56 protein-coding genes and 1 tRNA gene (1 of these 57 only partly in view) are annotated in these 55,026 nt (G+C 58.5%); 30 read left to right on the top strand and 27 right to left on the bottom strand.

Annotation, left to right across the window (positions count from 1 at the left end; translation table 11 throughout):
- The 3 genes in view from RPE78_RS05630 to RPE78_RS05620 are tightly spaced (at most 9 nt apart) and all read left to right on the top strand, a layout consistent with a single transcriptional unit that may run on beyond the window.
- On the top strand, window positions 1-174 hold the 3' end of the coding sequence (locus RPE78_RS05630) for a restriction endonuclease subunit S (RefSeq protein ID WP_406721462.1). 1,122 nt of this gene lie to the left of the window's left edge; only the last 174 of its 1,296 coding nucleotides appear in the window; the start codon falls outside the window, past its left edge; the stop codon is at window positions 172-174.
- The gene (locus RPE78_RS05625) at window positions 171-1,811 is read left to right on the top strand and encodes an FRG domain-containing protein (RefSeq protein ID WP_406721461.1); all 1,641 of its coding nucleotides are present in this window, start codon (window positions 171-173) and stop codon (window positions 1,809-1,811) included. Before RPE78_RS05630 ends, RPE78_RS05625 begins: the two co-directional genes overlap by 4 nt.
- Window positions 1,812-1,820: 9 nt before the next feature.
- The gene (locus tag RPE78_RS05620) at window positions 1,821-4,958 is read left to right on the top strand and encodes a type I restriction endonuclease subunit R (RefSeq protein ID WP_406721460.1); all 3,138 of its coding nucleotides are present in this window, start codon (window positions 1,821-1,823) and stop codon (window positions 4,956-4,958) included.
- Window positions 4,959-5,094: 136 nt separating this feature from the next.
- Here the strand turns inward: RPE78_RS05620 and RPE78_RS05615 are convergent, their stop codons facing one another.
- The 6 genes from RPE78_RS05615 to RPE78_RS05590 form a co-directional block, all read right to left on the bottom strand.
- The gene (locus RPE78_RS05615) at window positions 5,095-5,382 is read right to left on the bottom strand and encodes a HigA family addiction module antitoxin (RefSeq protein ID WP_043751556.1); all 288 of its coding nucleotides are present in this window, start codon (window positions 5,380-5,382) and stop codon (window positions 5,095-5,097) included.
- Between the two features lie 11 nt (window positions 5,383-5,393).
- Window positions 5,394-5,675, bottom strand: a complete 282-nt coding sequence (locus RPE78_RS05610) for a type II toxin-antitoxin system RelE/ParE family toxin (protein ID WP_406721459.1) — start codon at window positions 5,673-5,675, stop codon at window positions 5,394-5,396.
- A 31-nt stretch (window positions 5,676-5,706) separates the two neighbouring features.
- A complete protein-coding gene (locus RPE78_RS05605; RefSeq protein WP_406721458.1) occupies window positions 5,707-6,162 on the bottom strand; it encodes a DUF6634 family protein in 456 nt (151 codons plus the stop codon).
- Entirely contained in the window at window positions 6,119-6,595 is a 477-nt protein-coding gene (locus RPE78_RS05600; RefSeq protein ID WP_406721457.1) for a hypothetical protein, read from the bottom strand. Before RPE78_RS05600 ends, RPE78_RS05605 begins: the two co-directional genes overlap by 44 nt.
- Before the next feature lie 103 nt (window positions 6,596-6,698).
- Window positions 6,699-6,929 carry a hypothetical protein gene (locus tag RPE78_RS05595; protein ID WP_406721456.1) on the bottom strand — a complete coding sequence of 77 codons (231 nt, stop codon included), beginning with the start codon at window positions 6,927-6,929 and terminating at the stop codon, window positions 6,699-6,701.
- Between the two features lie 3 nt (window positions 6,930-6,932).
- The gene (locus tag RPE78_RS05590; RefSeq protein WP_406721455.1) at window positions 6,933-7,496 is read right to left on the bottom strand and encodes a hypothetical protein; all 564 of its coding nucleotides are present in this window, start codon (window positions 7,494-7,496) and stop codon (window positions 6,933-6,935) included.
- On the opposite strand from RPE78_RS05590, the gene RPE78_RS05585 reads away from it, so the two are divergent.
- Window positions 7,468-8,334: a hypothetical protein gene (locus RPE78_RS05585; protein WP_406721454.1), complete on the top strand. Its 867-nt coding sequence runs from the start codon at window positions 7,468-7,470 to the stop codon at window positions 8,332-8,334. The genes RPE78_RS05590 and RPE78_RS05585 overlap by 29 nt on opposite strands.
- Here the strand turns inward: RPE78_RS05585 and RPE78_RS05580 are convergent.
- The 3 genes from RPE78_RS05580 to RPE78_RS05570 all read right to left on the bottom strand — a co-directional run bounded on the left by RPE78_RS05580 (window position 8,244) and on the right by RPE78_RS05570 (window position 10,910).
- Window positions 8,244-8,708, bottom strand: a complete 465-nt coding sequence (locus RPE78_RS05580; protein ID WP_406721453.1) for a plasmid mobilization protein — start codon at window positions 8,706-8,708, stop codon at window positions 8,244-8,246. The genes RPE78_RS05585 and RPE78_RS05580 overlap by 91 nt on opposite strands.
- On the bottom strand, window positions 8,705-9,523 hold the full coding sequence (locus RPE78_RS05575; protein WP_406721452.1) for a helix-turn-helix domain-containing protein: 819 nt from the start codon (window positions 9,521-9,523) through the stop codon (window positions 8,705-8,707). The genes RPE78_RS05580 and RPE78_RS05575 overlap by 4 nt, the downstream gene beginning before the upstream one ends.
- 808 nt (window positions 9,524-10,331) lie before the next feature.
- Window positions 10,332-10,910, bottom strand: coding sequence for a hypothetical protein (locus tag RPE78_RS05570; RefSeq protein ID WP_406721451.1), 579 nt, complete (start codon window positions 10,908-10,910; stop codon window positions 10,332-10,334).
- 428 nt (window positions 10,911-11,338) lie between these two features.
- On the opposite strand from RPE78_RS05570, the gene RPE78_RS05565 reads away from it, so the two are divergent.
- The 3 genes from RPE78_RS05565 (at window position 11,339) to RPE78_RS05555 (ending at window position 14,417) form a co-directional block, all read left to right on the top strand.
- Window positions 11,339-11,989, top strand: a complete 651-nt coding sequence (locus RPE78_RS05565; protein ID WP_406721450.1) for a relaxase/mobilization nuclease domain-containing protein — start codon at window positions 11,339-11,341, stop codon at window positions 11,987-11,989.
- A gap of 5 nt (window positions 11,990-11,994) precedes the next feature.
- Complete coding sequence (locus tag RPE78_RS05560) at window positions 11,995-13,650, top strand: DUF262 domain-containing protein (protein ID WP_406721449.1); 1,656 nt, start codon at window positions 11,995-11,997, stop codon at window positions 13,648-13,650.
- A gap of 191 nt (window positions 13,651-13,841) precedes the next feature.
- The gene (locus RPE78_RS05555) at window positions 13,842-14,417 is read left to right on the top strand and encodes a hypothetical protein (protein ID WP_406721448.1); all 576 of its coding nucleotides are present in this window, start codon (window positions 13,842-13,844) and stop codon (window positions 14,415-14,417) included.
- A 332-nt stretch (window positions 14,418-14,749) separates the two neighbouring features.
- On the opposite strand, the gene RPE78_RS05550 is transcribed toward RPE78_RS05555, so the two are convergent.
- The 7 genes from RPE78_RS05550 to RPE78_RS05520 form a co-directional block, all read right to left on the bottom strand.
- Window positions 14,750-15,052: a hypothetical protein gene (locus tag RPE78_RS05550; protein WP_259811783.1), complete on the bottom strand. Its 303-nt coding sequence runs from the start codon at window positions 15,050-15,052 to the stop codon at window positions 14,750-14,752.
- A 16-nt stretch (window positions 15,053-15,068) separates the two neighbouring features.
- On the bottom strand, window positions 15,069-16,619 hold the full coding sequence (locus RPE78_RS05545) for a mobilization relaxase (RefSeq protein WP_406721447.1): 1,551 nt from the start codon (window positions 16,617-16,619) through the stop codon (window positions 15,069-15,071).
- A complete protein-coding gene (locus tag RPE78_RS05540) occupies window positions 16,613-17,041 on the bottom strand; it encodes a plasmid mobilization protein (protein ID WP_406721446.1) in 429 nt (142 codons plus the stop codon). The genes RPE78_RS05545 and RPE78_RS05540 overlap by 7 nt, the downstream gene beginning before the upstream one ends.
- Before the next feature lie 44 nt (window positions 17,042-17,085).
- A complete protein-coding gene (locus RPE78_RS05535; RefSeq protein WP_406721445.1) occupies window positions 17,086-17,934 on the bottom strand; it encodes a hypothetical protein in 849 nt (282 codons plus the stop codon).
- A gap of 184 nt (window positions 17,935-18,118) precedes the next feature.
- Window positions 18,119-18,418, bottom strand: coding sequence for a hypothetical protein (locus RPE78_RS05530; protein ID WP_406721444.1), 300 nt, complete (start codon window positions 18,416-18,418; stop codon window positions 18,119-18,121).
- Between the two features lie 58 nt (window positions 18,419-18,476).
- Complete coding sequence (locus RPE78_RS05525; protein ID WP_406721443.1) at window positions 18,477-21,266, bottom strand: bifunctional aconitate hydratase 2/2-methylisocitrate dehydratase; 2,790 nt, start codon at window positions 21,264-21,266, stop codon at window positions 18,477-18,479.
- 330 nt (window positions 21,267-21,596) lie between these two features.
- Window positions 21,597-21,672, bottom strand: a tRNA-Lys gene (locus tag RPE78_RS05520).
- A 185-nt stretch (window positions 21,673-21,857) separates the two neighbouring features.
- Here RPE78_RS05520 and dapF point away from each other — a divergent pair.
- From dapF to RPE78_RS05500, 4 genes are all read left to right on the top strand, one after another.
- The gene (gene dapF / locus RPE78_RS05515) at window positions 21,858-22,652 is read left to right on the top strand and encodes a diaminopimelate epimerase (protein WP_406721442.1); all 795 of its coding nucleotides are present in this window, start codon (window positions 21,858-21,860) and stop codon (window positions 22,650-22,652) included.
- Window positions 22,649-23,902, top strand: coding sequence for a tRNA (N(6)-L-threonylcarbamoyladenosine(37)-C(2))-methylthiotransferase MtaB (gene mtaB, locus RPE78_RS05510; protein ID WP_339108490.1), 1,254 nt, complete (start codon window positions 22,649-22,651; stop codon window positions 23,900-23,902). Before dapF ends, mtaB begins: the two co-directional genes overlap by 4 nt.
- 203 nt (window positions 23,903-24,105) lie before the next feature.
- The gene (locus RPE78_RS05505) at window positions 24,106-25,755 is read left to right on the top strand and encodes a tetratricopeptide repeat protein (RefSeq protein WP_406721441.1); all 1,650 of its coding nucleotides are present in this window, start codon (window positions 24,106-24,108) and stop codon (window positions 25,753-25,755) included.
- Window positions 25,752-26,627 (top strand): 4-(cytidine 5'-diphospho)-2-C-methyl-D-erythritol kinase, encoded by an 876-nt coding sequence (locus RPE78_RS05500; RefSeq protein WP_406721440.1) that lies wholly within the window; start codon window positions 25,752-25,754, stop codon window positions 26,625-26,627. The genes RPE78_RS05505 and RPE78_RS05500 overlap by 4 nt, the downstream gene beginning before the upstream one ends.
- Window positions 26,628-26,637: 10 nt before the next feature.
- Here the strand turns inward: RPE78_RS05500 and RPE78_RS05495 are convergent, their stop codons facing one another.
- Entirely contained in the window at window positions 26,638-27,639 is a 1,002-nt protein-coding gene (locus RPE78_RS05495) for a polyprenyl synthetase family protein (protein WP_406721439.1), read from the bottom strand.
- Between the two features lie 63 nt (window positions 27,640-27,702).
- Between RPE78_RS05495 and RPE78_RS05490 the strand changes: the two genes are divergently transcribed.
- The 3 genes from RPE78_RS05490 to RPE78_RS05480 all read left to right on the top strand — a co-directional run bounded on the left by RPE78_RS05490 (window position 27,703) and on the right by RPE78_RS05480 (window position 28,961).
- On the top strand, window positions 27,703-27,915 hold the full coding sequence (locus RPE78_RS05490; protein WP_339108486.1) for a DUF2007 domain-containing protein: 213 nt from the start codon (window positions 27,703-27,705) through the stop codon (window positions 27,913-27,915).
- The gene (locus RPE78_RS05485; RefSeq protein ID WP_339108485.1) at window positions 27,915-28,670 is read left to right on the top strand and encodes a methyltransferase; all 756 of its coding nucleotides are present in this window, start codon (window positions 27,915-27,917) and stop codon (window positions 28,668-28,670) included. Before RPE78_RS05490 ends, RPE78_RS05485 begins: the two co-directional genes overlap by 1 nt.
- Before the next feature lie 123 nt (window positions 28,671-28,793).
- Window positions 28,794-28,961, top strand: coding sequence for a YdcH family protein (locus RPE78_RS05480; protein ID WP_339108484.1), 168 nt, complete (start codon window positions 28,794-28,796; stop codon window positions 28,959-28,961).
- Window positions 28,962-29,255: 294 nt separating this feature from the next.
- Here RPE78_RS05480 and phbB read toward each other — a convergent pair whose 3' ends face one another.
- The 3 genes from phbB to RPE78_RS05465 form a co-directional block, all read right to left on the bottom strand.
- A complete protein-coding gene (gene phbB, locus RPE78_RS05475) occupies window positions 29,256-29,978 on the bottom strand; it encodes an acetoacetyl-CoA reductase (protein ID WP_339108483.1) in 723 nt (240 codons plus the stop codon).
- 78 nt (window positions 29,979-30,056) lie between these two features.
- Entirely contained in the window at window positions 30,057-31,235 is a 1,179-nt protein-coding gene (locus RPE78_RS05470; RefSeq protein WP_339108482.1) for an acetyl-CoA C-acetyltransferase, read from the bottom strand.
- 222 nt (window positions 31,236-31,457) lie between these two features.
- Window positions 31,458-32,297 carry an EAL domain-containing protein gene (locus RPE78_RS05465; RefSeq protein WP_339108481.1) on the bottom strand — a complete coding sequence of 280 codons (840 nt, stop codon included), beginning with the start codon at window positions 32,295-32,297 and terminating at the stop codon, window positions 31,458-31,460.
- 184 nt (window positions 32,298-32,481) lie between these two features.
- Here RPE78_RS05465 and RPE78_RS05460 point away from each other — a divergent pair, with 184 nt between their 5' ends.
- Window positions 32,482-33,708, top strand: a complete 1,227-nt coding sequence (locus tag RPE78_RS05460) for a PAS domain-containing protein (RefSeq protein WP_406721438.1) — start codon at window positions 32,482-32,484, stop codon at window positions 33,706-33,708.
- 9 nt (window positions 33,709-33,717) lie between these two features.
- Here the strand turns inward: RPE78_RS05460 and RPE78_RS05455 are convergent, their stop codons facing one another.
- Window positions 33,718-34,266 (bottom strand): TlpA disulfide reductase family protein, encoded by a 549-nt coding sequence (locus tag RPE78_RS05455; protein ID WP_406721437.1) that lies wholly within the window; start codon window positions 34,264-34,266, stop codon window positions 33,718-33,720.
- A gap of 27 nt (window positions 34,267-34,293) precedes the next feature.
- On the opposite strand from RPE78_RS05455, the gene argH reads away from it, so the two are divergent.
- Genes argH through RPE78_RS05435 form a run of 4 tightly spaced genes read left to right on the top strand, consistent with a single transcriptional unit; the run spans window position 34,294 to window position 39,722 of the window.
- The gene (argH, locus tag RPE78_RS05450) at window positions 34,294-35,700 is read left to right on the top strand and encodes an argininosuccinate lyase (protein ID WP_406721436.1); all 1,407 of its coding nucleotides are present in this window, start codon (window positions 34,294-34,296) and stop codon (window positions 35,698-35,700) included.
- Window positions 35,697-35,795 (top strand): lipoprotein, encoded by a 99-nt coding sequence (locus tag RPE78_RS05445; protein WP_339108477.1) that lies wholly within the window; start codon window positions 35,697-35,699, stop codon window positions 35,793-35,795. The genes argH and RPE78_RS05445 overlap by 4 nt, the downstream gene beginning before the upstream one ends.
- Window positions 35,796-35,849: 54 nt before the next feature.
- A complete protein-coding gene (gene lysA / locus RPE78_RS05440; protein ID WP_406721435.1) occupies window positions 35,850-37,115 on the top strand; it encodes a diaminopimelate decarboxylase in 1,266 nt (421 codons plus the stop codon).
- Window positions 37,116-37,160: 45 nt separating this feature from the next.
- The gene (locus RPE78_RS05435) at window positions 37,161-39,722 is read left to right on the top strand and encodes a TIGR02302 family protein (RefSeq protein ID WP_406721434.1); all 2,562 of its coding nucleotides are present in this window, start codon (window positions 37,161-37,163) and stop codon (window positions 39,720-39,722) included.
- Between the two features lie 56 nt (window positions 39,723-39,778).
- Here the strand turns inward: RPE78_RS05435 and RPE78_RS05430 are convergent, their stop codons facing one another.
- Window positions 39,779-41,221 (bottom strand): zinc-ribbon domain-containing protein, encoded by a 1,443-nt coding sequence (locus tag RPE78_RS05430; protein ID WP_406721433.1) that lies wholly within the window; start codon window positions 41,219-41,221, stop codon window positions 39,779-39,781.
- Window positions 41,222-41,382: 161 nt separating this feature from the next.
- Here RPE78_RS05430 and RPE78_RS05425 point away from each other — a divergent pair, with 161 nt between their 5' ends.
- From RPE78_RS05425 to RPE78_RS05415, 3 genes are read left to right on the top strand one after another with little or no spacing between them, the layout of a single operon-like run.
- Entirely contained in the window at window positions 41,383-42,054 is a 672-nt protein-coding gene (locus tag RPE78_RS05425) for an ATP-binding cassette domain-containing protein (protein WP_339108473.1), read from the top strand.
- Window positions 42,051-42,944, top strand: a complete 894-nt coding sequence (locus tag RPE78_RS05420; RefSeq protein ID WP_339108472.1) for a cell division protein FtsX — start codon at window positions 42,051-42,053, stop codon at window positions 42,942-42,944. The genes RPE78_RS05425 and RPE78_RS05420 overlap by 4 nt, the downstream gene beginning before the upstream one ends.
- Window positions 42,944-43,687: a lysophospholipid acyltransferase family protein gene (locus tag RPE78_RS05415; RefSeq protein WP_339108471.1), complete on the top strand. Its 744-nt coding sequence runs from the start codon at window positions 42,944-42,946 to the stop codon at window positions 43,685-43,687. Before RPE78_RS05420 ends, RPE78_RS05415 begins: the two co-directional genes overlap by 1 nt.
- A 3-nt stretch (window positions 43,688-43,690) precedes the next feature.
- On the opposite strand, the gene RPE78_RS05410 is transcribed toward RPE78_RS05415, so the two are convergent.
- The gene (locus tag RPE78_RS05410; protein ID WP_339108470.1) at window positions 43,691-44,227 is read right to left on the bottom strand and encodes a GNAT family N-acetyltransferase; all 537 of its coding nucleotides are present in this window, start codon (window positions 44,225-44,227) and stop codon (window positions 43,691-43,693) included.
- Between the two features lie 82 nt (window positions 44,228-44,309).
- A complete protein-coding gene (locus RPE78_RS05405) occupies window positions 44,310-45,269 on the bottom strand; it encodes an acetyl-CoA carboxylase carboxyltransferase subunit alpha (RefSeq protein WP_406721618.1) in 960 nt (319 codons plus the stop codon).
- A 123-nt stretch (window positions 45,270-45,392) separates the two neighbouring features.
- On the opposite strand from RPE78_RS05405, the gene RPE78_RS05400 reads away from it, so the two are divergent.
- Window positions 45,393-45,860 (top strand): GyrI-like domain-containing protein, encoded by a 468-nt coding sequence (locus tag RPE78_RS05400; RefSeq protein ID WP_339108469.1) that lies wholly within the window; start codon window positions 45,393-45,395, stop codon window positions 45,858-45,860.
- Here the strand turns inward: RPE78_RS05400 and RPE78_RS05395 are convergent, their stop codons facing one another.
- The gene (locus RPE78_RS05395; protein WP_406721432.1) at window positions 45,861-46,817 is read right to left on the bottom strand and encodes an L-malyl-CoA/beta-methylmalyl-CoA lyase; all 957 of its coding nucleotides are present in this window, start codon (window positions 46,815-46,817) and stop codon (window positions 45,861-45,863) included.
- A 303-nt stretch (window positions 46,818-47,120) separates the two neighbouring features.
- Between RPE78_RS05395 and dgcN the strand changes: the two genes are divergently transcribed.
- The 3 genes from dgcN to RPE78_RS05380 all read left to right on the top strand — a co-directional run bounded on the left by dgcN (window position 47,121) and on the right by RPE78_RS05380 (window position 50,108).
- On the top strand, window positions 47,121-48,146 hold the full coding sequence (dgcN, locus tag RPE78_RS05390) for an N-acetyltransferase DgcN (RefSeq protein ID WP_339108467.1): 1,026 nt from the start codon (window positions 47,121-47,123) through the stop codon (window positions 48,144-48,146).
- A gap of 115 nt (window positions 48,147-48,261) precedes the next feature.
- On the top strand, window positions 48,262-49,224 hold the full coding sequence (gene dgcA / locus RPE78_RS05385; protein WP_339108466.1) for an N-acetyl-D-Glu racemase DgcA: 963 nt from the start codon (window positions 48,262-48,264) through the stop codon (window positions 49,222-49,224).
- Between the two features lie 20 nt (window positions 49,225-49,244).
- Window positions 49,245-50,108, top strand: a complete 864-nt coding sequence (locus tag RPE78_RS05380) for a D-amino-acid transaminase (protein WP_406721431.1) — start codon at window positions 49,245-49,247, stop codon at window positions 50,106-50,108.
- Window positions 50,109-50,185: 77 nt separating this feature from the next.
- On the opposite strand, the gene RPE78_RS05375 is transcribed toward RPE78_RS05380, so the two are convergent.
- The gene (locus RPE78_RS05375) at window positions 50,186-51,289 is read right to left on the bottom strand and encodes a calcium-binding protein (RefSeq protein ID WP_406721430.1); all 1,104 of its coding nucleotides are present in this window, start codon (window positions 51,287-51,289) and stop codon (window positions 50,186-50,188) included.
- Between the two features lie 186 nt (window positions 51,290-51,475).
- Window positions 51,476-52,222, bottom strand: a complete 747-nt coding sequence (locus RPE78_RS05370) for an N-formylglutamate amidohydrolase (protein WP_406721429.1) — start codon at window positions 52,220-52,222, stop codon at window positions 51,476-51,478.
- A 155-nt stretch (window positions 52,223-52,377) separates the two neighbouring features.
- On the opposite strand from RPE78_RS05370, the gene pyk reads away from it, so the two are divergent.
- The 4 genes from pyk to rplT all read left to right on the top strand — a co-directional run bounded on the left by pyk (window position 52,378) and on the right by rplT (window position 54,881).
- Window positions 52,378-53,832 (top strand): pyruvate kinase, encoded by a 1,455-nt coding sequence (gene pyk / locus RPE78_RS05365; protein WP_339108462.1) that lies wholly within the window; start codon window positions 52,378-52,380, stop codon window positions 53,830-53,832.
- Window positions 53,833-53,910: 78 nt separating this feature from the next.
- The gene (locus RPE78_RS05360) at window positions 53,911-54,135 is read left to right on the top strand and encodes a hypothetical protein (RefSeq protein WP_339108461.1); all 225 of its coding nucleotides are present in this window, start codon (window positions 53,911-53,913) and stop codon (window positions 54,133-54,135) included.
- Between the two features lie 167 nt (window positions 54,136-54,302).
- A complete protein-coding gene (gene rpmI, locus RPE78_RS05355) occupies window positions 54,303-54,503 on the top strand; it encodes a 50S ribosomal protein L35 (protein ID WP_339108460.1) in 201 nt (66 codons plus the stop codon).
- 18 nt (window positions 54,504-54,521) lie between these two features.
- The gene (gene rplT / locus RPE78_RS05350; RefSeq protein WP_339108459.1) at window positions 54,522-54,881 is read left to right on the top strand and encodes a 50S ribosomal protein L20; all 360 of its coding nucleotides are present in this window, start codon (window positions 54,522-54,524) and stop codon (window positions 54,879-54,881) included.
- The last annotated feature ends 145 nt before the right edge of the window (window positions 54,882-55,026 follow it).

The following is a 55,026-nucleotide window of genomic DNA, read 5'->3' as shown; positions in this document are numbered from 1 at the left end:
TCGGATGCGCCCGAACCAGTTTGGCAATCGTTAGAGAAGTTCTTGGCTCCGATGTTCGAGATGGTCGCAAACAATGAAAAAGAAAACCAAACTCTCGCCGCTACCCGAGACCTCCTCCTTCCCAAACTCATGTCCGGCGAAATCCGGTTGGTCGAAGAGGAGGGCGTAGCATGAGAGTGGGAGTTCGAGAGTATTTATTGAGCAAGGCACCCTCGGGCATCATGTCGCTGTCGCCCGGCGCCGTCTTGTTGGGTCTTCGAGAGCCCAATGCACAAGAGACGAATTATGCTCAGAAAATATTAGATATCTTGGATGACCAAGCTGTTTTGTTAATGGACGGGGATGCGAAACTCGAACCGGCAGCAAAATTAGTCGCCAAAATGCTTCAAGCAGAATTAGTGGGCGCCTCTCCAGAAAGCGGTACTGCAGGATTTTTAGCAGCAGCTGAGCTGACAGAGCCAAGCATTCTAAAACTACTTGAAGATTGGCGGACAGAGGCAACGCGTACGCGCCCTTACTATCTCTCCCTGCCAGTCTGGCCCGAGTTCGCGGTGCCAAACAACAAAGTTGATGGTTTGCTGCCCAGTTGCAGGGTGGAAAGCTGGACGCATTTCGTCGATGTTATGAGAAACCGTGAACATAACCGTGCGAAGTTGGAAATGGTGTATCGAGGTCAGCGAGGGTTCTCTTGGCCGCTGTCGCCGACGCTTGCCCGCAAGTTTCCAAATGGTGTCATACGAGAAGGCGATCGCGATCAGTTGCTTGAGAACTTCCGCCTCGCTATGCGTGGAAGGGGGCCAGATTTCACGGCTACCGACGAAACCGAAATCTGGGCATATGGCCAACACGTCGGCCTAGCGACACCGCTTCTGGATTGGTCAAAGTCACCTTTCGTGTCATTGTACTTTGCCTTTAGTGAGGCCGACGACGATGGCGAAGACAATCCAAGCAGGGCTATTTACTGTTTGGATTTGACAAGGCTGAAGGCGGAGCTGCCTCAATTGTTTGTGGAGCCAAAATCAAACGATAATGCCCGCTTAGTCAACCAAGCGGGGCTGTTTACTCTCACGCCAGCTGGGCGCGAAAACCTCGAGACTTACATTATCAATGCCCTGCAAGATAGCTCAGCAATTGACTTTGATGGATTTGTTGACAACCCAACTGAAGATGACGGCTTCGAATTTCCAGCTGATGACACAGCCAAGCGCTTGTCCTCTTATTTGTGCAAGATCCATATTCCGAATAGAGATCGTGAAGAATGTTTGGCCATGCTACGAAAAATGAACATTCATCACGGAAGCCTTTTCCCTGATCCGTTCGGTGCAGCGCAGTACTGCAACGATTGGCTTCAGCGATCAATACGAGAAGACGAAGAAGAAGCGCAGCTAAGGAAGAGACAGGAAGAGGCCGATAAAAAAGCCGAACAGGAACGTAAAAAGGCGGATCAATCCAAAGTCGCTGAAATGTTACCGCCTAGTCCTTCCGATACGCCGATACGAGAGCGGATCTCAAACCTACTCAAGCACACATTTGAATCTGCGAACATTGATGCAGACCCGAACGATATTTCCGAGAAAGTGATGAAAAACTACTTGGAGAATGAAAGTATCGACTGGGTGTTGAAAGATTCATCTAAGGCGCGGATTAGAACAGAAATCTCGCGGCAACTTGGCTTACTGATTGGCGCTGGAGTGAACGGGAAAAAGTTGGCCCAGGATTTGACGAATATTTTTGAGGAGGAGTATCGAGCGAAAAATATTCTTGATTTTGAGAAAAAAACCCAAACCAGCTTTTTTAAAGTGTCTCAGTAGAGGGTCAGCATGATTAGCGAAGACCTCGTAGAACAGGCTGCTTTGGCCATTTTGCAAGAACAGGGCATACCCTATCTAGGCGCAGACGTGATTTCCCCCGACGGGACACATTCCGAACGAGCATCATTTGGTGATGTTTTACTAGTCGGACGACTGGAAAAAGCCGTCACGCGTCTGAACCCCCACATTCCCGAAGGTGCTTGCCAAGACGCGTTGCGCCAGATCACTGGCGCAGCCTCGCAAAGCCTGACCGAAGAGAACCGACGCATACATGCGCTTCTGGTCAATGGAGTGGATGTGGAGTTCAAAGCGGAAGACGGCACGATCCGGGGTGACAAGGTTTGGCTTGTCGATTTCGAGGATCCGCAGGCCAACGACTGGTTGGTGACCAACCAGTTCACCGTGATTGAGGGGAAGTACAAGCGGCGCCCTGACTTGGTTGTGTTCTTAAACGGCTTGCCGGTGGCGGTGATCGAGCTGAAGAACGCTGCAAGCGAGGCTGCTACGATCGAAGATGCCTTCGCCCAGCTTCAAACCTACAAGCAGCAGATCCCATCTTTATTTCGAACAAACGCCGTTTTAGTCAGTTCAGATGGTTTGCTGGCGCGGATCGGCTCACTGACGGCCAATGAAGAGCGGTTCATGCCATGGCGTTCTGTAACTGGTGCTGCGGAGGACTTTACCCCTGAAGGCCCTCAGGAGATGGAGACGCTGCTGAAGGGCGTTTTCGACAAGGCCCGCTTCTTGGAGCTGCTACGGGATTTTACCGTATTTGGTGACACAGGCGACGGCCCGTTCAAGATTATCGCCGGCTACCACCAGTTTTTCGGCGCACGAAAAGCCTTGGCGAACGCAGTCGAGGCTTCAAAGCCTGAGGGTGATCGTCGCATCGGTGTAATCTGGCATACTCAGGGCTCCGGGAAGTCGCTGCTTATGGCCTTTTTTGCGGGCTTGCTGGTTCGAAGCCCCGAGCTTCAGAACCCTACCCTGATTGTACTCACGGACCGAAACGACCTCGACGACCAACTGTTCCAAACGTTCGCGACCACTAAGGACCTGATCCGGCAAACCCCAGAACATGCTGAGAGCCGGGATGAGCTACGCGAGCTTTTAGAGCGCCAATCCGGCGGGGTAATATTCACGACTATGCAGAAATTCGCTCCCGAGAAGGGGGAGGAGCGCTTTCCTGCATTGACTGATCGCCGCAACGTCATCGTGATCGCCGATGAAGCGCACAGAAGCCAATATGGACTGAATGCCAAAGTGAGCGCCAAGACTGGCGAACGAAAGTACGGGTATGCTCACTACGTCCGGCAGGCACTTCCGAACGCCTCATTTGTTGGCTTTACCGGCACTCCAATTGAGACTGCCGATGTAAACACACCTGCAGTTTTCGGCGGCTATGTTGATATTTACGACATCACGAGAGCGGTCGAGGACAAAGCTACGGTTCCCATCTACTATGAAAGTCGCTTGGCTCGCATCGAGTTGGACGAAGACGAAAAGCCCAAGATTGATGAAGAAATCGCCGCCATCCTGGAAGACGATACCCTATCGGAGCAGGAAAAGGCTAAAGCCAAGTGGAGCACGGTTGAAGCGCTCGTCGGCGCAGATAAGCGCCTGAAGCAGGTCGCCGCGGACTTGGTCGAGCACTTGGAGGCTAGGACAGCTGCTTTAGGCGGCAAAGCCATGGCGGTTTGCATGAGCCGCCGTATCTGCGTTGCCCTTTACAATGAAATCGTCAAGCTGCGTCCGAAATGGCACTCGGACGCTGATGAAGCTGGAGCCGTAAAAGTTGTTATGACCGGCTCAGCATCCGATCCTCTGGAATGGCAGGAGCACATCGGCAACAAGAAGCGCCGAGACGACTTGGCCAAACGCGCGCGTACGCCGGATGATCCGTTGAAGCTTGTGATCGTGAGAGACATGTGGCTGACGGGTTTCGATGCACCAAGTATGCACACAATGTATGTCGACAAGCCTATGCGCGGGCACGGTCTGATGCAGGCCATTGCACGCGTCAACCGAGTTTTCAGAGACAAGCCGGGCGGGCTGGTGGTCGATTACATCGGCATCGCCCAGAACCTTAAGGATGCGCTTTCGCAGTACTCTGATGCGGATCGAGAGCGAACCGGAATTGACGAAGAGCAGGCGGTCGCCTTGCTCGCCGAGAAGCTCGATGTAGTGCGTAGCATGTTCAACGGCCACGACTACAGCCTGGGGCTCAGCGGCAGCGCACAAGCCCGATTGAAGGCCTTAGGCGATGCCGTTGACTGGATCGTTGGTCAGCAGACCAACAAGGCTCAAACCGCGTCGACAGAAGCTGAAAAGAAGAAGCAGCTATCACGCTTTCAGGATGCCAGTCTTGAAATGTCACGTGCTTTTGCGCTCGCATCTTCCAGCGACCTCGCAAAATCTGTGAAGGATGAAATTGGTTTTTTCCAAGCTGTTCGCGCGGCGATGGCCAAGACATCAGCGAAAGGCAAACTGTCGTCACGGGCAAAGAACTTTGCGATAGAGCAACTTGTTAACAAGGCCGTCGCCGACGCCGAAATCGTCGATATCTTGAAGGCTTCCGGTATCCAGACCCCGGATATTTCCATCCTTTCAGATGACTTCCTGCTGGAAGTTCAATCTATGGAGCGAAAAAATCTAGCTCTGGAAGCGCTCAAGAAGCTGCTCAACGGAGAAATTAAGAGCCGAACCAAGCGCAACGTTGTTGAAAGCCGTGCATTCAGCCAGCGACTTGAGGAAGCCGTCGCCCGTTACCATGCCAACGCCATCTCGACGGTCGAGATGATTCAAGCCCTTATTGATATCGCTAAAGACGTCAAAGCCTCCGCCATGCGCGGTGAAGCTGAAGGGATGTCAGATGATGAACTGGCGTTCTATGATGCTTTGGCACAAAACGACACCGCCGTTGAAGCAATGGGGAATGAGCAACTACGTATCATAGCCCATGAATTGCTAGATCAAGTGCGCCGCAACGCTACGGTCGACTGGCACAAGAAGGAAAGTGCGCGGGCCAAGATGCGGATTCTCGTACGACGCATTCTTCGGAAATACGGCTATCCTCCTGACCTATCGAAAGAAGCTATTCAAACCGTCCTAGAACAGGCCGAAGCGCTGCTGCACGAGATCACATGACATAAAACCTTGCCGCCCTTGGCGGCAGCCGCCTTTCCGTCCCCTGCCTTGTGGGGGCGATGTCCTCCAAGGCGGCGGGGACCAGGCCCGACCCGCTCGCATCACGACGGGCCGTAGGGACGGGTCTGGTCCCCGCTCAGGCCACCAAAGGTTCGATTTCGGACACGTCAATCTGCTGGATGGCGGCGTGCATGTCGAAATTGGTCTGCATGTTCATCCAGTATTCTGGGGTCGTGTTGAATACGCGAGCAAGGCGCAGCGCCGTGTCCGGCGTCATGCTCGTCGCACCCTTAACCAGCCGTTCGATACGGGTCCGCGGAACGCCGAGTCGACGGGCCAGTCCGATCGCGCCGATATCGAGCGGATCAAGATACAGCTCTTTCAGGACTTCGCCGGGGTGCATCGGATCGTGAAGCAAACTCATGACGTCTCCTTTCAGTGGTAATCGACGATCTCCACTTCGGCTGGTCCTTTCGGAGTCCAGACGAAGCAGATGCGCCATTGGCCGTTGATCCGCACCGAGTGCTGCCCGGCACGATCTCCCTTCAGTTCCTCGAGGTTGTTGCCAGGAGGGAAGCGTAGGTCTTCCACCGCAACAGCCGCGTTCAGCGCCGTGAGCATTGCCCTCGTGCGCTTCACGAGATCGGCGGGAAACCCTTTACCGTACTTTCCTTGCAAGGCGTTCGTGGCAAGTTTGCCCTTGGCGCTCTGGATCATGATAGGTATGTATCACGACGTGATGCATGTGTCAAGGTGTGATACATTTGCGCTGCGCCCCTTCTCGCCAGATATTTCGATGTGTCTCCAGACGGGCCGCCGTCGCAGCCAGCGCTCGACCTACAGCGCCCTCCGGTCCTGGGATGTCCCCGACCACTTCGCACACAGCACCAAGCCGATACCAGCGGCTGAAGGATCGAAGCCAACCTTTTGAAGTACCGAAATCGTAATGGAAACCGATCACTGGCGACGTCGTGACCCATGGATCAGAAATCGTTGGGTGGCCGCTCAGGTCTCCTTCAGCGCGGATGGCGTCACCCTCGCGCTTGATAAAGAACCAGTTCTGAAGGAGCGGAGCATCTTCCAGGTCGGAAATTTGCGGCCCAGCTTCTGCGGCTTCGATCGCAAGGAGCAGGGCCTCTGGGGGAACCTGACCAATCATATCAACCTGTTTCTCCCTTGCCGTAGAGCCTTTCGATTTCAGCAAAGAAAGCTTCCTCGTCGAGTTCGAACTCCATGCGTTCCATGGGGCGCAGATCATAGGCCAGCACTTTCATGATCACCATGTTGATCGAGAGGGCGTCCTCGTAGGAGCGTGCCGACGGAAGCTCCACATGAAGGTCGTAAGTTCCGTCGTCTCGTGCTGCGATGCGGATCGACCCCTCTTGGGCCTCGCTATCGATCACCACCGCTCCGTCCTTTTTCAGAGCTTTGCAGCGTGTGACGGTCCGGCAATGTTCAAGAACCGGCGGCAAAGAGTCCAGAAGCAACTCCAGCGCATCGGATTTTCCGGGCGGATTGAGGTGGTGCGCACGGGTGTTCTCGATGAGGAGAAAAGTGCTGCCAAAAATCTCTCGGATCGCGTTCTGTGTCGTTCGTGCCTCTTGAGCACGTTTCGCTGACTTGGTTGACCTGACCATGAAGTGGCCTCCTTGCTGATTTAAGGTGACTAAGGCCCATCTTGAGGCGAGCTACTCGGGCTGGTAGCGCGCCGCCTTGGTGGGGGGAGGTCTGGATCGACTTTCACCTCCTGAACCGGAACCCGCGCGGCTGTTTTGCCTCCGGCTCCGGCTCCGGCTTTGGTTCCGTGGCCTGTAAAGACTGCTCCAAGCCGTTCAAGGACTCGTGCAACTCCTTCTGCAAGCGCGCGAGCGATCTCTCTTGCTCGATCAATCTCCTCATGCAGTCTTCCACGCCTTTGCCGAGCTCTTCGACGCAGGACAGCAACTCGCGCTCCAAGTTCGTCAGGGTCATTTTCTACTCCTCTCGCTGAAGACAGATGCGCCCAGCCCCGGCCCCCAGCGGACAGCGTGTCGGCACGAGGCCGGGCGGCAGGACGATCAATTCGCCAAGGCCGCCCACGCCCCGGATCGTCCGGCTGCCCAGCAGCGCCTCGGGCGGTTGCAGCTGTAGCGTCGGCGGGGGCTGTCGGGCGGCGATCATCATCGTCACCGCCACGAACGACCCGCTGAGTGTCAGTGCGGCCATCACTCCGCCCACCAGTGCCACCCGCGCCAGCGTGTGCCGGGTCAGCAGCCGGTCGAGCCTCAGGCTGCGCGCCTGAAGCGCTTCGATCCGCTCCTCGACCGCGTTCAGGGTCTCGACCGTCTCGCTGTTCAGGCGGTTTAGCCATTGCCGGGTCTGGCGCTCGAACCCGGCCGTATCTCTCGTGATTGTAGAGAAGGCGCTTCTGGCGCTCTGCGTCCACGCGCCGCTCAAGCTCTGCAACTGGGATTCCAGCGAGTCGAGCTGAGAGGCCAGCAGGCTGTCCATATTCGCCTGGATGCGCCGGTTGAGTTTGCTCTGCGGTCCAGTTTTCATCAAAGATCGCTCCTTTCAGACGCCAGCGCTCCCCGCTGTCCGGGTCGAGTATGGTGAGGTAGGCCTTGCCCTTGCGGGGCAGCTCGAAGCCAATCTCGGTCAGCGCCTCGATCATCGACGCGCGGTCCCGGATCGCGCCGATCGCGATCTGGCCGTCGATCCAGGCGTTCAGCTGCTCGCGCGTGGCGGCGCGGGCGGGTTCCTCCGACAGGGCCTGCGTTTGCCGGGCGCGCGCCGGGTCGAGCGGATCGGCCCAGCCGTGCCGTCGGTTCTCCAGATCCACGAAGGCACTGAAGGCCGCCTCGTGGCCGGGCGGCGCGATATTCAGGCTCTTGCGGGTCGACAGCTCCATGCGGGGCATCAGGAAGTGCAGCTCGACGCGACCGGCGTGGGTGTGGCGTACCCAGAGCATGTCGAACTGGTCGGCCTCCAGCCCGGCGCAGGCGAAGTCCTCGAAGCGCTGGATGACGGCACGCTGCTGCTCTTCGGTCGGCGCGTCCTCGGCGGCGAAGCTGATGACACCGCTCTTGTAGCGCCACTGGTGCGGTACCGCGTCGATGAGCGCCTGCATCCTCGCAGGCGTACCTTCGACGACCTCGGGCAACGTGGCACGCCGATCCCAGACCTGCTGCCCGCGCTCGTCCCGGATCGCGTTCCGGTGCTCGTCGTAGGCCTTCACCGTCTCGGCGACCAAGTAGGCAACGGCGGGGGCAGCCGGTCCCTGGCCATGGGGAAAGAACTTCACCATCATGAGCGTCCGTCCTCCCGCAGGCCGTCCAGCTTTCGCTCGATGGCGACCAAGCTGGCAGCGATGGCCAACGTATCCAGCCGATCGTAGACCTCGAGCTTGCGCGCCGCGTTGAGCGCACGGGCCATCTGGTTGAGGTTGGCCCCGATACGCGACAGGGCGACCAGCAGATCCGGGTCGGCCTCGGGAACCACCTTCCGATGACCGGAGCGCACCAATGGCAACCGCTCCCGAAGCAACTCGGCGAGCGGACGCCGGGCGCTGCGGGCTTCCACCTCAAGGCGGGCCTTCTCCGAAGCAGAGCATCGGAACGCGATGGTTTCGGTCAACGGCTCGGCGTATTTGGGCGTCCTGCTCTTGGCGGGGTTCGAAGGGGCGGCAGGCCCCTCGCATGGTCCCGTGTGCAACACGGGTGACCTTGCTGTCTTTTGATCAAAGCGGACACGTTGCTGTGGATCTGTCATATCACAGCTCCTGCGCAGGCAACAAAGCGGCGAGGCGCAAACTCTTCATAGCCCGGGCTGGCGAAGGTCAGATGAGATCGGCCTTCCCTGCGGATCAAGTCACGCAGGGATTGGAGCTGCTCCCGCCATCGAGCGCTCCCTTCCGGCGCGGGCGTTCGACCTGGGAGCCAGAAACCTCGGTGACGCCCGTGATCGGATATCGGGAGACATCGCTCCAATGAGGCCAAGCCCTCTCGCGACAGGCGGTCATCCCAATCGCGCGCAAAGCATATGTCGCGAGGAACGAACGTCAGGCCACCCGTTGCGGCGTCTGCCTTGCCGGATTGCCCCCTCTCAGGCAAATCCGGCGTGGCAGCACGCTGCGGTTCTTTTCTAAATTCTTGTTCTCTGTTCGGGGGACATTTCTGTCCCGCTGTGACGGACAGGTCTGTCCCTCTATCAGGACAGGAATGTCCCCCTTTGCCCTGCTTTAGAGGGACAAGTTTGTCCCCCTCACGACGTCGCTCGGCAGCTCGACGCATGACCGCTTCTGTGGGGCGATAGCGAGAAGACGAACCCTTGTTGGTTCCTCTCTGGACGATCAGGTACCCGGCAGCTTCAAGAGCGTTGATGGCACGCTTCACGCTTTTGGCGCATTTGCCAATTGCGCTGCCGATCGTGGCGAATGTCGGGAAAGACTCGCCTGTGTCATGATCGGCATGGGAAACGGCCAGATAGAGCGCCACCCTCAGCGCGCCATCGCTGAGATCGTGGTCCAAGACAAGCTCCTGGAGGTATTGCAGCTTGATCGTACAGAAGCGCGGCAACTCAGACATGGCGACCTCCCGAGATTGCTCTGAGAGGGAAGCTCTGGTAGGGTGCTCTGAAGAAGATTTTCCAATTGCCGTTGAGGTGGGTGGCCGCCCCCTCAACGGTTTTTATTTGCCCTGTCTTGATCCCCGAGCGGTTTACAGGCGCCTCGTAACCCATTGATACTAGGGCGTGAACAAACGGGGTCCGTTTACGAAAAAAACCTTTGTTTTCAATGTTTCCAGACGGATTGCAAATCCGTGTACACCGGTTCGATTCCGGTACTCGCCTCCAAAATCCTACTTAAGACAATGTTTTCATTGTGTTTTTTGAAGGATCGGCAAAGAACCCATCTTCTCTTCTGTGATCATATGCGGCAACATAAGGCAGCATAAGACTTCTCAGCGATTCATCCACCTTTCGCATCCAGAGGTACAGGACTTATCCAGCCCGCAAAAATATGCGATTTTTGTTCCTGATAAGACGCTTTGAAACACAGTCACCTGCCTGTGTTTCATCACCTGCGGTGAACAGCGTCTCGCGCGGTCTGGAGCCTTCGTCCCTTGACCGCAACTGATTCAATTTCCCGCCAGAGGCTCATCTCCCCTCCAGCAGACTGGGGGGAGTTGAACCACTGTGCGCCATTGAATGCAGTTGCCCTCAACCTCTTTGGCTAGCAACTGGTTTCAGACGTCAATTAGTTCGAGCAGCTTCGCAGTGGTACGGCATGACAAATCCACGCAAAGTCGCAAACTGAACCGCACTCAACCACCGCGATGCACCTGCTCGGCTGAAAGTGTCATTCCCCACTTCCAAATCGGTATTATCGTTAAGTTACTGGAAAATGGAGAGGAGCACTTGTACTGTAAAGAAAAGTCCAGGAATAGCAGCAGAAGATATCCCGATCACATACAGTATAAAAACTACAAATGCTGACTTTCGATTGCAGTATCTGCTTTCCACGTTGAAAAAACTACTCAAAACATCAGCATGAATCTGTTGATCTTGTTCCTCTCGCGCCTCAGAATATGCAAGTGAGAGGCTTGGAGAACTGTCTCGATCCAACCACGGAGCATACCGAATAAGATCCGATGCGACATTAGGTCTACGGCGCTTGATTGTGAAAACCATAGTCCTCAATCTTCGAGCGGACGCTCGATCCAATTCACTATTAAAGAATTCCTCAATTGATCGATGGCGTTGAATTGTTTTAGGGGCGCGAATTCTGAATATTATCGTGCCAAGACCAATCAGAACGGCTCCCATGTAGAAGAAATTGAGTCGAGTTATCATGTTGAGCTTGAGAAATTCACTCAACCCACTTGATGGAGCAATAGCTTCACCTTCCGCAGGCACAACTCCCCCATGAGAAAACCCATCCAAACCCACACCCAAATCAGATATGAATGCCATTATTTGATCATTGTACAGAATAGCGTACCCAATAAATGGCATCAAAATTGATATAGAGGCCAGAGGAGAAGAGCCGACCGAGCGAAGATTCTCCCAGTTAACCAATCTATGCCAACCACTATCCGAATTCCGAGCGCCACCGCCCAATTCCGACCTCTCCACACCCATTAAAAAATATCCAAGGTTCTGTTGTCACGACTATACTCCCCACCGACAGTATAATCGGGCGTATTAAGCTCAGGAGCAATCATGGAAGTAGCTATAATTACTTGATGGATAGATTTTGCTGCGCTTGACTTGTCCCGAAGAATTCTTTGAAAATTCATACTGCGCTCAGGCTCCATAGGCATTGCACTATACCGCCTGTGCGTCGCAATCGCGTCGTCCCGCCATGCGCGCCAAAGCGAAGATCACGGAGAGGATCGGTTATGATAGGCAAGATCCGCAAAGGAGCCGACTTCGGTCGGCTCATGGACTATCTAATGCGGGACAACCGAGGATCGGTCTTGGCGCTGCACAACCTGGCTTCCGATAGTCCAGAGGCAGCGGCGTCTGAAATGGCTGTCGCTGCGGCGTTGAGCGCGCGGACGAGCAAGCCCGTCATGCACATCAGCATCAGTTACGCGAGGGATGAGGCTCCAACAATGGACGAAATGCAGGACGATGAGCGGAACCTATTTGCCCCAGTCTATAAGGCGGAGCTGAACGAGGATGAACAGCGGGTCGCAGTCATGCTGGATGACGCATCTACGCTGAAGTGGTGGCATCGCAACGCAGTCGGGGCCTATGGCCTTCAGGGCTGGCGGCGTGGGCGGATTTACCCTGACTTCCTTTTCGCTGTGAAGCGTGCCGGTGAGGATGGCGAAGTCGTCGCATTGGAGACCAAGGGCGACCATCTTCAGAATGATGATACAGACTACAAGAGCGCGCTGCTACAGGCTTTAACTGATGGTTTCGCATGGGACGACGCGACTCCCGTGGGCCAGTTGGAGTTGAGAAACACCGGTGAAACTGTGCGCTGTGAACTTGTTTTGATGAAAGATATTAAGGCTGATTTGCCTAAATTAATTCGAGGGTAAAAAAATTGGAAGCACGCTCAAAATCAGTTGAAGATTGGTTCGCTATGATCCGTGGCGCTCAGGTAACTTTACCGAGGTTCCAGCGATTTGAAGCATGGCGCCCCAACCAAATTGAAGGAATTTTGGAAAATATCCTTCGCACTCCGTCTCTACCTGTTGGGGCCTTGTTGGTACTCGAAGTTGGAGACAAGGAGCTATTTCATTCCCGCCCGATTTCCGGTGCCCCTCAACCCTCCGGATTGCCTCAATTAAACCTGCTAGACGGCCAGCAGCGTATGACAGCATTGTGGAAATCACTAAATGATTTGTACGATGATTTTACTGTCTTTGTATCTTTAGAAGACGAAGATACGCCGGATGTGCAAATCGTCAAAAGGTACTACAATAAAGCTGGAAATCGCATGCCTGCATGGGCAAATGAACCAAAAGCGACCTATGATCGGAAGTTATTCCCGGTTTCAATCCTGTGCCCTGGCACCGAGGGCGAACAACGGATGGATGCATGGGCAGATCAAGCAGATACCGATAAAGCTACCGATCGCACCATAAACAAACTACGTCATCGACTGGCTGGATATATGGTCCCGTTTCTTTCTCTGCCCGTAACTACAGAGCAAGAAACGGCTCTAGATGTCTTCATTAACATGAACACGTCGGCAACACCGCTGAAAGACTTCGATATTGTAGTGGCCCAACTCGAACGAACTGCGCGCGGTTCACTTCATGAAATGATCGACGATTTGCGTGAAAAGGTTCCCGCAGCAACTGAATATGGTAGGTTGGAAGATACTGTTCTTGCGGTCGGCGCGCTGCTGAATGGAGAGCCTCCATTAAAGCGAACCTACCTCGACAAAAGCTTTGGCGGCAAACTTGCTGACGTATGGGATGATGTGGTCCTTGGAATCTCAAGATCCGTTGACTTCCTTAGGGATGAAGGAATTTTCAACGAAAAATTGCTGCCTACAGAAGTGATTACTTACTTGTCTGCTGCGCTTTGGTCCGGCGTACCTGAGGATGGTGCAGATGAAGAAGGTTGGGCGCGAACGGTAATCCGAAAAGCGATTTGGCGCGCAAGTTTTACAGATCGCTATTTGAAAACCGCCAGCACCCGAGCATTTGCAGACTTTAAGCGTCTCAAAAAACTTGTAGCCGACCCAAAAGCCAAAAAATTGCCGGAGCTTTTCGATGAAGAACTAAATCCGCTACCGGATGTATCGGAACTCTCACGAGCAGGATGGCCAAGCCGCAAGGATCGGCTTGGGCGTGCTGTTATCGTCGTTTCTTTGTCGGCGGGAGGTTATGATTTTGCTGATGGTGCGAAAGCTACAGCGAAGAATGTCAAAAAACGAGAATATCATCACGTTTACCCAAAAGCTCTGATCTCAGACGATTTCTCGGAACAAATGGTCAATTCCGCCCTCAACTGCGCATTGATCTCATGGAAAACCAATCGAAAAATTGGGGCAAAAACGCCAAAAGATTATCTTGATGAACGCGCCAAGGATGCCAAGGCGACAGAGGATGAAGTCCGTCACCGCCTTAGCAGCCACTTGGTGCCATATGATCAACTAATCTCCGGAAACTACACTGCATTTATTGATGCCCGAGCAACAATACTTCATGAAAGGATAACAAAACTCGCAAACGGCCAAGCCATTTAATCCACAGTTCTGCTGAGATTTGCACAACAGGTGCCTGTATATAGCGCCTGTTTATCGCTCATGTGAACGCAGAGCGAACCTGCAATATCAGGCCACCGCACAAGTACCCTTATGACCAAATTCTGCGAATTCCACATCTACTGTTTTCGGGCGCAGGTAGCCACCGAAGCCAAGCGTCTTGGGGCCAACATATGACTCGGCATCTTGTGGCGGCTGACGGCACCCTGACCGATACCAGCGGCGCGGCAATAACGCCGCAGGTAATCGACAGCACCCGCCTGCATGTCGCTCACCTCGCGCCACATATATTGACGGTCGATTTGCCCAAGGGCGACCGCGTTAATATTCTTGTCGAATATTCCTGCCATTGCTGGACCAGAACATTTGACACCGCAGAGCACGCGGGCCAGATACAAATCATGGACGGCATACGCCCTCGCGTATTTTGCCCGCATCGGTTTGCGGCCTCAAAAGATCTGGCAGAACTGCTTGGAATCCTGCCGCAGAACCGCCTTTACCTTACGCCATCAGATCGGAACTATGGCACATATAACGCCACGATGATGTTGGATGACGGAACAGCCTACACCGCCTTTTTCACTCTTCGCCCCCACAAGGGAAGATTCGACGGCATCCGGCATAAACTGCGCCTGTTTGTCGAAAGCGCCCATCATCGCCCACAGCCAGAAAACGGCCAGAAGGTGAAAATTGCAGTCGTCATTGGCCAGGCGCTCAAAGGCAAAAAAGTCAAATATTTCAGGCGCTAGAACGACCGAAGGAGCCACCTTTTCAGGCAACTCCTTGGCTATCTCGACGCTCTCTTCGGCCTAGGCCTTATCCACTATTCCAGTTGGACAACTTGCGTTGCGGAAGGAACCTCACAGTCGATCTGGTGTCCTTATGGGGAAGAATATAGGCTTAAATGCGTTACCTGTCAATTAACGCCGCGCTCTCGACTTCCCAGTTTTAACGCTTTGCGCATAGACAAGAAATCAAAAGGCGGGTCATAGCTGGCCTAATATTCGGACGGTTAGACCATCCCTTTACTGCCCTCCGCATAGCCACCCGGAGTTAACTTTTCTACCTTTCATGGCACAAGTCATGGGTGTGGTGGCTGCGCCTCCGACATAACCATCTGCCCCACCTCCAGATCTTTGGCGTTCAGACCCAATTCTCGAATGATGTATTCGCCGCCTCTGCCGCTGATGCTTCGACAATACCCGTTGCCTTCCTCGTCAATGAACAGACAGCGGATGTTGCTGTAGTCCCCCCAAACACCGGCAAGGGCCATCAACGGAACGCCTTCAGGCAAACATGCCACCTTTTCAAACGTTCGGTAATCGATGCCATAGTCGCGGGACTGCCGGTAGGACATGGTGAAGTGATCAAAGGGTAAACTCATCTATTTTCCTTTCGTTTCAAAGGCCATGACTATGGCCACGTTCGCATTCATTCAGTTCTCGCTCAGCCGCTGTTCGGCGTGTTTCGCTAATTTCAAGCTGGCCTCTAAGCCCTCTTGAAGCGTCTCGTAGGTCTGTTCCTCTCTCAGCAAGTCGGCCAATGTGGCGACCGACAAGAGATGCGATTTCATCAGCAGCGCCACGCAATGCGCCAACCCATTCACTTTGCTCTCGATCCCGTTCGTCGAGCGTGCTTCCAAGGCGCGCAATTCCTGCGCTGAGGTTTCGCAGGCCGTCACCAACCGCTCGACGGATGCGAGCAAATCGCGTTCCAAGGCTGTCAGGGGTGTCGTCATTTACTGCCCCCCGATTTCGATGCAGATGATCGGTGTTCCCGCCATCGTGCAGGTTTTCAACTCGGTCTGATCTGGATCCAACGTCAGCCAGATCTGCCCCTCCTGTTCGATCCGCGTCAGGCCCAGATCGGTCAGCTCCGACGGCGTCATAAGCCCCATCCAGAGCCAGCTCACCGCCATGGTCGAGGCGATCCACGTCATGATCAGCCCTGCGATCACGCAAGGCGATATCGTCAGCCAACGCCGGATCGTCTCGCTCCGCCTCTGCAATTCGCTCCTGCTGTCGCTCAGAAAATAGAGGATATCGGTCTCGATTGTATTCAGCGCGCTTGTCGCAATGGCGCTGAAATCGGCCCTGAAGCTCTCCAACTGAGAATTCATCAAGGCGGCATGTTCCTGCCGGATCAAGTCCAGATCTGCGTTCAGTTTCTCGCTCAGCCGGGGTGGCTTGCCAGTTTTCATTGAAAATTTCTCCTTTCAGCCGCCAGCGTTCGCCGGTGTCCGGGTCTTTGGCGGTGATGTAATTTTTACTGGCGCGGGGAATGTCGAAGCCCGCATCCGCCAAGGCATCGACCATGCTGGCGCGGTCGGTGATGGTGCCGATGCTGATCTGATCAAGGATCCAGTCATGCAACTCATCCCGCCCCTGTGCGCGGGTCGGTGCCTCAGCCACCACCTGCACCTCTTGGGCGCGTTCCAGATCCATCGGATCAGCCCAACCGTGGGTCTTGTTCATCAAATCACGCAGGCTGTCATAAGCGTCCTGATAACCGGGCGGCGCGATATTCAGACTGTTGCCCGTGGTCAGCTCCAATCGGGGTGTGCAGAAATGCAGCTCAACGCGATCTTCGTGGGTATGGCGGACCCAGAGCATATCATATTGCTCAGGGTCCATCCCGGCGAAGGACAGCCTCTCAAAAGCATCCATGACTTCGACCTGCTGGGCCTCGGTCGGGGCGTCCTCAATGGCGAAACTGATGACGCCCGCGCGATAGGTCCATTGGTTGTTACTGGCGTCAATCAGTGCCTCGGTGCGATCAGGGTTGCCCTGCAACACCTCGGGCAGTGGATCACGCGTAACTGTCTGCGGTTGGCCCTTGTCATCGCGGATCAAGTCGCGGTTGGCATCATAGGCCAGCACCTCTTCCGCGATCAGATAGCCGACAGGGCCAGCCCCCGCTCCTTTGCCGTTGGGAAAGAACTTGATCAGCATTGCCGCACCTCATCGAGGATCTGGGCAAGCTGGCGTTCGATCACCACGAGCTGACGTGCGAGGGCCAGCGTATCGAGGTCGATCCGCCCAGCCAGCAACGCCCGGTTCGTAGCCCGAGCGATCTGATTGAGGTTGCCGCCGATCCGACCGACTGCCAGCGTCAGGGCCGGATCGACGCGAGGCATTGGCTTGTGGCGGCGCGCCTCCGTCAGGCCAAGCGCCTCACGCAAGAGGGTCGCAGCCGGAACGCCAGCCGCCTCGGCCTTGGCGCGCAACTCAGCCTTTTCCGCGGCGCTGCACCGAAAGACAAATGTCTCGGTCAGGGCCGCTTTGGCGTGGGGCTTGCCCCCGCCGGTGGGGTTCGAAGGGGAGGCTTGCCACCCCTCGCAAGGTCCCGTGGCAAATGCGCCAGCGTATGACATGGGTCGCCTTGCTCTTTGCACTGAAGACGGTTCTGTTTTCCCCATCAGCCAAGCCCCGCAGCCTGAATTTGCAACGGCGTCACCAGTTCAGCAGCCAAAAGCGCCGTGATCTGGCTGGGCGAAATATGCCGACAAAGCGGGCTGCGATCTGTGATCCAAACCGCCAGCCCCTTCAACGCCTCAGCCTCTTTGGCTTTCGCAGCCTCACGCTGAATCTGGGCATCGCGGACATACCGCTGCCAACGATCAGAGCTGAGCCAGTTGTCCGAAAAGCACACCTTGGAACGGGTGAAGCCCGCGCTTTCACTGGCATAAGCCAGAACGGCCTCAATCAGATCGGCGGCGGTGATGCCAGTCCTCAGGATCTCCCGGATCGCCAACAGGCAATCCCCTTTGCGGCGGATGCGATCTTCGGGATATGCCGCCAAGATTTTCTCTGCTTCATCATCCGCCGCCGACCCGCGCGAAGAATATGGATTAATATTTGGTTTATATCTGTTCTTATAGGATTTGCCCTCAGGGGCAGACGGCTTGCCCTCAGGGGCAAATGCATCATTTTCCCGTTTGGTCCGCTTGATCTGCCCATTTGGGCAAATGCAATCGCCCAACGCATACCAGCACGTTCGATCATAACGGTCATCGCTGAAATTTCCCTTCAGGATCAGCTCTGATTTGATCAGCTTATCCAGAGCTGTGCGGATCTGTTTTTCAGTCAGATAGGGGAACAACTCGGCAAAGGCTGAGATTGAGTTGTAGGTCCAATAGCGCCCATCTCGCAAATTGCGCCGATTGGCTTGGTTCTTCTCAATCCAGAAGGTGATGTTCTGGAAAATCACAGCCGCATTCAGCCCGACCAACGCGGCAATGTCAGGGTCAAAACTATGGCGGCTCATCGAGCGCCCCAAACCGGCGTCAAAACCGCAAGAATGCCCCCAGTTTTGCCGGTATCATGTTCACCGATAGTTCTGGATTTGTCTTGATACCTTTTTCGGCCTAACAGTTTGTTTAATAATGATAAAATATTGGATTGCAAATCCGTGTACAGGAGTTCGATTCTCCTACTCGCCTCCAACAAAATCAGTGACTTGCGTCATTGCTCTTCTTCCTCTCCTGATTTTTTGAAACAAGCTTTGAAACATTCGTGTTCTGTGCCTGTTCTGTCCATGCTCGATTCCGTGCCTCTTGGGCTTTCATCGCGAGAACCTTTTGACGCTCTTGCCCGCCATACTTTTTCAGCATCTCGACGCCTGAGTGCCCGGTGATGGCCTTGCGCGAGCCTTCCAGCGCCATCTGCCGCAGCGCGTCCAGATCCGGATAGCAGCGGTGGCACTCGGCCTCATCGTGTAGAATGGCTGTCTTGCCGTTGTAGCGCATCAAAAAAGGGCGAGACTTTTGTCTCGCCCTTTTGGTATTTCTAGGCCTCTTGGCCGAAAGCTTAGAAGTGGACCGACTTCGTATCAGCCGGTTTTTCCAGCGGCGGAGCGAATTTGGTCAGGTCGATGCCCTCGACGGCTTTCTTGTATTCGTCAAGGCTCGGGGTGCGGCCAAGGATGGCCGACAGAACCACGACGGGGGTCGAGGCCAGCAGCGACTCGCCTTTCTTCTCGGCGGTGTCTTCCACAACGCGGCCTTGGAACAGGCGGGTCGAGGTCGCCAGAACGGTGTCACCTTTCGCGGCTTTCTCCTGGTTGCCCATGCAGAGGTTACAGCCGGGGCGCTCGAGATACATGATGTTTTCGTACTCTTTGCGCGCCTGCGATTTCGGGAAGAGATCGTCGAACTCGAAGCCCGAGTATTTCTGCAAGATGTCCCAATCACCTTCGGCTTTCAGCTCGTCGATGATGTTATAGGTCGGTGCAGCCACAACCAGAGGCGCTTTGAATTCGACCTTGCCGGCCTCTTTCTCGAGGTTTTTCAGCATCTGGGCCACGATCTTCATGTCGCCTTTATGCACCATGCAGGAGCCGACAAAGCCCAGATCCACCTTCTTGTCGCCGCCGTAATAGGACACGGGGCGGATGGTGTCATGGGTGTAGCGACGCGAGACATCGGCGTTATTCACGTCGGGGTCCGCGATCATCGGCTCGTCGATCAGGTCCAGATCCACGACGACTTCGGCGAAATATTTCGCATTGGCATCGGGTTTCAGCGCGGGCTTCTCGCCCGATTTGATCTCGGCGATACGCTTGTCGGCTTTGTCGATCAGGCATTGCAGGGTCTTGGCTTCGTTATCCATGCCCTTGTTGATCATCACCTGAATACGCGATTTCGCCAGTTCCAGCGACCCGATCAGCACATCATCATTCGAGATACAGATCGAGGCTTTCGCCTTCATCTCTGCGGTCCAGTCGGTGAAGGTGAAGGCTTGGTCCGCCAGCAGCGTGCCGATATGCACTTCGATGATACGGCCTTGGAAGACGTTATCGCCGAATTGCTGGAGCATCTGCGCTTGGGTCGCGTGAACCACATCGCGGAAGTCCATATAGTCCTTCATCTGGCCCTTGAAGGTCACCTTGACCGATTCAGGGATCGGCATGGTGGCTTCACCGGTGGCCAGTGCCAGAGCAACGGTGCCCGAGTCCGCACCGAAGGCCACGCCTTTGGACATACGGGTGTGGCTGTCGCCGCCGACGATGATATCCCAGTCGCTGACGGTGATGTCGTTCAGCACCTTGTGGATAACGTCGGTCATGGCGTGGTATTCGCCTTTGGGGTCACGCGCGGTGACAACGCCGAAGTTGTTCATGAAGGACATGAGCTTCGGAATATTGGCTTGCGCTTTCTTGTCCCAGACCGAGGCGGTGTGGCAGCCCGACTGATAGGCGCCATCCACGGTGGGCGAGATCACGGTCGCAGCCATGGATTCCAGCTCTTGCGCGGTCATCAGGCCGGTGGTGTCTTGCGAGCCGACGATATTGACCTTCACGCGCACGTCCGAACCGGCATGCAGGGTCTTGCCCTTTTCCACACCCACGGCATTGGCATTGAAGATTTTTTCCACAGCCGTCAGGCCCTGACCCTCGATCGAGACTTCTTTCGAAGGCGCGAAGACCGGCGCTGCCTCAACGCCCAGCGTTTCCGCCGCGAACGTTTGCAGTTTCTTCCCGAAGACCACAGCATAAGAGCTGCCCGCCTTCATGAATTCGACCTTCGACGGCGTGAAGGCCGAGGCGACATCCGCCAGAACCTGACCGTCTTCGCTCAGCAGCTTCTTCGCTTTGGTGTCGATTTTCAGCACGGTGCCGGTGGCGACCGAGTATTTCTGTTCCAGAACCGGATTGCCTTCTTCATTCAGAACCGGCTTGCCATCGGCATCGACCTTCTTGACCCAGTTTTTCAGGTCCAGACCGATCCCGCCAGTCACGCCAACGGTGGTCAGGAAGATCGGCGAGATGCCGTTGGTGCCCGCAACAACCGGCGCATAGTTCACGAAGGGAACATAGGGCGAGGTCGGCTTGCCGGTCCAGAGCGCCACGTTATTGACGCCCGACATACGCGAGGAGCCCACACCCATGGTGCCTTTTTCCGCGATCAGCATGACGCGCTTGTCGGGGTGCTGGGCTTTCAGCGCCTCGATTTCTTTCTGGGCCTCTTCCGAGATCATGCATTTGCCGTGCAGCTCGCGGTCCGAGCGCGAGTGCGCCTGGTTGCCCGGCGACAGAAGGTCGGTCGAGATATCGCCTTCGGCGGCGATATAGGTGACCAGTTTCACCTCGTCTTCCACATCGGGAAGCTTGGTGAAAAATTCGGCCTTGGCATAGCTTTCCAGCACATCCTTGGCGACGGTGTTGCCCGCCTTATAGGCATCGGCCAGACGCGCCATATCGGCATCATACAGGAAGACCTGCGTTTTCAGGACTTCGCCCGCTTTGGCGGCAATCGCTGCATCCTCGCCAAGCGCGAGATCCAGCAGCACTTCCATCGACGGGCCGCCCTTCATATGCGACAGCAGTTCGAACGCGAAATCGGGGGTGATCTCGGCAACGACGGCCTCGCCCAGAATGATTTCCTTCAGGAACTTCGCCTTCACGCCCGCCGCCGAAGTCGTGCCCGGCAGGGTGTTATAGATGAAGAACTTCAGCGAATCCTCGCGATAGGCGTTGCCTTCGTCTTTGATCTGCTCGATCAGCTCTGCCACCAGCGCGCCATCATCGATGGGCTTGGGGTGCAGGCCTTCGCCCTTACGGGTTTCGATCTCGGTTAGGTAGTCTGTGTACAAGCTCATGACGGTCCCTAGATGTCGCTATCGTTTCACGCTTGCACGCCGGCCGCCAAACACCCGCCGAGTCGCCACAAGCCTTTAGTATGCCGATGTATACCAAGCGCATTGCAGTTACAAGACAGCAGTTCCCGCGATTTGCGCTTGGCGTCGAGGGGGGATGTGTCGGCCACTATGCTGCTGCAAATAGGCGGTACCGCCGCCTTGGATAACTGTCGCAGATCCTCCCGAAGTAGCGAAGGATTTTTTTACCGATTTCAGGAGAATAAAAAGCAAAAGCGCCAATCGATCTATCGAAAGGCGCCTAACTTCTGTCGTTCGTCAAATTAAGGAAAGTGGTGAGCCGTGCAGGATTCGAACCTGCGACCCACTGATTAAAAGTCAGTTGCTCTACCAACTGAGCTAACGGCCCACTTTCTTTCGTTTCCAACCGGTTCGCTGTGTGCTTCCCTGCTGGTGTGGGCGCCTTCTACGGCTCTGTGCGGGGGGCGTCAACAGCGAAATTCAAAAAAAATGAGATCTCTGGAAAAAAGTTTTCGGGGGGCGTATATCGCGCTCATGAAAAACGCGTCTTTACCCCTGTCTGGATTGGCCTTCATGAAAATGCATGGCCTTGGAAACGATTTCGTCGTGATTGACGCCCGTGACGGGGTCGATCCGGTGACACCTGCTTTGGCCGAGGCCTTGGCAGACCGGCACCGTGGTGTCGGTTTCGATCAGCTCGCTTTGATCGGCCCCTCGCAAGAGGCCGATTTCCATCTGAAATTCTACAATTCGGATGGCTCGCTTTCGGGGGCGTGTGGCAATGCCTCGCGCTGTGTCTCGGACTGGATGATGGGTCAGCTTGGCAAGGACCATGTGCGCTTCACCACCGATCGTGGCCAGCTTGAGGCGAAGCGCGCCGCGAATGGGATGGTCTCGGTCAATATGGGGGCGCCGATTCTGGAGGCGCGTTTGATTCCCTTTGACGGCGATCCTAAGGCGACGGGAATCGATGGTGATCCGGTGGCCGTGGGCATGGGCAACCCGCATTGCATCTTCTTTGTCGAGGATGCCGAGAAGGTCGCGCTGGAAAGCTGGGGCGCCGAGATCGAGCATCACCCGTCCTTCCCCGAGCGCACCAATGTCGAGTTTGCCTCTGTCACGGCCCCCGATCATCTGCGCATGCGGGTGTGGGAGCGTGGCGCGGGCGTGACGCTGGCTTGTGGCTCTGGCACCTGCGCGACCGCCGTGGCGGCGCATCTGCGCGGCCTCACGGGGCGGCGGGTGACGGTGGATGTGGACGGCGGTCGGCTTGAGATCGACTGGCGCGAGGATGGCGTCTGGATGACCGGCCCCACGGCCTTTGTGTTCCGCGCGGAACTGACCTCTGATTTTCTGGGTGCTCTATGAAACCGCCAGTTTTTGCCACGCTTGGTTGCCGTCTGAACGCTTATGAAAGCGAGGCGATGAAGGAACTCGCCGCCGCCGCTGGCGTCGAGGGGGCTGTTGTGGTGAATACCTGCGCGGTGACGGCAGAGGCCGTGCGCAAGGCCAAGCAGGAGATCCGCCGATTGGCCCGCGAGAACCCCGATGCGCCGATCATCGTGACCGGCTGCGCCGCGCAGACCGAACCCGAGACTTTTGCGGGCATGGCCGAGGTCACCAAGGTGATCGGCAACCACGAAAAAATGCTGCCCGAGACATGGGCACAGATGCGCGTCCCTAATCTGATTGGCGAGACCGAAAAGGTTCAGGTGGATGACATCATGTCGGTCAAAGAGACCGCAGGCCATCTGATTGACGGTTTTGGCCGCCACCGCGCCTATGTGCAGGTGCAGAACGGCTGTGACCACCGCTGCACCTTCTGCATCATCCCCTATGGCCGTGGCAATTCGCGCTCTGTTCCGGCGGGGGTGGTGGTCGAGCAGATCAAGCGTCTGCGCGACCGTGGCTTCAACGAGGTGGTGCTGACCGGCGTCGATCTGACCTCTTGGGGGGCGGATCTGCCGGGCGAGCCGCGCTTGGGGGATCTGGTGATGCGTATCCTCAAGCTGGTGCCGGATCTGCCGCGCCTGCGGATTTCCTCGATTGATTCCATCGAAGCCGATGAAAACCTGATGCTGGCCATCGCGACCGAGCCGCGCCTGATGCCGCATCTGCATCTGTCCTTGCAGGCGGGCGATGATATGGTGCTCAAGCGCATGAAGCGGCGCCACCTGCGCGATGATGCCATCGCGTTCTGCGAAGAGGCGCGCAAGCTGCGGCCCGGTATCGTCTTTGGGGCCGATATCATTGCGGGTTTCCCGACCGAGACCGAAGAGATGTTCCAGAACTCTCTGAAACTGGTGGATGAGTGCGGGCTGACCTTTCTGCATGTCTTCCCCTATTCGGCGCGCAAGGGCACGCCTGCCGCGCGTATGCCTGCGGTGAATGGCAAGGCCATCAAGGACCGTGCCCGCCGTCTGCGTGAGGCCGGAGACCGTGCGCTTGAGGCGCATCTTGCATGTCAGGTCGGCTCCGATCTGGTGATCCTGACCGAAGGGCCGCAGGCAGGCCGCACCGAGACCTTCACCGAGGTGCATTTCGACACAGACCAGCCCGAAGGCACGATCCTGACGGCGAAAATCCGTGGTCACGACGGAAAACGCCTGCTGGTCTGACCGCGACGCCGCGCCAGAAAGGCCCCACGCGGTCAAGAAAGCGTGTTTTTCCGTAGCCATAGCTCGGGCGGCCCTCAGCCTGCATTGCCTCCGGCATGCGCTATCGCTAGGGTCGCCTAGACATCAGAGAGGACATATCCATGCCGTTTCGATTGACGCCGGTTTGCGCGTTGGCCCTTTCATTCGCCGCAGTCCAGGCGCCAATGGTTTCCGCGCAGCCCGCAGGGGCGTATCTGGCGGCGCGCGCTGCGACGGGTGATCATGATTACCAGCAGGCGACGGCTTATTACGGCCAGCTTCTTCAGGCAGGCGTCGTGGATATGGGCGTGGCGGAATCGGCCATGACGGCGCAGATCGTCCTTGGCAATTACGACAAGGCGGCGGCCATTGCCGAACAGATCGCGGCCAGCGACGCGCAGGCCGCCGATAGCCAGCCTGTCTTTCTTGTCCGTCTGGCCAATGCCGTGGGCGAGGGCAAATATGACGAAGCGATGAAGCTGGTCAACGGGACGGAAAATATCGGCCCGCTTTTCACGCAGCTTTACCGCGCATGGGTCTATGTCGGCCAAGGCAATATGAGCGATGCGTTCAAGGCCTTCGATCAGGTGGCCAAGATGCCGGGGCTGCAGGGCTTTGCCGATTATCACAAGGCACTTGCGATGGCGCAGGTTGGGGATTTCGAGAGTGCCGAGAAAATTCTCTCGGGCGGGGCGGCGGACGCGATCCATGCCACGCGGCGTGGTGTGATGGCCCATGTCGAAGTGCTGTCCAACCTTGATCGCGATGCCGATGCGGTCGCGCTTCTCAAGGACGTGTTCGGGGAGTCGCTCGATCCGCAGCTTGCACAGTTGCGCAAACGTCTGGAGGCAGGGGAAACCGTGCCCTTCGATGTGGCCAACACGGCGCGCGAAGGTGTGGGCGAGCTGTATTATTCGGTGGGGGCGGCGCTGGCGGGCGGAGATGTCTCTGATACGATTCCGCTTGTCCATGCCCGCATCGCCCAATGGCTCAATCCTAAAAATGTCGATGCAACCTTGTTGGCCGCTTCTATTCTGGATCAGCAAGACCAGCATGATCTTGCCATCGCGACCTATGATGAAGTGCCCGCCGATAGCACGGTCTATTATGCGGCAGAGCTGGGCAAGGCCGAGACCATGATGCGCGCGGATCGCGCCGATGAGGCGATCAAGGTCGTGCAGGGCGTGGCCAAGGACGATCCCGAATTGCCGGGCGTCTGGGTGTCTCTGGGGGACATGCTGCGCCGTGAACAGCGCTTTGCCGAGGCCGCCGATGCCTATCAGCAGGCGCTGTCGCGTCTGCAATCGCCGCAGCCGCGGGACTGGTTCGTGTATTATGCCGCCGGTATTGCCGATGAGCGGTCCGATAAATGGGATCGCGCCGAAGGAGAATTCCGCAAGGCACTGGAGCTGAACCCGGGCCAGCCTTCGGTGCTGAACTATCTTGGCTACTCCTATGTGGAAAAGGGCGAGAACCTTGACGAGGCGCTGAAGATGATCCGGCAGGCGGTCAAGGCATCGCCGGATTCGGGCTATATTATCGACAGTCTGGGCTGGGCGTTGTTCCGTCTGGGGCGCTATGGCGAGGCGGTGAAAGAGATGGAGAAAGCGATCACGCTGGAATCCGTCGATCCGCTGGTCAATGACCATCTGGGCGATGCCTACTGGGCTGTGGGCCGCAAGCGCGAGGCGCAGTTCCAATGGAAGCGCGCGATTGCTTTCGGGCCGGGGGAAGATGTCGATATGGATCGCGTCAAGCGCAAGCTGGAGGTCGGCCTTGATGCCGTGCTGAAGGAAGAGGGCGCACCGCCGCTCAAGGCGCAGCCGGTTCAATGAGCCTCTCGGATATAGCGCCTGCAAAGGTCAACCTGTCGCTTGCGGTGACGGGGCGACGGGCAGATGGCTATCACACGCTTGAAAGCCTTGTGGTCTTTGCAGGCTTCGGGGACCGGCTGACGGTTGAGGCGCATGACAGCTTGGACTTGCAGGTCGATGGCCCCTTTGCCGAAGGGGTGCCGGTGGATGCGCGCAATCTGGTCCTGAAGGCCGCGCATCTGCTACAGCGCGAAACTGGCACGATGCAGGGCGCACGGATCCGGCTGACCAAGACCCTGCCGCATGGTGGCGGGATTGGCGGCGGCTCTTCGGATGCGGCGGTCGCCTTGCGTCTTCTGGCGCGGCTTTGGGATGTGCCTGCGATTACCCCCGAATGCGCGGTTGCGCTTGGGGCCGATGTGCCGGTCTGTATGCAGGCACCCCAGCCGCAAATCATGCGGGGCATTGGCGAGGTGCTGAGCGCGGCTCCCGTACTGCCGGAATGTTGGCTTGTTCTGGTCAATCCGAGGGTCGAAACCCCCACAGGCGCGATGTTTCAGGCTTTGGGGCGTAAGGCCCCTGCACCGTCCGATGTGGCATTAACTGTGCCTTTGGGGATGGGGCACGCGGCATTCGCGCTTTGGCTTGCCGCATATGGCAATGACTTTGCCGATGTGCTGACCGATCCGGCGTCAGCCGTCTATCTGCCTGAAATTACCCAGATCCTGCAGGCGCTTGCCGATCAGGACGGATGTCTGATGCAAAATCTTTCCGGCTCGGGCAGCACCTGCTGGGGCGTCTTTGCCACGCAGCAGGCGGCAGAAGCTGCGGCGCGCCGACTGGCACAGAAAAACGCCGGCTGGTGGGTCCAGCCGGCGCAGATGTTGTCCTGATCGTCGTGCCTTAGCGCACGCGGGCCACCACGTAATCGGCCAGATCGTCCAGCATGTCGCGCAGCGGATGCGCGGGCAGGGCGCTCAGCGCCGCGCGCGCCTGATCCGCCCAGAGGATCGCCGCATCGCGGGTCGCCGCCAGCGTGCCATGTTTCGCCATCAGCGCCATCGCCTGTTCCAGATCGCCGTCCTGCTGGTCGCCCTTCTCGATGACGCGGCTCCAGAAGGCGCGCTCGGTCTGGTCTGCGGCGGCCACCGCTTTGATGACGGGCAGGGTCAGCTTGCGCTCGCGGAAATCATCGCCGGTATTCTTGCCGATGACATCGGTCACCCCGCCGTAATCCAGCAGGTCATCGACCATCTGGAAGGCAATCCCCAACGCATCGCCATAATCGAACAGCGCCTTCTCGGCGGTCTCGTCAGCCTCGGCCAGAACGCCGCCCACTTGGGTTGCTGCCGAAAACAGCGCCGCCGTCTTGCCGCGGATCACTTGCAGATAGGTATCCTCGGTGGTCGAGAGATCCTGCGCGGCGGTCAGCTGGAGCACCTCGCCTTCGGCAATCACCGCAGAGGCGTTCGACAGGATGCCCAGCACGCGCATATTGTCGGGCTCGGTCATCAGCTGGAAGGCGCGGGCGAAAAGGTAATCGCCCACCAGAACGCTGGATTTATTGTCCCACAGCAGGTTCGCGGTCGGGCGGCCACGGCGCTGCGCGCTTTCATCGACCACATCGTCATGCAGCAGCGTTGCGGTGTGGATAAATTCGACGGTCGCCGCCAGATGCACGTGATAGGGGCCGTTATAGCCACAGATGCGCGCGGCGGCCAAGGTCAGCATCGGGCGCAAACGCTTGCCGCCGGCCTCGACCAGATGCGCGGTGACTTCCGGAATGCGCGGCGCATGTTTCGACGCCATTTTCTCGCGGATCAGGGCGTTCACCGCCTCCATGTCGCCGGCCAGAGCCTGCGCAAGCCGGTCATGCGGTTTTACTGCCTTGTCGTCGAGGCTCATGTTCCTTGTCCTTCCCGCTCTCCCCATCTCGACAGGCCAAGGGCCTGAGGCTAATGAGGATGAATGAAAGAGCTTCTGCGCACGACAAATCCCGTGAAATTGGCCTTCGCCAAAGCCCTTCTTACCGGCGAGGGTATAAACAGCTTTGAAATGGACGTCCATATGAGCGTGCTCGAAGGCAGTATAGGGATTTTGCCGCGTCGTCTTATGGTCACGGACGGGGATCTGGCGCGGGCGCGGAGGGTGCTGGACGATAACGAGATCGGGCCGGAGTGATGTTTGCCGCCGAAGACCTGACCTGTGACGATTTTATCGGAGGCGCTTTGCGCATCTATCAGCCGCGCCACGGTTATCGTGCGGCGATGGACCCCGTGCTGCTGGCGGCGGCCTGCGGGGCGCGGGCGGGCGAAAGCGTGCTGGAACTGGGCTGCGGGGCAGGGGTGGCCAGCCTCTGTCTGGGGCGGCGGGTCGAGGGGGTGGCGCTGCACGGGCTGGAGGTGCAGCCCGCCTATGCCGATCTGGCGCGACGCAATGCGCAGGCCAACGGGCTGGCGCTGACGGTGCATGAGGGCGATCTGGCGCAGATGCCCGCTGCGCTGCGGCAGATGAGCTTTGACCATGTCATTGCCAACCCGCCCTATTTTGCGCCGCAGAACGGAACGGCGGCACGGGATGCGGGGCGCGAGACCGCGCAGCGCGAAGATACTCCTCTGGCGGAATGGGTGCGCCAAGGGTTGAAGCGGCTGAAGCCCTCGGGCCATTTGGTGCTGATCCAGAATGCCGACCGTCTGGATGATATCCTTTTTGCGCTGCACGGGCGGGCCGGAGCGATTCGGATTTTGCCGATTGCAGCGCGTCAGGGGCGCGATGCGGGGCGGGTGATTGTCAGCTCACGAAAAGGTGCAAAGACGCCGCTTCGCCTTCTGGCGCCCCTGGTTCTGCATGCACGCGCATATCACGCAGGGGATGCCGAGGACTTGAGCGAAGTTGCGCAGTCTATACTGCGTTTTGGGCAAAACTTGCCGATCTGACTTTAACATTTTTGCAATAATTCGCCGGCCAATCTGAGCGTGACCCTGAGAGCGCGACAAATTCGTGACAGAAACGAAAAAACGTGCTGAACTGTAAGGGCTCATACAGAGAGGAGACTGCCCATGTCGCTTAGTTCGCATATCACCGAACTCCGCAAGAAGCACCAGGCTCTGTCCGCCGAGGTTGAGCGCGCGACGCGAAATCCTGGCTTCCCTGGGCTCGAAATTGCCCAGATGAAGAAGCAGAAACTGCAGATCAAGCAGGAGATCGCGCGTCTCGAGCAGGCGTGACCTCACTGTTGTGGCCCTTTAGGGCCTCAGCGCAGCACCTTTAGCAAGGTTGCGCGGTCTTCATCCGAAGAAGCTGGCCAGCACCGCGCTCCCTAGTCCGGAACATATCCTGAAAGATACGTAGAAACGTATCTGGAATAAAATGATAGCGATCGGCAGAACGTCTTTGCCGGACCGCTCCCCCTGTGTCTGCCTGTCGAGAACGGACGGGTGATCTAGGGAGGTCAAAAAGGAAAGGCCCGCAGATGCGGGCCTTTTTTCGGATCGCGTCATATCTTCGCCGGCCAGAACGCCTTACGAAAGATACTGGCCACCATTGGCCGACAGGGTCGAGCCGGTAATGAAGCCCGCGTCATCCGACGCAAGGAAGACCACCGCACGCGCGATATCCTCCGGCTCCCCCAAGCGACCGACGGGGATCGTGCTGATAATGGCTTCGCGCACTTTCTCCGGCACGGCCATAACCATTTCGGTCGCAACATAGCCCGGGCAGATCACGTTGACGGTGATGTTGTTGCGCGCGCCCTCTTGCGCAAGCGCCTTGGTAAAGCCGATATCGCCTGCTTTCGCTGCCGAATAGTTGGCCTGACCGAATTGTCCCTTCTGACCGTTGATCGACGAGATGTTGATCACGCGACCGAACTTACGTTCGCGCAGACCCGGCCAGAGCGGATGGGTCATGTTGAAGATGCCCGTCAGATTGGTGCCAATGACCTGATCCCACTGATCTTTCGTCATTTTATGGAACGGTGCATCGCGCGTGATACCGGCATTGTTGACCAGCACTTCCACGGGGCCAAGGTCCGCCTCGACTTTGGCGATCCCTGCTGCGCAGGCATCGTAATCGGCAACCGACCATTTATAGGTCGGGATACCGGTCTCTTCCGTGAACTTCGCGGCGGCCTCGTCGTTACCTGCATAGTTGGCGGCAACCTTATAGCCTGCGGCTTTAAGGGCCTTTGCGATGGCTGCGCCAATTCCGCGCGAACCGCCGGTGACGAGTGCAACTCTGGACATTCTCTTCCTCCTGGGTCCTGTTTCATCGAACCCTAATGCGTCTTAACTTTTGTTTCTTTTGTGCTTTGGTCGAGAGGCTCAGAGCCCCTCGATGCACATTGCAACACCCATGCCACCACCAATACACAGCGTGGCGAGGCCTTTTTTGGCTTCGCGGCGCTTCATTTCGAACAGAAGCGTGTTCAGAATGCGCGCGCCGCTGGCCCCGATCGGGTGACCGATTGCGATGGCGCCGCCATTCACGTTAACCTTGGACGTATCCCAGCCCATATCCTTGTTGACCGCACAAGCTTGCGCCGCAAAGGCTTCGTTCGCTTCGATCAGATCCAGATCCGCTGGCGACCAGCCTGCTTTTTCCAGCGCTTTGCGCGACGAGGGGATCGGGCCACAGCCCATGATCGACGGATCAAGACCCGCCGTCGCATAAGAAGCGATTCGCGCCATCGGGGTCAGGCCGCGTTTCGCGGCTTCTTCCTCGGTCATCAGCAAAACAGCCGCTGCCCCGTCATTGATGCCGGATGCGTTGCCTGCGGTGACGGTTCCCCCCTCACGCATGAATGCGGGGCGCAATTTCTGCATGCTTTCGATGGTCGCCCCATGACGGATATATTCGTCAGAATCGACGATGATGTCGCCTTTGCGAGTCGAGATCGTGAACGGCACGATTTCATCTGCAAAGCGTCCGGCTTTTTGCGCGGCCTCGGCTTTTTGTTGCGATGCCAGCGCGAATTCATCCTGCATCTCGCGGGAGATTTCCCATTGGGACGCCACGTTTTCGGCCGTTTGCCCCATGTGGTATCCGTTGAAAGCGTCCCAAAGACCGTCTTTGATCATCGAGTCGATCATTTTCATGTCGCCCATTTTGGTGCCAGCGCGAAGATGCGCGACATGGGGAGACATCGACATGTTTTCCTGACCGCCTGCGATAACAATGGAAGCGTCGCCCAGCATGATGTGCTGTGCCGCCAGCGCAACTGTGCGCAGACCCGAGCCGCAGACTTGGTTGATGCTCCAAGCGGCTGATTCAATGGGCAGCCCAGCGTTGATATGCGCTTGACGTGCCGGGTTCTGACCCTGTCCCGCTGTCAGGACTTGTCCCAGAATGGTTTCCGATACATCGGCTTTTTCGATGCCTGCGCGTTCAACCACGGCCTCAAGGACTGACTTTCCCAAGTCATGTGCGGGAACATTGGCGAAAGACCCGTTGAAGCTACCGACGGCAGTACGTGCCGCTGAAACAATGACGACATTGGTCATAATGTAATCCTCCTAAGAAGCAGCCATAGGGCCGCGCTTGAACCGCAGGATGGCGACTCAAGGCAGGAGGTCAAGTGCTAATCGTAAAGGAATGCGGTGTATTTTGAAATTTTATTGCTTTTTGGATTTGCAGGCGACCGCGACTCGGTCAGCCGTGCAGGCAAAGACCGAGATGCTTTGTCAAAAACAATCTTAGGTTTACACAGGGAAGTATCAAACTCTTTATGCACGCATCCGGCCAGCGGGTGGTGTTTTCCAAGGTGGCATAATTGTCGGCGCACCGAAATAGTAACCTTGCATGCAATCAATGCCCAAAGAGGTCAAAAATGCGGCATCATCACAGTTTTCAACGGCCTCTGCGACGGTGAACATTTCGAAATGCCGTGCAACAGACATCAGTGCTTCGGTCAGCACCTGATTGTCCGAGTTCTCGGAAATTCCTTTGATGAACTGGCCGTCAATTTTCAGGATGTCAAAGTAGAATTCCCGTAAATAGCGGAAAGAAGTATACCCCGCGCCGAAATCATCCAGAGCAAAGGCGACGCCTCTGGCCTGTAGATCTTGCATGAAGACCGTGACGAGTTCGGGCATCTGCATTGCCGAACTTTCGGTAATTTCCAGAATAAGCCGTTCTGCAATTGTTTCGTCAACCGCAAGGCCTTTATTCAGCGTTTTCATCCAGTTGGGATATCCGATTGAGCGTGCGGACATATTGACCGAAAGGCGCAGAGCCTCGTTTTCGCGCAGTGCCTGCAGCCCGGCCTCAAGGGCGAGACAATCGAGTTTACGCCCGAGCGATGTATCTTCGACGGTTTCGATGAAATCTTTTGCAGGTATCACTCGACCACGTTCGTCGAGAACGCGGATAAGCCCTTCGTAAAACGCAACCTGATCGGGACGGGAGGTTTGCACAACGGGCTGGAAGGCCAGAACGACATCATGGCGCTCGACAGCTCTTTCGACCATCGCAATCGTGTTCTTGTCGCGCTGCGCAATGGCGAAAGAGAGCGGGCTGTCCGAATTTTGTTCAGTATATAGATCGATATTCGAATCGCTTTGCATTGTGGCGCTCCGTCTCTGGGTGCTCCAAGACTGGCGTGTGAGGGCTAAGATTTTGTAAATAGGAATTTTCTCCTCGCTTTATGGTAAATGAAGCTTGAAGGCCGCAAGGTTTAGGCCTGTAAACCAAACTGTAACCGCGTTGCCTGTATGACTGGGTCAGATCCAGGCAAAGAGGCTTTTGTTTATGAACGCGCAAACCGGTTTCTCGACGACTCACGAAAGTGAGGCTCCGTTCGGTTTTGATGAGCTCTTCTATTCCCGTACGGACAAGCGCGGCGTCATTCAGGCTGGGAATGATGTGTTTCAGCGCGTCGCCGGTTTCTCGTGGTACAAGCTTATCAACGCCCCCCACAAGATCGTGCGGCATAAGGATGTCCCCAAGGGCGTTTTCTGCATTATGTGGGATTCGATCCAGAAGGGGAATCCGATTGGGGCCTATGTGAAGAATCGCTGCGAGAATGGCGATTACTATTGGGTTCTGGCTGTTATCCTCCCGATCGATGGCGGCTATCTCAGTGTGCGTTTGAAACCTTCCAGTGACGTGTTTCAGCGAATCAAGGAGATTTATCCGCAGCTGGTCGAACGCGAACAGCGCGAGGGGCTGACGGCGGAAGAGTCGGCCTCCTTGCTGCGCGAGGAAGCGGAATCTCAGGGGTTTTCCAGCTATACAAGTTTCATCGCCTATGCGCTTGGACAGGAACTGGCCAAGCGGGACGAGCGTCTGAAACGGGCGACAGACCGGAGGACGCGCATTCTGGCAGAGATGAATCATGCCCTTGAACAGGCGACGGAGCAGCAGATGAAACTGCTGCGCAGCTTCGAAGCGTTGCAATCTGTGCCCAATAACATGCGCATTGTGGCCTCGCGGATGGAGCCTTCGGGCGGGCCGGTCTCGGCAATTTCTGAAAATTACAAAGCCAGCTCGCAAGTGATCTCCCAGCGTCTTGCCAGCTTTGTGGGCGGACATGACAATATGTGCGAGCGGCTATCGCGCGAGGTGGCGCGTGTTCTGTTCCTGATCGGTTGCAACCGCGTTATGTCGGAAATGGTTGTGAATATTGATAAAAGCGTGCCGGTGCCACAAATTGACTGGTTTGCGGAGAAAGAGCTTCTGCACGGGCTGGAAACGCAATGTACCGAGGATGCCCGCACGGCAATGTCGCGGGCGGTCGGCTATGCCGCAGAGCTGAACCGTGCCAGCGCGGATATCCGGCGCCAGATGCTGGGCCTTGATACGATCCGCGTTCTGGGGAGAGTCGAATGTGGTCGGATGCGCGATGTTGGCGGGTTGTCGACCACGATTGACCAGCTTGATTCTTTCCATGCCGATATCAAAGAGCGACTGGAAGCGATCATGCAACTTTCGGAAGTCATCGAGAACGCGATGTCGTCCTATATGCGTAGTTCCTGAGCGGACCGGTCAGGCCGGATCTGAAATAACGGCGCGCAAAAGGGTTTGCGCGTCTGTTCCCGCCCAATCGGCTCCTCCGATCAAGCGGGCAATCTCTTGCCCCTCGCGATTGACGATAAGGGTCACGGGAAGTCCCAGAACGCCTAATGATCGGGCCGCACGTTGGGATTTATCGGTGAATTTGGGAAGGTTCTCCACGCCGATATCTGCAAAAAACCGGTCGATCTTTTCTGGCGGATTGCGGCCGCTGGCGATTGTCACCACCGCCAGATCTTTGCCACCAATCGTTTTTTGTAATTTTTCCAATGCGGGCATCTCTTCCCGGCAGGGCACACACCACGTTGCCCAGAAATTCACCACAACGACTTTGCCCCTATAGTCCGAAAGGTGATGGGTTTTCCCGCCTTCGTCCTGAAATTCCAGTTCAGGCAGATCGATTGGCGCGTTATAGGTAACCAGCTTCTGCATCTCTCCGGTCTTGAGCGGATCAAGCTCTGCAGCCATCGCCGCATTTGCACCAAGCGCGAGGGCCGTATAAAGGACGAGGGACCGCAGCATTTTGCCTCCAGATGACAGGGCCGAAAGATGACCGAACAGACCAGCGAACCGAAATCCTCCAACGCAATGTGGGGCGGGCGTTTCGCCGCAGGTCCCGACGCGATCATGGAGGCGATCAATGCCTCGATCGGGTTTGACCAGCGTCTTGCCGCACAGGATATCCGGGGCAGCCGGGCCCATGCGGCGATGTTGGCTGCGCAGGGCATCATCACTGATAGCGACGCGAAGGCGATCAGGGAAGGTCTTCTCACCGTTTTGTCAGAGATCGAGGGTGGCAAATTCACCTTCTCGACCGCGCTGGAAGATATCCACATGAATGTCGAGGCGCGCCTCAAAGAGATCATCGGTGAACCCGCAGGCCGTCTGCACACCGCGCGCTCGCGCAATGACCAAGTGGCCACCGACTTCCGTCTTTGGGTGCGTGATCAATGTGATGCGGCGATCAACAGCCTGCAGTCGCTGATCAAATCGCTGATCGGTCAGGCCGAGGCGGGCACGGATTGGGTGATGCCGGGCTTTACCCATTTGCAGACCGCGCAGCCGGTCACCTGGGGTCACCACATGATGGCCTATGTCGAAATGTTCGCGCGCGATCTGGGCCGCTTCACCGATGCCCGCAAGCGTATGAACGAATCGCCTCTGGGGGCGGCGGCTCTGGCGGGCACCGGTTTCAATATCGACCGCCATGCGACGGCGAAGGCGCTCGATTTCGACCGTCCGATGGCCAATAGCCTTGATGCCGTGTCCGACCGTGACTTCGCGCTGGAATTCCTTTCCGCTTCGTCGATCTGCGCCGTGCATATGAGCCGTCTGGCCGAAGAGCTGGTGATCTGGTCCTCCGCGCAATTCCGCTTTGTGGCGATGTCGGACAAATGGTCGACCGGTTCCTCGATCATGCCGCAGAAGCGCAACCCCGATGCGGCCGAACTGATCCGCGCCAAAATCGGCCGTATTCTGGGTGCGACGGTTGCGCTGTTCACCGTGATGAAGGGGCTGCCGCTCGCCTATTCCAAGGATATGCAGGAAGATAAGGAACAGGTCTTCGATGCGGCCGACAACCTGATGCTGGCGCTGGCGGCGATGTCGGGCATGATTGCCGATCTGACCGTGAACACCGAAAAGCTGGAGGCGGCGGCCTCCAGCGGCTTCTCCACCGCGACCGATCTGGCCGACTGGCTGGTGCGCGAGGCAGGGCTGCCCTTCCGTGACGCGCACCATGTCACTGGCACGCTAGTGGCGATGGCCGAGGATAAGGGTTGCGACCTGCCCGATCTGACGCTGGAAGATATGCAATCGGTCAATGCGGCCATCACGGATGAAATCTTCACGGTGCTGGGTGTGCATAACTCGGTCGCGTCGCGCATGTCCTATGGTGGCACCGCGCCCGCGCAGGTCCGCGCCCAGATCGCGCGCTGGAAAGAGGCGCAGGCATGAAGGCCGCGCTTGTCCTAGCGCTTCTGGCACTGGCGGCCTGCGGGGTCGAAGGCCCGCCGGTGCCCCCGTCAGAAGCGGCCCAACAGACCCCGTAATGCTTGAGGCCGCCGGTTCTGGCGGCCCCGTCACATCATATCCGGAAGACTTTCATGGATCATTTCACGTATAAAAACGGTGCGTTGCATGCCGAGGATGTGCCCGTATCGGAGATCGCCAGATCGGTTGGCACGCCGGTCTATATCTATTCGGCTGCCACGCTGGAACGTCACTTCAAACTGTTCCAGGAGGCCCTTGGCTGGACCGACCATCTGATCTGTTTCGCAATCAAATCGAACAGCAATCTGGCGGTGCTGAAGCTGCTGGGCGATCTGGGGGCGGGTATGGATGTGGTTTCGGGCGGCGAGTATCGCCGCGCCAAGGCTGCGGGCGTTCCGGGCGAGCGGATCGTCTTTTCCGGCGTCGGCAAGACCCGCGAAGAGATCGCTCTGGTTCTTGATGGCGGCATCCGTCAGTTCAACGTGGAATCCGAGCCCGAGCTTCTGGCCATTTCGGAAATCGCGGCAGCCAAGGGGCTGAAGGCGCCGATCGCGCTGCGCGTGAACCCCGATGTGGATGCCAAGACCCATGAGAAGATCGCTACCGGCAAATCCGAGAATAAATTCGGGATTCCAATCGCTAAGGCGCAGGCCGTCTATGCGATGGCCGCCACGCTGCCGGGGATCGAAGTCATGGGCATCGACGTTCATATCGGCTCGCAGCTGACCGATCTCGAGCCCTTTGAAGCCGCGTTCAACAAGGTGGCCGAACTGACCCGCGCCCTGCGCGCCGATGGCCATGATATCCGCCGCCTCGATCTGGGCGGTGGTCTGGGCATTCCCTATCAGCGCGACAATAACGCACCGCCGCTACCGATTGAATATGGCGAGGTGATCCGCCGCGCCGTGGGGGATCTGGGCTGCGAGATCGAGATCGAGCCGGGCCGTCTGATTTCCGGCAATGCCGGTATTCTGGTCTCGGAGGTCATCTATCTGAAGGAAGGCGAGGGCCGGAACTTCCTGATTCTCGACGCGGCGATGAATGATCTGGTGCGCCCCTCGATGTATGGTGCCCATCACGACATCATTCCGGTGGTCGAGGCACAGGCCGGTGTCGAGCAAGCGCCCTTTGATGTGGTGGGGCCCGTTTGCGAGACCGGTGACACTTTTGCCAAAGCCCGCAATCTTCCGCCTGTAGGGGCTGGAGATCTGGTGGCATTCCGCTCGGCAGGGGCCTATGGTGCTGTTATGGCATCCGAATATAACTCGCGCCCGCTGATCCCCGAGGTTCTGGTGCGTGGTGATCACTTCGCTGTCATCCGTCAAAGACCAAGCTTTGAGGAAATGCTGTCTCGCGATAGCATTCCCGAGTGGCTCTAAACGCGCCCCTGTTCCGGGCGTGCTCTACATGCCCGGAAAGGACCGATGACCCTGCGCAAGCCTGATCCCGCCCGGACATATGCCGACCCCGCTTTGCGTCGGGTGGCCCGTAAAATTGCGCAGACCCGTCTGGGGCTGGTGGTTGAACGTGGTCTGCGGGCGTTCTGGCCTGCGCTTTCGCTCTGCGCGGTCGGTATGGCGGCCCTTGTCTTCGGGATCTTGACGCTGCCGGCATGGATTGGCTGGGCTGGCCTCGGGCTTTGGGGGCTTGCCCTGACAGCCAGCCTGATTGCGGGCTGGCGCGTTTTCCGCTGGCCCAGCCATGCTGAGGCCGTGGCGCGTGTGGATGAGACCTTGCCGGGGCGTCCGTTAACCGCTTTGGCCGATGATATGGCGCTTGGGGGCAGTGATCCCGCAAGCCGGGCTTTGTGGCAGGCGCATATTGCCCGCATGACAGAGCGCGCGAAAACCGCCCGAGCGGTGCGCCCCAATCCCGATCTGGCCCCGCGTGATCCCTATGCGCTGCGTTTGACGGCGATCCTGCTGCTGGTCAGCGCGCTGGTGTTCGGGGCACCCTCCCGCATGTTTGAAAACGGTGCCTTGCCCGGAGGGACCGCGCCCGCGCTGGCGGCAATGGGCCCCAGTTGGGAAGGCTGGGCCGAGCCGCCGCGTTATACCGGACAACCGGGGCTCTATCTCAACTCTCTCAAGACCGATACGCTGACCCTGCCCGAGGGCACCCGCTTTTCTTTTCGGTTCTATGGGGATTCCCGCAAGATCGGGTTTCGCGAAAGCGTGTCCAGTCCGGCCGTCGCGCCGCAAGATACAAGCGGCACCGATGTATCGCGACGCGATTTCGAGGCGGTGCAAAGTGGCATCGTCGAGATTTCTGGCATGGCGGGCCGCAAGTTCGATATCCGGATTTCGCCGGATGATGCCCCTGAAATCCGTCTGACGGGGGCGGTCGAGCGGCGTGCCGATGGGAAGATGGTGCTGCCGTTCCACGCCTCGGATGATTATGCCGTGACCTCCGGTCAGGCGAGGATCCAGTTGGATCTGGCGGCGATTCCGCGCAAATTCGGCCTGAAGGTCGATCCCGAGCCGCGCGAGGCGCTGATCTATGATCTGCCGATGCCTTACACCGGTTCACGCAAGGCATTTGACGGGTCTTTGGTTGAAGATGCCGAAAAGCATGCATGGGCCAATCTGCCGGTCAAGCTGGAGCTGGAGGTGACCGACGGGCGCGGCCAGACCGGATCTTCGGGCTGGCAGGCGATTGTTTTGCCCGGACGGCGGTTCTTTGATCCTCTGGCGTCGGCATTTGTCGAGATGCGTCAGGATCTGTTGTGGAACCGTGGGAATGCAGCCTATGTTTCCGATATTCTGAAAGCTCTGAACAATCGTGCGCCCGACCTGATCAGATCTGCCGAGGTGCGCGTGTTGCTGCGCGGAGTGATCGGGCGGCTGGATCAGGGGCTTGATACGCCCGAGGCGCGCGACGCGATGGCTGACATGCTATGGAATATGGCCGAGCTGGTCGAGGATGGCGGTCTGTCGAACGCGTTGGAGCGCATGCAGCGGGCGCAGGAGCGCCTGTCCGAGGCCATGCGGAATGGTGCGTCGCAGGACGAAATCGACAAGCTGATGCAAGAGCTTAAAGACGCGACGGATGATTATATCCGTATGCTGGCAGAACGCGACCAGACGCAGGGCGATCCGACGCAGAATCAGGATCAGCAGAGCCAGCAGATTACCGGCGACCAGTTGCAACAGATGATGGACGAGATCCAGCGTCTTATGAAAGAGGGCCGTATGGCCGAGGCGCAAGAGCTGCTGGAGCAGTTCAATCGTATGATGCAGAATATGAAAGTCACGCAGGGCGACGGGCAGGGGCAAGGTGGTCGTCAGATGCAGAACTTGCGTGACACTTTGCGCGAACAGCAGGAGCTCTCCGATGATGCGTTCCGCAATCTGCAAAACGGTCAGCAGGGGCAAGAAGGCCGGAGTGGTCAGGACAGTCAGAACGGTCAGAATAATCAGAACGGTCAGGCGCAGGATGCGCCGTCGCCATCCGGATCAGGGCAGAGCCTTTCGGACCGTCAGCGCGCCCTGCGTCAGGAACTGGATCGCCAGAAGGGACTGCTGCCCAATCTCGGGTCCGCCGAAAGTGACCGTGCCCGCCAGCGACTTGATGATGCGGGCGAGGCGATGGGCCGCGCCGAGGATGCGCTGCGCAAAGGGGATAACGGACGGGCGCTGGACAATCAGGCCGAGGCCATCCAGTCGCTGCGCGAAGGTATGCAGGCGCTGAACAATGCGCAAAACGGCGAAGAGCAGCGTCAGGCGGGCCAGCAACAACAGGGCCAGCAAGGCCAGATGCGCGACGGGGAGGGCGGTCAGGGTGGCCAGCGGGCGATGCCCCGCGATCCGCTCGGGCGCTCGGCCGGAGATGGCAACCGTGTCGGAACCGAAGAGAACATGCTTCAGGGCGAAAACCCCTATGGCCGCGCCCGCGATCTGCTGGACGAGATCCGGCGTCGTCAGGCCGAGCGGGACCGCAGCGCGCAGGAGCGCGATTATCTGGACCGTCTGCTGGACAGGTTCTGAACGGAGGCGGTTTCACAGGGGCGCTGCGTGCGGACCTGTGTCGCGGAAGCGCGGCGTCAAGCGGTGCCGCCGAGCCAGATGATCAGCTTTTCAAGCTGGTCATCCAGCGCCAGACGGGCTTGGTCGACCTTGGTCACATAGGCCTGCAAGGGGCGTTGCGCGGCAGGAACCGCGGCTGCAATCTGTGACGCCCCGAGATAGATGGCCAGCAGGATGGCCGCCAGCCCGACAACCAGAGAAAAGCCCAGACGGAAGCTGCTGCGCCGACGCGCCAGAGTTTGTGGTGCATCATAGGCCGCAGCATGGCGCCCGCGGTCCGAGGAGGCGCGCAGGGTCGAATTGATTTCCTCGATATCCGGCAGCTGGTCGCGGCGGCTGAGCTGATGGATCGGGTCAGAGGCGGGGTCCGGCTCCACATGCACCAACTCGACGGCCTCCACGTGCGGCGCCTCTTCCGCAACGGGGGCGGGCTGGGATTCTGGCTGTGGCTCGGGTTTGGATTCGGGCGCGGGACCCTGCGCAGGGGGGAGGTCGCTTGTATAGCTGATCGAGACATGCGCCTGCGCATCCGGTTCCGGCAGGCTATCCTCGGGCGCGTCGCTGAACTGGTCTGCCTCGGGAAGCACCGCGCCGATATGGTAATCCGGATCGTCTTCCTCGAAGCCGTCATCGGGCTGCGGCGGGGCATAGGCCGCAAGGACCGGTGCCTCCTCGCTCGGCAGGGCTGCCTCGGTGATATCGGCATCGGTGATACCGGCATCGGGCAGCGCCACTTCCGCGACCTCGGAGGTGGCCGGTGCGCTTTGCTCGTTTTGCCTGAGAAGCGCCAGCTTGGCCTGAACACGGCTGGCTGCTGCCTGAGCGACGGGTTCCAGATTCATCTCTTCCTGCGTCTGGAGCAGGCTCCCCTCGGCGCGGCGGGCCTGCGCCTCGCGCTCCGCCTCTTCACGCAAGATCGCCAGCAGCCCGTCATCCAGCTTGCGCCGTGGCATCATGCCGGGTTGGGGCGCCGGACGCAGATCCTCTGCCTCGTCTTCTTGGGGGGGCTCTTCCTCGCGGGGCTTGTCTGGCGATGCCTCGTCAGATGCCGTTTTTTCCGGGATCTCTGAAGATTCAGAATCGTCAGATATCTCGTCCGCAGCCGCATCAGCGACGGCGCTTCCCTCCGTTTCAAGCGGTTCTTTGTCGCTTTCCAGCGCCCTGGCAATATCTGCCGCGATCGCGTCATCATGCAGGTCCTGTGCCCGATCGGCATCGGCCAGTGACGTGATCGCATGACCGGGCTTCCATGCAGACGGGGCGATCTCTTCGGCAGGTTCATCGCGGGGGTCTGTTTCATCGCGGGGGTCTGTCACCGCATCGGGCAGCGCCTGCATCCGCGCCGAGGGCTGGAACCACATCGTCCCGCAATTGGCACATTGCACATCGCGCCCCGCATCGGGGATCACCGAGTCATTGACTTCGTACTGGGCTGCGCATTTGGGGCAGGTCAGTCGCATTAAGGATATGCCTCGGTTACTTAACTTATGGGCCCAATGCGTCCGGATAGGACGCCATCGCCAATCTGGCAATTCATTTTACGATGTTGTAGCAAGCAGCCAATCATTATCCAAGTAGTAGCGTCGTTGCGGTGAAAAATGGCGATGCAAGGGGGCCTTTGGTGATCGAACTAGAAAATGTCGCGATTGGCTATAACGGGGTCGAGCTTCTGTCCGAAGTCTCGCTCAAACTGGTCCCCGGATCGTTCCATTTTCTGACGGGTCCTTCGGGGGCGGGGAAGACCTCGTTTCTCAAGCTCTGCTATGCCGAGCTTCTGCCGGTGGCGGGCCATGTCAGCCTGATGGGGCAAGATATCCGCACAATGACCCGCGATGACCGCGCCCTGATGCGGCAGCGGATTGGTGTGGTGCATCAGGATTGCCAGTTTCTGGACCATCTGCCGGTGATCGAGAATGTCGCGCTGCCGCTGACCGTTTCGGGGCGCCCTGCGCATCCTCAGGAATTGGGCGAGCTGCTGTCTTGGGTCGGGCTGCGCGGTCAGGCGAATGCCCTGCCGCCGCAGCTTTCGGGGGGCGAACGCCAGCGCGCGGCTTTGGCCCGCGCCGTGATGATGAGCCCCGATGTCATTCTGGCCGACGAGCCGACGGGAAATCTTGACTGGGAGATGTCGCTGCGTCTGCTGGGGCTTCTGGTCGAGCTGAACCGGATGGGCAAGACGGTGGTGATTGCCACCCACGATCTGAACCTGATCCGGCAGGCCAAGGCGCAGGTGCAGGCGCGGGTGCTGCGCATTTCCGGACGGCGGTTGCAACTGGCGGGAGCGGACCTGTGATTTCCCTGAACTTTCTCAAGATCGAACAAGGCACTGCGGCGCGGGTCGTGCCGCCCACGGGCTTTACCGCGCGGCTGACACTGATCACGGCCGCAGCAATGGCCTTTCTGGCGGTCTTTGCGCTGGCGCTTTCGTTGGCGACCAACCGTTTGGCACATCGCTGGGCCGATGCGTTGGCGCGCACCGCCACCGTTCGGATTTCGGCCCCCGAGGACCAGATGCAGACGCAGGTGGATGCGGTGCTGAAGGTGCTGGGCGAGACGCCCGGAATCTCGGAATACAAGGCGCTGGACGATACGCAGATGCTGGCCCTTCTCAAGCCGTGGTTCGGTGCTGACCTGCCGGTGGATACGCTGCCCTTGCCGCGTCTGGTGGAGATTACCGAGAACGGGCAGGGGATTGATGTCGAGGGGCTGCGGCTCCGGCTTCAGGCCGAGGCTCCCGGTGCGGTGCTGGACGACCATACCCGCTGGCGCAGGCCGCTGGTGCAGGCGGCTGGCCGGTTGCGCATGCTGGGGCTTGTCTCGCTGGTTCTGATCGGCGGGGCGATGGCGGGGATGATCACGCTGGCCGCTCAGGCGGCGCTTGCCGCCAACGGACAGGTGATCCGCACCCTGCGTCTGGTGGGCGCGCGTGACCAGTTCATCGCCAGCGCCTTTGTGCGCCGCTTTACCGCGCGGGGACTTGCGGGCGCGATGATCGGCACGCTTCTGGGGATGGCGGCTGTGGCGCTTCTGCCCGATGCGAGTCCGGCGGGGGCGTTCCTGACAGGGCTCGGGTTTAGCGGGGCGGGCTGGCTCTGGCCGCTCCTTATTCCGGTTCTGGCGGCGCTTGTGGCCTTCGGCGCAACGCAATTCGCCGCCATGCGCATGCTGAAAGGGATCCGCTGATGCAATATCTCCGCTCGCTCGTCTTCATCGTGCTGATGTATCTCGTGATGGCCGTAATGGCGATCTGCCTGTTCCCCGTTGCCCTGATCGGCGGGCGCGGCGTGGCCATCGTGATCTGCCGCAGCTTCTGTCATTGGGTGCGCTTTTCGGCGCGCTGGATTGTCGGATTGCGGACCGAAGTGCGCGGCACCGTTCCGGAAGGGGATGTGCTCGTTTGTGCCAAGCACCAGAGTTTCATGGATATCCTGATGATCTATTCGGTCCTGCCCAAGGGCAAGTTCATCATGAAACGCGAACTGGTCTGGACCCCCTTCGTGGGCTGGTATGCGTGGCTGATCGGCTGCATTCCGGTTAACCGTGGCAAGGGCGGGGCTGCGGTGAAAGCCATGCTGAAAGCCGCCAAGAAAGGGCAGGAAAAGGGCGGCCAACTGGTGATCTTCCCGCAAGGCACCCGTGTCGCTCCGGGGGCGCAGAAGCCCTATAAGGTGGGGGCGGGGGCGCTGTATTCCACGCTGAAAACGCCCGCTGTTCCGGTGGCGGTGAATGTGGGGCTGTTCTGGCCCAAACATGCGATCCTGCGCAAGCCGGGGCTGGCTGTGGTGGAGTTTCTGCCGCCGATCGCTCCGGGGTTGAAGGTCGATGCCTTCATGGCCGAGATCGAGACCCAGATCGAGACCCGGTCCAACATGCTGATGGCCGAAGCCGGTATGCCGATCGTGGCCGAGCTGACGCCGAAGGGCTGAGGGCTAGAACATATAGCCCAGCAGGTCGATCATGCCGGGGGGCCATTTCCGCGTCCCCAGCGGCTTGACCAGCAGCACGTCGCTCATCTCGCCCTCGATCACCGCATGGCTTCTCAATTCGTCAATCGCCAGCCAGCGCATCGGTGCAGCGGGAAGCGGACGATAGCCCCATGCGCGATAGATCTCGGGGCTGTCCGAAAACAGGATCGCAAATTCGCGGTCCTGCCCCAAAGCTTCCGCGGCCTGCACCAAAGCCCGCCCGATCCCCTGTCTGCGGGCTTTGGGGGTGACGCAAAGATCGATCAGCCCGATGATCCGGTAGGGAGTGCCCTCGATGGAGATCACGCGCCGGTCAATGCCGATCTGCCCCACCAGCGTCGGGCCCTGAAAGGCCAGCACGCGCTGATGCGGCTCTTGCTTGAAAAAGCTGCGCTCTTCGAAAAAGCCGGGAAAGGCCTCGTTGAGCAGGCCGGTCAGGGCAGCATCATCGTCTTCGGCAGAGGCCGTGCGGAGAGTGATCTTGTTTGGGTCGATACGCATGGCGCCACTGTAAGGAACGGCTGGCAAAGCAAAACCCCCGCCATTGGTGATGACGGGGGAGAATTTCGGAATGTCGGCGGCTTTATGCCGCAAGCCCTTTCGAGCCCATATCCAGAAACTTCTTGCGGCGCGATTTCACAAGCGCGACCCCGTCGCGGCCCGCCAGTTCTTTCAGCATGGCACCGATTTCCGTGCGCACGGCCTCGAAAGTTGCGGTGCGGTCGCGTTGGGCCCCGCCCAGAGGCTCCTTGATGATCCGGTCGATCACCTCGAGCTTCTTGAGATCCTGCGCGGTCAGGCGCAGCGCTTCCGCCGCCTCGCGCATTTTCTCGGCATCCTTCCACAGGATCGAGGCGCAGCCTTCCGGCGAGATGACCGAGTAGATCGAATGTTCCAGCATCGCCACGCGGTCGCCTGCGGCAAAGCCTACGGCCCCGCCAGACCCCCCTTCACCAATGACAAGCGCAATCAGCGGCACCTTGATATTGAGGCAGGTCTGGGTCGAGCGGGCAATCGCTTCGGACTGGCCGCGCTCTTCCGCGCCCTTGCCGGGATAGGCACCGGGCGTGTCGATCAGGGTGATGACCGGCAGGCCGAATTTATCGGCCATTTCCATCAGGCGGATCGCCTTGCGATAGCCCTCGGGGCGGGCCATGCCGAAATTGCGGGCAATCCGCGAGGCGGTGTCATGGCCCTTTTCATGGCCGATCACCACGACCGGCTGGTCGTTGAAGCGCGCAAGGCCGCCCATAACCGCGTGGTCATCGGCAAAATTGCGGTCGCCAGCCAGCGGCGTGAACTCGGTGAAGAGCGCCTCGATGTAATCTTTGCAATGCGGACGCTCGGGATGGCGCGCGACCTGACATTTGCGCCAGGGCGAAAGATCCTTGTACAGATCCTTCAGCATCTGCGCGGCTTTCTTGTCCAGCGCAGCGGCTTCTTTCTCCACATCCATCTCTTCGTTTGCCCGTGCCAAGGCGCGAAGCTCTTCGGCCTTGCCCTCGATCTCGGCAAGAGGCTTTTCGAATTCGAGATAGCTGATCATCGTGACCCTCCGGTTGGCTCGATGGCGCCTATATGACCTCGCGCGCATGGAAATGCAACGGTAGGGCTGTGAGCTTGCGAAAGCTGTGCTACATCAGGGGCGAGGAAAGAGGAGAGCAGTATGATCGGAGAGGTGACCATCCGCACTCTGGCGGGTGTCCGTCTGGCGGGTCTGGCCCATCGCGGGGATTATCAGAACCTGACCGAAGCCTTTGCCCGCTTGGTGCATATGTTCGAGGACGGGCTCCTATGGGGGCATGTGGAAGGGGCCGCCGCCGTGGGCTATGACAATCCGCGGATAACGCCTGTGGAAAAACTGCGTTCGGATGCCTGTTTCATTGTGTCGGAGACCTGCCCGATTGTGCCGCCGATGAAAGAAATCCGTTACCCCGAAGGCCGTTACGCCGTTCTGGAGGTGGTCGGGCCCTATCGGCAACTGGCGCAGGCCTATGCCAAACTCAGCGACGAATGGTATCCCGCCTCGGGCGAGGAGCATCGCGGGCTGGTGGCCTATGAGGTCTATCTCAACAATCCCGAGGAAGTGCCGGAGCGGGAGCTGCGGACGGAAATCCGGCTCCCGCTGGCGTGATTAGACGCCGATCATCTCGGCCTGACGCACGATGACTTCGGCCTGACGCATCGAGGCGATATCCACAAGGCGGCCCTTATAGACAGCCGCGCCTGCGCCCTCGGATTTGGCCTGCTCCATCGCGGCGAGGATCTCGCGCGCTTCGGTGACGGCGGCCTCCGAGGGGGTGAAGACCTCGTTGGCGAGCGCGATCTGCTTGGGGTGAATCGCCCATTTGCCAACCATGCCCAGCGTGGCCGACCGCAGCGCCTGGGCGCGGAAGCCGTCATCATCCGAGAAGTCGCCAAACGGCCCGTCCACCGGCAACAGCCCATGCGTGCGGCAGGCTGCCACAATCGCCGTTTGCGCCCAGTGCCACGGGTCGGACCAATGTTTGGCGCCTTCGTGCAGCATATAGTAGTTTTCCTGCGTGCCGCCGATGCCGGTGGTCGCCATCCCCATCGAGGCCGCGAAATCGGCAGCCCCTAGGCTCATTGCCTGCAGGCGGGGCGAGCTGGCCGCGATTTCTTCCACATGGGCGATGCCCGCCGCAGATTCGATGATCACCTCAAGGCTGACCTTCTTTGTGCGGCCCTTGGCGGTCTCGATCGCGGTGATCAGCGCGTCAACGGCATAGACATCCGCCGCACAGCCGACCTTGGGGATCATGATCTGGTCGATGCGCTCCGAGCCTTCCTCCAGCAGCTCGACCACATCGCGGTACCAATAGGGCGTATCCAGCGCGTTGATCCGCACCGAAAGATATTTGTTGCCCCAGTCGATTTCGTGGCTGGCGGCAATGATGTTTTTGCGGGCAACCGCCTTATCATTGGGCGCGACACTATCTTCGAGGTCCAAATTGATGACATCTGCCGCCGAGGCTGCCATCTTGGGAAAAAGCTTCGTGTTCGAGCCGGGTCCAAACAGCTGGCAGCGGTTCGGGCGGGCAGGCGGGGTAGGCTGGATGCGGAAACTCATCGTTCCTCCGGTAATGATGTTTCTATCCTGATGCTTGAGTTGATATATTGTTGCGCGTGCGTTTTCAATCACTTTCTGCAATGCAGAATGAACGAGTCGTTTATGCGGCAGAGGATTGCTTGAATCTGTAAAATTTCAGATCAATCTCCGACTCTTTTTCAAGATGACGCAAATAAAATCGGCCAAATTGCCTTTTGTTGAAATATATTTCAGAATTATCTTTCAAAAATGCTCCAAATACCAAGGAAATTTCTGCGCAAAGGTCATAGCCTATGTCCAACAACCCATTTGGAGGCCTGAACGATGGCGCTTATCGAAACCCCGTATCTTCTGTTCCTTGGTGACGCGCCGGACGCTCTGGCCGCGAAAGTGGCGCAGGGCATCAAGGACTGGCGTCCCGAGTTTGCCGTGGGGCAGTTCCGCATGGCGGGCTGCAATGCCGATATGGGTCTGGCCGATATGACGCTGGAAGAGGCCGTGGACGCGGGCTGCAAAACGCTGGTGATCGGCGTGGCCAACCGTGGCGGTGTGATCTCGGCGGCGTGGAAAGAGGTTCTGGTGAAGGCGCTGGAAGCTGGTCTGGACATCGCATCGGGCCTGCATAACCTGCTGCGCGACGAGGCCGAACTGGTGGCCGCTGCCGAGAAAAACGGCCGTCAACTGCATGACGTGCGTATTCCTTCGGTGAAGTATCCGATCGCCAATGGGGTGAAGCGCAAGGGCAAGCGCATGCTGGCCGTGGGCACCGATTGCTCGGTCGGCAAGATGTATACCGCGCTTTGTGTGGAAAAAGAGATGCGCGAGCGCGGCATGAAGGCCAGCTTCCGGGCAACCGGCCAGACCGGTATCCTGATCACCGGCGACGGTGTGCCGCTGGATGCCGTGATTGCCGACTTCATGGCCGGTTCGGTCGAATATCTGACCCCCGATAATGACGAGGATCACTGGGATCTGATCGAGGGCCAAGGCTCGCTGTTCCACGTGTCCTATTCGGGCGTGACCATGGCGCTGATCCACGGCGGCCAACCCGACGCGCTGGTGATCTGCCACGAGCCGACCCGTGACCATATGCGCGGCCTGCCGGGCTATAAGCTGCCTTCGCTGCAAGCCGTGCGTGATCTGGCGCTGCAACTGGCACAGGTTGCCAATCCGGCCTGTAAGGTTGTGGGTATCTCGATCAATACCAAGGGCATGCCCGAAGCCGAAGCCAAAGCCTATCTGGCCAAGGTCGAAGCCGAAATGGGTCTGCCCGCAACCGACCCCTTCCGCTTTGGTGCGGGCCCGCTGGTCGATGCGCTGGAAGCGCTTGACGCCGTCGCCGCCGAGTAAGCCCATGACCCGCCGGAACCAGTTTCCGGCGGGTTTTTACTGACACTCTTGGAAAAAGCCTTAGCTTGCGGGTCAAATGGCCTGTGATAGGCCCTGCCAGAGTGAGGAAGAGATCATGATCAAAGTTACCCCCGACAGTTTCAAACTCGCCGAGGCTTTCACCATCTCGCGCGGCTCGCGGACCCAATCCGATGTGCTGACGGTGCGGATCACCCGCGACGGTGTGACCGGCTGGGGCGAATGCCTGCCCTATAAACGCTATGCCGAGACGCTGGAAAGTGTGACGGCGCAGATCAATTCGCTGCCCGAGGGCATCACCCGTATGGAGCTGCAAGAGGCGCTGCCCGCCGGTGCGGCCCGTAACGCGGTGGATTGCGCCTTGTGGGATCTCGAGGCCAAGAAGGCGGGCAAGCGCGTTTGGGAGATGGCGGGGCTTTCCGCACCCAAGCCGGAAGTGACCGCCTATACGCTCTCGCTCGATACGGTCGAGAAAATGCGCGAGAAAGCCGCCAAGAACGCCCATCGCCCCGTGCTGAAGATCAAGCTGGGCACGCCCGATGATATCCCGCGGCTTGAGGCCGTGCGCGAAGGGGCCCCCAAGGCCAAGATCATCCTTGATGCCAACGAGGGCTGGGAGATGGAGACCTTCCTCGATATCCAGAAGCACCTCCTGCGCCTGAATATCGCGATGGTCGAACAGCCGCTGCCTGCCGCCGCCGATGAGGGCCTGATGGGGGTCGAACGTCTGGTGCCGATCTGTGCCGATGAAGCCTGTCATGACCGCGCTTCGATGGCGCATCTGAAGGGCAAATACGACATGATCAACATCAAGCTCGACAAGACCGGCGGCCTGACCGAGGCGCTCAGCCTGCGCGATGTGGCGCTGTCGGAAGGCTATAAGGTGATGGTCGGCTGTATGCTGGGGTCGTCTTTGGGGATGGCGCCCGCGACCTTGGTGGCGCAAGGTGCCGCTATTGTCGATCTTGACGCCCCGCTGCTTCTGGCAGAAGACCGTGAGCAGCCGCTCTATTACGAAGATGGCAAAGTTTATCCGCCCGAAGCAGTGCTTTGGGGTTGAGGGAAGAAGGAGTAAGGCCGATGAGCCGTATCGTTTATCTCAACGGTGACTATATCCCCGAAGAAGAAGCCAAAGTGTCGATTTTCGACCGCGGCTTCGTTATGGGCGATGCAGTTTATGAAGTGACGGCCGTGATCGGCGGCAAGCTGTGGGACTTCGAGGGCCATGTGAAGCGCCTCGCCCGCTCGCTGAACGAGCTGGAGATGCAGAACCCGCTGACCCGCGACGAGCTTCTGGAGATCCACCGCGAGCTGATCAAGCGCAACCCCGATTTCATCGATGGCGGCATCTACCTGCAGATCTCGCGCGGGAATGCTGGCGACCGTGATTTCGCCTTCCCGCCCGCCGATGTGAAGCCGACCGTGGTGCTTTATACCCAAGCCAAGAACGGCCTGCTGGATGACCCCAAAGCCAAGAAAGGCATCAAGGTTATCTCGATCCCCGATCTGCGCTGGCACCGCCGCGATATCAAGACCGTGCAGCTTCTCTACCCTTCGCTGGCCAAAATGGCGGCCAAGAAAGCGCATGTGGATGATGCATGGTTTGTCGAGGATGGTTTCGTGACCGAAGGCTCGTCGAATAACGTCTATATCGTGAAGGACGGGAAGATCATCACCCGCGCGCTGTCGAATGACATCCTGCACGGGATCACCCGCGCGGCGCTGCTGAAATATGCCGCCGAGGCGCAGATGCAGATCGAAGAGCGTTCCTTCACCATCGAAGAGGCGCAGGCCGCCGATGAGGCATTCTTCACCTCGGCTTCGGCCTTTGTGACGCCGGTCATCGAAGTGGATGGCAAACCGGTTGCAAGCGGCAAGCCCGGCCCCGTGGCGACCCGCCTGCGCGAGATCTATCTGGCCGAAAGCGCCAAAACGGCGCTGTAAGCGCGGCCCCCGAAACGGCAAAAGAAAACCCCGACCGCGCGGTCGGGGTTTTTGTCATCCGCAGGATCGGTTCTCGATCAGGCATTCAGGACGGTGGGCAGATAGGCTTGCTGGGTGAGGTCATCCACCAGCACGATCTGTTGCGCCAGCGTTTCCATATCCTCGGTGACGCCTTCCAGATAGGCCACGCTATTTCCGTTGATGCGCACCGTGGTACCCGCATCATCGGCCGAGATGGTGAAGGTCGAGGGCGGCCCCTGCATGGTGCTCAGCACCAGCACTTCGGGGTCATCCTCGGTCGTGCCCTCGCCGAAATCCTTGATGGTCACCGGATCGCCATAGGGCGAGCCAGCATTGGTTGCATTGACGATGAAGGCATCCTGACCATCGCCGCCCCACATGACATCGCCATCATCGCCGATCAGCAGGTCGCTGCCCGCGCCGCCATTGAGGGTATCGGAATTGCCCGCGATCGTATCCAGCGCGATCAGCCCGTCATCGCCATAGCCGCCATGCAGCGAATCCGAGCCCTGATGGTCGATCAGCACATCATCGCCGGTATTGCCGCGCAGCGTGTCATTGCCCGGGCCGCCAAGCAGCGCATCATTGCCCGCGCCGCCATCGATATAGTCATCGCCCGCACCGCCGATCCCGCCAAAGAAGCCCTGATCCTCAAGCGAGCTGATCAGGTCATCTATTGAGGAAAGCGTCGTCAGATCGCTCAGGTCGGCGGGGACGCTGCCCATGTCGTCGCCGCCCTTGAGCATGATCGTATCATCGCCATCCCCACCGATGATCGTGTCGCTGCCCTCGGTGCCGTGGATCCAGTCCCGTCCGGCTGAACCATAGGTGACCTGACCCGAGGCCGCGACCTGCCGTATCGGAGAGCTTTGCGTGTCACTTTGCGAGTCGTTTTCGCCAGAGGTGCTGTCATCGGTGCCGCTTTCCGAGCTGTCCTGCGCCGTTTCGTCCTCTCCGGTTTCCTCGGTCGTGTCGGTGGCTTCGGAGGCGCTATCCTCGGTGCTGTCCGGCTCGGTGGTGCTATCGCTTTGCGTGGCGTCGTCAGAGCTGTCGTCTTCCGCATCGTCGGTCTGCGTGCCGGTATCGGTATCGGTATCGGTATCGGTATCGGCGGTCATCTCGTCAGAGGGATCGTCGCTATCATCATCGTGATCGGACATGTCGTGGATGCCGAAAGCGAAAGCCAAAGGAAGAAGGGAAAGAAGTAAAAAAGCGCCCATGACCGGCCCCAGCAGAACATAAGAATATCTGCTGGATATGTGATTGGATGGTTAAGTCAATCTTAATTCACACGCGCGCGTGATAATGCGTGAGGTCGGAAACTATTAACCTTGAATGCCGCGATATTATCGCTGGTTCTGGCAACAATCTAGAGACTGTTGCAGAAGGGGCGCCAAAGTCGCGGCCCATTCCTCTTGCTGAGCTCTGGTCTGGATCAGATCCTGACGCAGTTCGATCAGGATGTTCAGGCGTCCCGTTTGCAGCGCGTGGCAGTCGATGGAATCTCCGGCAAGATGGCCCTTATAGGGTTCGTTATCTCCGGTCGGAATATGTCGCGCCCTGAGCGCCTCGATCAGCGGTTCGGCCAGTCTGCGGTCCCGGGGATCCGACAGGATGCCGACCTGCCAAGGCCGCGGCGGTCGCCCGCGTAGCTGGGGCGTGAAGGAATGGATGGCGCAGATCACGCTGTTCTCGCGCCGTGCGGCCAAGGTTTCCAGTGCCTTGTGATAGGGACGGTGCAGACGCTCCAGACGGCGCAGTTTCTCGGCGGCATCGGCATGGCGGTTGGCGGGAATGATCGTGCCGTCATAGAGCTTCATCAGCAGCGTCGGGTCCGTCTCGCCACGGTTCGGGTCGATCACCAGCCGCGAGAAATTTGTGCTGATCAACGGGGCGTCCAGCAGGCGTGCCAAAGCCTCGGAGACGCCCAACGCGCCCGGATCATAAGCGATATGGCGCGCCATATCGGCAGGCGGCAGCCCCAGATCACCGCCGTTGATCCAGTCCGGCACATGGTTTGTCGCGTGATCACAGGTGACCAGCCAGCATGCGCTCCGCTCTGCGCCCTGAATGTGAAAAGCGGTTTCGGTCATGGAAGATCACCTATTGTCACGCATTCTTAGTTTTGGTGCTGCATCAAAGTGAATAAGCGAGCCTGCCCCGAAGTGCCAGTTGCACTTGCGACAAAATCGCGCAATACCTTGGGGCGGCCCACGACTAAATCGTAATTCCTAACCAACGAGGTCGCATGAGACGCCTTCGCAAAGTAAAGATCGTCGCCACTCTGGGCCCTGCATCTTCCGACTATGAAACGATCCGCGGTCTGTTCGAGGCCGGAGCCGATGTGTTCCGTCTGAACATGAGCCACGGCACGCATGACGAACAGCGTGCCCGCTACGAGATCATTCGTAAGGTCGAAGAAGATTTGGGGCGCCCGATTGCTGTTCTGGCAGATCTTCAGGGCCCGAAATTGCGGGTCGGAACCTTCGCTGCCGGTGCGGCAGATCTGGAAGAGGGGGATGCCTTCCGTCTGGATCTGGAGGACAAAGACGGCGACCAGCATCGTGTCTGCCTGCCGCATCCCGAAATTTTTGCCGCTCTGGAAGCGGGCACCACGCTTCTGGTCAATGACGGCAAGATCCGCCTGAAGGTCGAGGAGTGCGGTGCGGATTTCGCGAATTGCACCGTGACGGTGGGGGGCACCATCTCGAACCGTAAGGGTGTGAACGTGCCGGATGTGGTTCTGCCGATCCCCGCGCTGTCCGAGAAGGACAAGAAAGATCTGGAATTCGCCTGCTCGCTGGGCGCGGACTGGCTGGCGCTGAGCTTCGTGCAGCGCGCCGATGACGTGCTTGAGGCGAAAGCTCTGGCACAGGGGCGTGCGCTGGTGCTGTCGAAGATCGAGAAGCCCGCCGCCGTGAAGGCCTATGACGAGATCCTCGAGGTGTCCGACGGGATCATGGTTGCGCGTGGTGACCTTGGCGTCGAGCTTCCGGTGCAGAATGTCCCGCCGATCCAGAAGAAGCTGGTGCGCAAGGCGCGTGCGGCGGCCAAGCCGGTGATCGTCGCAACCCAGATGCTGGAATCGATGATCGAAAGCCCGATGCCGACCCGCGCCGAAGTCTCGGATGTGGCGACGGCCATCTATGAGGGTGCGGATGCGGTGATGCTTTCGGCGGAATCGGCCGCAGGCCGCTATCCGATCGAAGCGGTTAAAACGATGAATAATGTCGCCGAGCAGGTCGAAGGCGATTCGACCTACCGCGAGGTTATTAACTCCAGCCGGACCTTCACGGCAGCCCGCCGCCAGACTGTGGCGGATGGCATCGTGGCCGCGGCCCGCGAGATTGCGGAGACCACCGATATCGCCGCGATCAGCTGCTATACCCAGACGGGGACTTCGGTGCGTCTTGTGGCGCGTGAACGTCCGCAGGTGCCGATCGTCGCGCTGTCGCCGGTCACCAAGACCCTGCGCAAGATCTGCCTGACCTGGGGCGTGCAGGCGATCAAATCCGAAGAGGTGGGGCGCTTCAAGATGGCTGTGGTCAATGCGGTCCGTGCGACCCGCGATTTCGGTCTGGCCGATGAGAAAGACCAGATCGTGGTGGTGGCCGGTGTGCCGTTCAATGTGGAAGGCACGACCAACATCCTGCGCGTCGCGCCTTGCGACGAGCGCCAGATCTTCCGCACCGAGCCGGAATAACCGTTTCAAGCCAAGCTGCCGCCCCGGACCCGCGTTCGGGGCGGCTGTCATTTGGGAGACAGCTCGGAAAGGCAGGGTATGACGGCGGATTATTGTCTGACTTTCGGTCTTTTGCTGATCGTTTTCGCGATTCCCGCCGGTGTTTCCGCCTATTCCGAAATGCGCCCGCCCCGCATGGCCGCCGTCACGATTGTGCTGGGGGCCTGTCTTGTCATCCTTGCGGTGACTCTCAGCCCGACCGGCTATAGCTATAGTGACATTCCGCAGGCCGTGGCGCGGGTGATGGCACGGTTTCTGCCCTGATATCGCGAGATCTGGCCATACCGGCCCGATGGGGCGGCTGTCAGGCCAGAATAAGGCTTGCAAAACGGGGCAAAGCTTTCTAGAAGGCGCGTTCTAGACGGCCGCGCGGCCGGCCCAAGAGGCATGCCGAGTCGCGCGTAAACCCCTCTTACGTTAAGGAGACGGAAATGCCCAAGATGAAGACGAAATCCGCTGCCAAAAAGCGGTTCAAGTTCACCGCGAACGGCCATGTCAAAGTTGGTCACGCAGGTAAGCGCCACGGCATGATCAAGCGGACCACGAAGTTCATTCGTAACACCGCTGGCACCATGGTCCTGTGCGACTCCGACGAGAAAATCGTCAAAAAATACATGCCGTACAACCGCTGATACTGGGAGACTTGAACTATGGCACGCGTTAAATCCGGTAAGGTCACCCACGCCCGTCACAAGAAGGTCCTGAAGGCCGCAAAAGGTTACTACAGCTCGCGCTCGCGTAACTTCCGCACCGCCACTCAGGCCGTCGACAAGGCAAACCAGTACGCAACCCGCGACCGTAAGGCGCGCAAGCGTAATTTCCGCTCGCTCTGGATCCAGCGTATCAACGCAGGTGTCCGCGCAGTCGACGCCGAAATGACCTACTCGAAATTCATCAACCTGCTCGCCGTTGCCGGTATCGAAGTGGACCGTAAGGTTCTCGCCGATCTGGCAGTTCATGAGCCGGAAGCCTTCGCTGCAATCGTTGCACAGGCAAAAGCAGCAGCCTGATCGCTGCCGCACCGATGAGTTTTTGAAAACCCGCGCCGCAAGGTGCGGGTTTTTGCTTTTTGATCTGGGGGTTTCTTTATTAATAGTGAGGAGATTACGCCGTTCGGACTGGTGTCTTGGTCCTTGGAGCTCGCGCGGAAGCAGG

This window comes from Thioclava litoralis (assembly GCF_045278885.1).
Taxonomy (GTDB): domain Bacteria; phylum Pseudomonadota; class Alphaproteobacteria; order Rhodobacterales; family Rhodobacteraceae; genus Thioclava; species Thioclava litoralis.
The sequence above is the reverse complement of the archived record's forward strand: the minus strand, read 5'-3'. Positions and strand labels throughout refer to the sequence as shown.

Excerpts from the sequence above, each read along its gene's own strand:
- RPE78_RS05625 (WP_406721461.1), top strand. The coding sequence starts at position 171 with ATGAGAGTGGGAGTTCGAGAGTATTTATTGAGCAAGGCACCCTCGGGC.
- RPE78_RS05620 (WP_406721460.1), top strand. The coding sequence starts at position 1,821 with ATGATTAGCGAAGACCTCGTAGAACAGGCTGCTTTGGCCATTTTGCAA.
- RPE78_RS05615 (WP_043751556.1), bottom strand. The coding sequence starts at position 5,382 with ATGAGTTTGCTTCACGATCCGATGCACCCCGGCGAAGTCCTGAAAGAG.
- RPE78_RS05610 (WP_406721459.1), bottom strand. The coding sequence starts at position 5,675 with ATGATCCAGAGCGCCAAGGGCAAACTTGCCACGAACGCCTTGCAAGGA.
- RPE78_RS05600 (WP_406721457.1), bottom strand. The coding sequence starts at position 6,595 with ATGGTCAGGTCAACCAAGTCAGCGAAACGTGCTCAAGAGGCACGAACG.
- RPE78_RS05595 (WP_406721456.1), bottom strand. The coding sequence starts at position 6,929 with ATGACCCTGACGAACTTGGAGCGCGAGTTGCTGTCCTGCGTCGAAGAG.
- RPE78_RS05590 (WP_406721455.1), bottom strand. The coding sequence starts at position 7,496 with ATGAAAACTGGACCGCAGAGCAAACTCAACCGGCGCATCCAGGCGAAT.
- RPE78_RS05580 (WP_406721453.1), bottom strand. The coding sequence starts at position 8,708 with ATGACAGATCCACAGCAACGTGTCCGCTTTGATCAAAAGACAGCAAGG.
- RPE78_RS05575 (WP_406721452.1), bottom strand. The coding sequence starts at position 9,523 with ATGTCTGAGTTGCCGCGCTTCTGTACGATCAAGCTGCAATACCTCCAG.
- RPE78_RS05570 (WP_406721451.1), bottom strand. The coding sequence starts at position 10,910 with ATGGCATTCATATCTGATTTGGGTGTGGGTTTGGATGGGTTTTCTCAT.
- RPE78_RS05565 (WP_406721450.1), top strand. The coding sequence starts at position 11,339 with ATGATAGGCAAGATCCGCAAAGGAGCCGACTTCGGTCGGCTCATGGAC.
- RPE78_RS05555 (WP_406721448.1), top strand. The coding sequence starts at position 13,842 with ATGACTCGGCATCTTGTGGCGGCTGACGGCACCCTGACCGATACCAGC.
- RPE78_RS05550 (WP_259811783.1), bottom strand. The coding sequence starts at position 15,052 with ATGAGTTTACCCTTTGATCACTTCACCATGTCCTACCGGCAGTCCCGC.
- RPE78_RS05545 (WP_406721447.1), bottom strand. The coding sequence starts at position 16,619 with ATGCTGATCAAGTTCTTTCCCAACGGCAAAGGAGCGGGGGCTGGCCCT.
- RPE78_RS05540 (WP_406721446.1), bottom strand. The coding sequence starts at position 17,041 with ATGTCATACGCTGGCGCATTTGCCACGGGACCTTGCGAGGGGTGGCAA.
- RPE78_RS05535 (WP_406721445.1), bottom strand. The coding sequence starts at position 17,934 with ATGAGCCGCCATAGTTTTGACCCTGACATTGCCGCGTTGGTCGGGCTG.
- RPE78_RS05525 (WP_406721443.1), bottom strand. The coding sequence starts at position 21,266 with ATGAGCTTGTACACAGACTACCTAACCGAGATCGAAACCCGTAAGGGC.
- dapF (WP_406721442.1), top strand. The coding sequence starts at position 21,858 with ATGAAAATGCATGGCCTTGGAAACGATTTCGTCGTGATTGACGCCCGT.
- mtaB (WP_339108490.1), top strand. The coding sequence starts at position 22,649 with ATGAAACCGCCAGTTTTTGCCACGCTTGGTTGCCGTCTGAACGCTTAT.
- RPE78_RS05505 (WP_406721441.1), top strand. The coding sequence starts at position 24,106 with ATGGTTTCCGCGCAGCCCGCAGGGGCGTATCTGGCGGCGCGCGCTGCG.
- RPE78_RS05500 (WP_406721440.1), top strand. The coding sequence starts at position 25,752 with ATGAGCCTCTCGGATATAGCGCCTGCAAAGGTCAACCTGTCGCTTGCG.
- RPE78_RS05495 (WP_406721439.1), bottom strand. The coding sequence starts at position 27,639 with ATGAGCCTCGACGACAAGGCAGTAAAACCGCATGACCGGCTTGCGCAG.
- RPE78_RS05490 (WP_339108486.1), top strand. The coding sequence starts at position 27,703 with ATGAAAGAGCTTCTGCGCACGACAAATCCCGTGAAATTGGCCTTCGCC.
- RPE78_RS05485 (WP_339108485.1), top strand. The coding sequence starts at position 27,915 with ATGTTTGCCGCCGAAGACCTGACCTGTGACGATTTTATCGGAGGCGCT.
- RPE78_RS05480 (WP_339108484.1), top strand. The coding sequence starts at position 28,794 with ATGTCGCTTAGTTCGCATATCACCGAACTCCGCAAGAAGCACCAGGCT.
- phbB (WP_339108483.1), bottom strand. The coding sequence starts at position 29,978 with ATGTCCAGAGTTGCACTCGTCACCGGCGGTTCGCGCGGAATTGGCGCA.
- RPE78_RS05470 (WP_339108482.1), bottom strand. The coding sequence starts at position 31,235 with ATGACCAATGTCGTCATTGTTTCAGCGGCACGTACTGCCGTCGGTAGC.
- RPE78_RS05465 (WP_339108481.1), bottom strand. The coding sequence starts at position 32,297 with ATGCAAAGCGATTCGAATATCGATCTATATACTGAACAAAATTCGGAC.
- RPE78_RS05460 (WP_406721438.1), top strand. The coding sequence starts at position 32,482 with ATGAACGCGCAAACCGGTTTCTCGACGACTCACGAAAGTGAGGCTCCG.
- RPE78_RS05455 (WP_406721437.1), bottom strand. The coding sequence starts at position 34,266 with ATGCTGCGGTCCCTCGTCCTTTATACGGCCCTCGCGCTTGGTGCAAAT.
- argH (WP_406721436.1), top strand. The coding sequence starts at position 34,294 with ATGACCGAACAGACCAGCGAACCGAAATCCTCCAACGCAATGTGGGGC.
- RPE78_RS05445 (WP_339108477.1), top strand. The coding sequence starts at position 35,697 with ATGAAGGCCGCGCTTGTCCTAGCGCTTCTGGCACTGGCGGCCTGCGGG.
- lysA (WP_406721435.1), top strand. The coding sequence starts at position 35,850 with ATGGATCATTTCACGTATAAAAACGGTGCGTTGCATGCCGAGGATGTG.
- RPE78_RS05435 (WP_406721434.1), top strand. The coding sequence starts at position 37,161 with ATGACCCTGCGCAAGCCTGATCCCGCCCGGACATATGCCGACCCCGCT.
- RPE78_RS05430 (WP_406721433.1), bottom strand. The coding sequence starts at position 41,221 with ATGCGACTGACCTGCCCCAAATGCGCAGCCCAGTACGAAGTCAATGAC.
- RPE78_RS05415 (WP_339108471.1), top strand. The coding sequence starts at position 42,944 with ATGCAATATCTCCGCTCGCTCGTCTTCATCGTGCTGATGTATCTCGTG.
- RPE78_RS05410 (WP_339108470.1), bottom strand. The coding sequence starts at position 44,227 with ATGCGTATCGACCCAAACAAGATCACTCTCCGCACGGCCTCTGCCGAA.
- RPE78_RS05400 (WP_339108469.1), top strand. The coding sequence starts at position 45,393 with ATGATCGGAGAGGTGACCATCCGCACTCTGGCGGGTGTCCGTCTGGCG.
- RPE78_RS05395 (WP_406721432.1), bottom strand. The coding sequence starts at position 46,817 with ATGAGTTTCCGCATCCAGCCTACCCCGCCTGCCCGCCCGAACCGCTGC.
- dgcN (WP_339108467.1), top strand. The coding sequence starts at position 47,121 with ATGGCGCTTATCGAAACCCCGTATCTTCTGTTCCTTGGTGACGCGCCG.
- dgcA (WP_339108466.1), top strand. The coding sequence starts at position 48,262 with ATGATCAAAGTTACCCCCGACAGTTTCAAACTCGCCGAGGCTTTCACC.
- RPE78_RS05380 (WP_406721431.1), top strand. The coding sequence starts at position 49,245 with ATGAGCCGTATCGTTTATCTCAACGGTGACTATATCCCCGAAGAAGAA.
- RPE78_RS05375 (WP_406721430.1), bottom strand. The coding sequence starts at position 51,289 with ATGTCCGATCACGATGATGATAGCGACGATCCCTCTGACGAGATGACC.
- RPE78_RS05370 (WP_406721429.1), bottom strand. The coding sequence starts at position 52,222 with ATGACCGAAACCGCTTTTCACATTCAGGGCGCAGAGCGGAGCGCATGC.
- pyk (WP_339108462.1), top strand. The coding sequence starts at position 52,378 with ATGAGACGCCTTCGCAAAGTAAAGATCGTCGCCACTCTGGGCCCTGCA.
- RPE78_RS05360 (WP_339108461.1), top strand. The coding sequence starts at position 53,911 with ATGACGGCGGATTATTGTCTGACTTTCGGTCTTTTGCTGATCGTTTTC.
- rpmI (WP_339108460.1), top strand. The coding sequence starts at position 54,303 with ATGCCCAAGATGAAGACGAAATCCGCTGCCAAAAAGCGGTTCAAGTTC.
- rplT (WP_339108459.1), top strand. The coding sequence starts at position 54,522 with ATGGCACGCGTTAAATCCGGTAAGGTCACCCACGCCCGTCACAAGAAG.